Source organism: Granulicella sp. L60 (assembly GCF_009765825.1).
GTDB lineage: Bacteria > Acidobacteriota > Terriglobia > Terriglobales > Acidobacteriaceae > Edaphobacter.
In genome coordinates this window covers 1,077,046-1,134,716 of record NZ_LMUR01000018.1, presented here as the reverse complement: position 1 = coordinate 1,134,716, position 57,671 = coordinate 1,077,046, and the positions used below count along the sequence as shown (strand labels likewise).

The window sequence follows — 57,671 nt, the reverse complement described above, 5'->3', positions numbered from 1 at the left end:
TGCGGGACCGGTTTGAGAAGCAGGAGTTTCTGGCCATCATGATTCCGGCGATGATGCCGCCGCCGTTTCCGGTGAAGATCTTTGAGCTTGCGGCGGGCGTGTTTGAGATGAAGCCGCTGTGGTTTTTTTCGGCGCTGCTGCTGGGCAAGTTCGTCCGGTTTGTGATCGTGGCGCTGATCATCATGGTGTACGGACCGACGATCTTCCACACGATGATGAATACGCTGCACCATCATCGGGAGGTGATGCTGGCGGGGGTCGGTATCTTCGTTTTGCTTCTGGCGGTGTATGTGATGCGGAAGGTGTTCGACCGAAGGCGGGGGACTTCGCTTCCGGTGGAGGAGTAAAAGACGCTGTCCTGCCGGACGGGCCGCCTGCTCGGCGGGAGGTCACTTCGTGACTTTTGTACCTTGTCTCGGCAGGGTGGTGTGCGATGGGCCTCGCGTTGCTCGGGGTTAGTGTTGGGTGCGGCCGTCGAAGTCCATGTGGAGGATGCGGCGGTCGGGGTTGAGTACGACGGCTCCTGAGAGTGGGGCGCTCTTTTGTTTGGGGAGTAGAGGCATATTCGATAAGAAGCGCAGGTCGCGGAAGGTGACGGTGGTGAGGCCGTCGGCGTCGGCGCCTATGTCTGTGACCACGGGCCATTGCGACCAGTCGAGGTAGACCTCGCCTAGCCAACTGCGTTTGGCGACGAGGGTGCCAAGGGTGGTGGGTGGTTTGTAGACGATGTCCGACTGAGGGTTGGTTGCGACGGCGTTGTCGCGCGTGTTGGTGGTGGAGAGCTGGAAGAACTGCGGCGTCTCGGCGATGGTGTACCAGCGGAAGGGATTGATGGGTGCGGGGCTGGCGAAGACGCGGGAGACGGGAGCTCCGCCATAGTCGGCGGCCTGTGCGAGGGTGAGGGCTTTGTCGTGCTCGATGTAGCGCAGGGACCAGAGGGCGAGGGTGGCAAGGAGGCCGAAGATGGCCCAGTTCTGTCCGCGGAAGGCGGGTTTGTTTGCGCCGACCTCGGCGTTGATGAGTCCGAAGAGGGATGGGGCTACGAGGGCGGTGAGGAGGATGAGGAAGAGGACGGGTTCGAAGATGAAGACGAAGGAGCCGGCGTACCAGTGGGGGTTGAAGGGGAAGAAGGGACGGATGCCGTAGTTGTTGGTCCAGTCGAGGAGGATGTGACTGAGGAAGGCGATGAGGGCGAAGAGGTAGAGGAGGGGCCAGCTGATGGGGGCGCGGGGTGGTTTGGCGGGGCTGTTGGAACGGGTTCGCCAGCGGTGATATAGGTAGAAGGCTCCGACGAGGATGGCGGCTTCGAAGGGGATGCCGATGAGGGTGTGGGTCCAGCCGCGGTGGTGCTGGAATGAGGCGATAGGACCGTCGATGGACCAGAGGGTGTCGAGGTCGGGGGCCTCGGCGGCGATGGTCATGACGGCGGTAGCGTAGGCGGCTTTGCGGTTGAAGCCGGAGCGGGCGAGGCAGGCTCCGGTCATGAGGTGGGTGATGGGTTCCATGTGGGTTTAGATTAGCTGCAAATGCAAAGGCAGATGCCTATGGATGACAAACAAAGGGACGGGCAACGGCAAGTACAACGGCAACCGCAGATCCCTACGGGATGACAAACAAAAGGACAAGCAAAAGGACGGGCAAGATTGGCGAATTCCACGTCTCTCTGCCTGTCCTTCGAGCAGGAATAGCTTCTCATTCGATAAGCAGTGAAATTCGCGGGATTGGAGGTTAGTGGAAGTGCTCTGGTTCGCGGCGGTAGATGACGAGCTGGCTGCCGGCGATGCGGTGGAGTCTGAGGGATCGGCTGAGCTCGGTGAGGTAGTTACTGACGCCGTCGATGAACCAGGTGTAGTCGTCCCAGACGATGACACCGTTGGGCGAGAGGATCCTGAGGGCGGTCTCGGTGTCGGCTTTGATGCACTCGTAGGAGTGGCCGCCGTCGATGAAGCAGAGGTCGACGTTGCGGAGCTCGGGTGGCGGGGTGAAGGTGAGGGAGTTGCCGCGGAGCTGGTGGATGCGGACGGAGGCGGGGTGGGACTGGAAGGCGAAACCGGTGGAGGTGCGGGAGAGGCGGACCCACTCTTTGTCGCCCTTGCTGAGGGTTTCGATCTCGGTGCTGGTGTACTGCTCGGGCAGGTCGAGGGTGTAGATCTCGGCTTGTGGGGCGTTGATGGCCATGGTGAGGGCGCCGACGCCGCGGAAGGTTCCGATCTCGAAGATCTTTTTTGGCTTGAGGGCGCTGGCGATGGTGGCGAGCAGGGTGTAGGGGATGACGAAGCCGAGACCGGAGAGGCTGATGGTGTCGACGGAGGGGAGGACGATGTCGCCGAGTTCGTCGCAGCCGAGGAAGGCGGGGAGGGAGGGATGGTCGATGACGGGGAGGGTGTCGCGTGCGTCGAAGGCGTGCTGGCGGATGCTGCGGCCGAGCTGGACGACATGACTGCGGGTGGACTTGTCGGCGATGCGGACGGTGACGAGTTCGACGAGGTCGCCGACCATGGGCATGAAGTGGCGGGAGTCGACTTTGTAGGTTCGAGTTTTTGGCGGAGGCAGGGTTTTCATAGTGTCGTGCATCCCTAAATCGGATGAGCGGATTCTCTCATACGAATTGCACCTTTCGGGCCATAAATTGGGGTGCCAGAGTTAGACGCTTGTTAGAATCGGAGGTACGCATGCCTACGTTGACAGAGATTACGCCAGAGGTTTTAGCCAAGTACCAGCCTGTGATCGGGCTGGAGGTTCACGTTCAGCTTTTGACGGAGACAAAGGCGTTCTGCGGATGTATCAACAGATACGGCGGAGAGCCGAATACGCATTGCTGCCCGACTTGCCTTGGACTGCCGGGTGCGTTGCCGGTGCTGAATCGCAGGGCGGTGGAGTTTGCGGTGCTGGCGGCGAGGGCTATTAACTGTGAGATACGCGAGAAAAGTATTTTTTCGCGGAAGAACTATTTTTACCCGGATTCGCCGAAGGGGTACCAGATCTCGCAGTTCGATAAGCCGATTGCGGAGGGTGGATGGATTGAGGTTCCGGCGTTCGATGCGAGCGGCGCGGTGGTGACGAAACGGATTGGGGTGACGCGTCTGCACATGGAAGAGGACGCGGGCAAGAGTGTGCATGACGGGTTTGCGGACTCAGTGTCGAAGACATATATCGACCTGAACCGCTGCGGGACGCCGCTGGTGGAGATTGTGAGCGAGCCGGATCTGCGGACGGCGGATGAGGTGTTTGAGTACCTGACGAAGCTGAAGGAGATTCTGCTTTATACGGGCGTGAGCGACTGCAATATGGAAGAGGGTTCGCTGCGGTGTGACGCGAATGTGAGCGTGATGCTGAAGAAGGATGCTGCGGAGTTTGGGGCTAAAGCTTACGGCACTAAGGCCGAGGTGAAGAATGTTAATAGCTTTCGGTATATTCGCGCGGCGGTGGAGTACGAGATTGAGCGGCAGATTGGCGTGATCGAAGATGGCGGACGGGTGGTGCAAGAGTCGCGGCTGTGGAACTCTGCGGAGGGCCGGACGTACTCGATGCGGAGCAAGGAACAGGCGCATGACTACCGGTATTTTCCGGAGCCGGATCTGCCGCCGCTGGTGGTGGGGGCGGAGTGGCAGTCGGAGATATTGAAGATGCTGCCGGAGCTGCCGGAGGCTCGGCGGGCGCGGATGATTGCGGAGTATGAGATTTCTGCGCAGGATGCGGCTACGCTGACGGCGACAAGGGAGTTTGCAGACAGGTTTGAAGAGGCGGCGAAGAAGGCGAAGAGTCCGAAGCGGGTGGCGTCGTTATTGACGAGCGAGTTGACGATGCGGCTGCGGGCGGCGGGGCTGGAGCCGGAGCAGTCACCGGTGAGCATGGCGGGTGTGGTGATGGCGGCGGATCTGGCGGAGTCGGGTGAGCTATCGAGCAAGATGCTGAAGCAGCTGCTGGATGCTTCGTTTGCCGAGGGGAAGGACTTTGCGGAGATCTATGAGCGGGATAAGCCGACGCAGATCTCGGATACGGGCGCGATTGAGGCGATGATCGATGAGGTGATCGCGGGGAATGCGAAGCAGGTGGAGCAGTACAAGGGTGGGAAGAAGACGGTGGCGGCGTTCTTTGTGGGGCAGGTGATGCGGCTGTCGAAGGGACAGGCTAATCCTGCGCTGCTGAATGAGCTGGTGGTGAAGAAGCTGGATGCTTTGTAGAGGCTAAAGACTCTGTCCTGCCGGATGCAGCATCCTCACTGCAATCTCTTCCACGCGCTGCATCGTAATTCCCTCGCTCTGCTCCACTGCAAGCGAATGTTCGCAATCGACAACGGTGAAGCGTGGACGCTGTCCCACTGGCTGCGTTTGCACACCGACCTCAAGATTGATCGTGTTCCCAAACAGAGGGAGTTCTGAGTTCAACCAGCCTTGAAATGGTGGCTCGTCCTCGCGTCCTTCGACTGTCCAGAGCTCATTCGTCCGCACGAAGTTCTTAGGGCCGACCTCCGCCCATACGCCCCATACGAACGGCTCTTCCAGTCCGATCACGGGCACCAGAATCCGTCCACGTAGGTAGAAGTCTCTGCCATCGATCACGCACTGATCCGGTGTAATCACCAGGCGCTCATCTAACTCGTTCGCTGGAATCATGGTTGCCGCCAGCGGTACCTTCACGCTGTAGCTCAACGGCAGAACATGACGCTCGCCACATACCTGACAACTGAATCCACTCTCTAATGCATCGCCCATTACTTTATCTTTCCACACTGGCGCCCGGTGCTGCACAGCGGCGTGAGATGACCGCGACTACTCCTCGCCGATATCTTCGTTCCAGACATCTGGGTGCTCCGCGATAAACCCCGTTAATAGATCCGAGCACTCCTGCGAGTCCAGGTCGATCACCTTCACTCCAAGCGAACGCAGCCACTCGACGCCGCCGGAAAAGTTTCTGCTCTCCCCGACTACGAGTGTGCGAATGCCGAACTGGCGGATGAGGCCGCTGCAGTACCAGCATGGAGCGAGCGTCGTGACCATCACCTTGTCGCGGTATGTTTTCTGTCGTCCTGCGCGCCGAAATGCATCTGTCTCTCCGTGCACCGAGGGATCGTCATGCTGGACACGACGGTTTCGTCCCGATGCCAGCAGTTTGCCTTCGCTATCGAACATCGCCGCGCCGATCGGAACGCCACCCTCGCTCCGACCGGTTCGCGCCTCTGCAATCGCGACTTCCAGCATTGTGCGATACCGTTCTACTTCAGCTTCGGTCTCGGTCATCTCAACCTTTCTTCAACTCTTCTTTGGCGCGGGTGGAACCTTCTTGCCAGACTTGCGCGCTTCAGACAAACCTATCGCAATCGCCTGCTTCCTGCTGGTTACCTTCTTGCCGCTGCGCCCGCTCTTCAGCGTGCCCTTCTTCATCTCGTGCATCTCGGTCTCAACATTCTTGCTGGCCGCGGGGCTGTACTTGCGTGTGGAACTCTTTTTGGTCACCGTCTTTTTACTTGCTGTCTTCTTGCTTGCTGTCTTCTTGCTTGCTGTCTTCTTGCTTGGGGCCTTTTTGCTTGCCGTTTTTTTGCTCGCTGCTTTTTTGGTGCTGGATTTCTTCGTTGCCTTCTTTGCCGTTGACTTCTTTGTTGCCTTTTTCGTGGTCATGGTTTTGCCTCCTCCAACTAAGAGGCATCGATACGCTCGCACGTTGCATCCATGCGGCGCGGCGCACCATAAACGCTACCGGCCGCCCCGCCTGCGCCTCCACACTACGATTGCAGCGAGCATTCCCAGCGCAGTGACACCCACGGCTCGTATCGTCATCTTTCGTATCCACGACGGTGTCCGCTCCAGCTCGCCCTCCTGCCATGCTGCATGCACGAGTTCGAGATCTGCGGTTAGGCCGGGCATCGTAATCGCTTGTAGATCTACGGTCGGCAGCGAACCGAAGATTCTCTCGGGCTGCGGCGGCGCTCCGTTTCTGTCCTTCGGTATGGCCTCAATCAGCGCGTTGATCTCTGCGTCGCGCGGGTCGTCAAACAGTGTGGCATCAGCTGTATTCGGAAACAGCGTTGCCTTCCCTGTCATCTTCTTTTCGATCGCCGCGACTCCGTCCTGGCACACGCCGAGTGGATAGTAGCCGCCGAATGGAAGATCCGGGCGCGCCAGATGTTGATGCGCGTACGCTACGGCCATCTTGCCGACTAGACGCGTCACCTCGACCGCATCTGCGTCGCGATACTCGTGCGCATGGCGGCCCAGCACCCATGCCTGGTCCAGCGTATCCATCACACGAAACTCGGCCTTGCCATCGACGCCGAAGTACCAGCTCACGCCAGCATTCAGCTTGGGCCCGCGCACCTGCCACTCATACTCGGCGTGGCTTACCGGGACCAGAAGCGACCGACTCTTCCCGAAGAGTCCGCGCCCTGTTGTCGGAATCGCAATCTGCGAGTCCACCCAGAATGGCATCATTACATCCTGGCCCTTGTAATGAAAGTGGCCGAAGTTCGCGAAGTATCGTGCGTCCGCTACCACTACTGTATGACCTGACTCCATCAACGCCTGGACTAATTCCTGCGGGGTCGTTGCGCGTTTCCCCAAGAATGTAACCGTCATCGAAGCAGATCCGTCTACGGCGTTCATGCTGAGTCGATTCAACACATCTGCCAGACGCTGGCTCTCCGCGTGCATCGGCGCGATCTTTTCGTTTGCACCATCTCCACGCACTACGCCTGCGCCGAGCTCGCTCACGAGGCCATCTGTCGTGAATCCCGGCAGCTTTGACGGCTCATCGAGATCCACCGTCTCTGGGTTCTCCAGTGAGTATCCGCCGAGGTCGATGTAGGCTTTTAGCTCGTCTGTTGTCACTGCGCTCGGCCGACCTGCACCATTTGCGCTAGTGCCGACAGGAGCTCCGGGATGTCGGGCTGCAAGGCTGGTTACGGCATCGTCCTTGGCGACTACTCTTCCCACTACGCGCACTGTTGGGTTGATCTCACGCATCGTCCAACCTGGGAATCGGTCCAGTCCCTGCCAGTCCTTGCCGAGGATCATCTCGCGTAGCCGCTTCAACAGCGCGGGTGTTAGTAGTGCGGGGCCTTTCTTGCCGCCCTTGTCCAGTTCAGCGAGCATCGCGTCGGTAAAGCCTGGAGTGGCCGATAGCTCGCGCATCATCTGCGACAGCAGTATTGTGTTGGCCGGCATCGGTTCTTCCGGCACCATGTACTCCGTGTCCGCCATCCTGCACCCCATCACAGCTATCAGCACGATCCCACCTGCAGCAGAGATCCAAGAGGCAATTCGCATCCGCTCATTAAACCCTAAAAGACTTTGTCCTGCCGGACGGGCCGCCTGCTCGGCGCGAGGTCACTTCGTGACTTTTGTACCCCTTCGGGTGGACCTCCGGTTGGTCGGCAATGAAGATTATGCCGACCAGCGGGAGGACCTTTGTCGCGTGCGCGGGCTTGGCAAGGTATACGCGTCACTAAGTGACCTCACGCTGAGTAAGCGGCCTGTCCGGCAGGACAGAGTCTTTAGGCGTGTCTACGCGTGCTGAATATAAACCAGGTACTGCCGCAGAGGATGTAGGCGAGATAGACGTAGGGGAGCCAGTTGTAGGGACGCTCGGGGACTGGATAGAGCGTGCCTGCGAGAGCAAGGATCATCGCGAGGGCTCCTGCTATCGAGAGAGACAGGCCGCCGGTGGTGAGGTGATGGTTGCGCTTGAGATAGACAGGCAGTGCGATGGCGGCGAGACCGTAGGTGGTGATGAAGCCGTAGACGGCGAGGGAGCCCATCCATCCGTAGATGTCTGCACCGGCGACGCCGCGCAGGGCAAGGATGGTGACGGGCAGCGCGGTGAAAAGGCCGGTGGCAAGGACAGCGGAGGCTGGCGTGGCGTTCTTGTGGTGGGCGTTGGCGAAGGTGGTGTGGACGAGGCCGTTGTGGCCCATGCGCATGAGGACTCGGGCGGCGGCGGTGATGCAGGCTAGGGTGCAGGCGAACATGCTAACGAGGGCGCCGAGGTCAATGAACGGGCCGAGAATGCCGACGCCGGCGAGTGATGCGAGGACTCGCATGGGTGCGGTGGATTGGCCGAGATCCTGATGGGCGGTGTGCATGCCCAGGGTTTCGAGGTAGGCGCAAAGGATGAAGAAGAGGCCGGTGCAGATGGCGGACTGGATGACGGCGCGGGGGATGGTGCGGAGGGGGTTGGCGGCTTCGACGCCGAGGGTGGTGGCGCTCTCGAAGCCGACGAAGCTGAAGAGGGCGAGGACGACGCCGAGGCGAACTCCCGAGGGTGTGACGTTGCGGAGGCTGATCTGGGCGGGGTCGAGGTGGAGGCCGTTGTGCCAGAGCAGAAGCGCGAGGACGATGGCGATGAGGGCGACGGAGATGGCTTCGATCCAGAGCATGAGGCGAATGGAGATCTGGACGTCGCGATAGGCGATGAAGGTGGAGGCTCCGACGCAGAGGAGAGCGAGGATGGCGGTGGGTGCGGGTCTGCCGAGGATGGAGATGAGGAAGACATTGGCGTAGTTGATGAAGCCGCCGGAGACGGACGCTCCGGTGGCGATGTAGGCGAGGAGGAGAGCCCAGCCGGCGATGCCGCTGACGGCAGGTGGAAGCGACGAGGTGGCATAGGTGTAGAGCGAGCCGGAGCAGGAGGTGTATCGGGCGAAGCGACTGATGCAGAGGGCCATGAGCAGGATGGCGGCGGTGGCGAGGAGGTAGGCGAGCCAGGTGCCGTTGCCGGCGAGGACGAAGACCAGGGGGATGGTCATGGTGGGGGTGGTGGTGGGGGCGATGGTGGAGATGGATTGGGCGAGGGTCTCCATGGGGGAGAGGATGTCGGGGCGCAGGCCGGTGCGGGTGGTGGTTTCGGCGAGCGGGGCGATGGCCTGGTCCATGGGCGAATCTCCTCTGGTGCTGCGGCGGTGCGGCGGATGCACGAGTGCGAGTGCGGCTGGCCGGTGGTCGGACAGAGAGGGTGCAGGTAACTTAGGAGTTAGTCAGAGGATAGCTGAAGAGAGGCGTGTGGCGGAGAGGAAGATAAGGAGTAATGAAGCCGCTGTGGGAGCGGCTTCTTGTTTTGCTATTTCTTTTCGGAGGAGGAGGTTGCTGCGGCGGGAGCGGCTGCAGGTGCTGAGGCGGCGGGGGTTGCGGAGGGTGTGGAGGCGGAGTCGGTGCTTGGTTTGGAGTCGCTGGTGGGAGAGGTGCTGCTGCTGTCGCTGGACTTGTCGCCGGAGGACTTTGGTTTGGCGTTGCCGTAGCCGTCGGCGTACCAGCCGCCGCCTTTGAAAGAGATGGCGGGAGCGGAGATGACGCGCTCAAGCTTGCCGCCGCAGTGGGGACAGACGGTGATCTCGGGGTCGGAGAACTTCTGGATTTTTTCGGTGTGACGATGGCAGGCGGTGCATTCGTATTCGTAAAGAGGCATGGTTTCGTTTGTACCCTTGGTGTCTCTATCTTACCGAAGATGAGCGGATACAGGGTTTCGGAGTGCTTGAGGCGGGGTTGGCGCTGGTTCGGGATTTTCAGATTTGACGCAACTTATAGAGACGAAAAGCATCTTTATGGCGGAATTGTGCTTCCAATTCACTGGGAGATCCCATTTTATGGCGCGTCCTTATTGGTCTGGTCAGATACAGATTTCATTGGTTTCATTCGGAGTGAAGCTGTTTCCGGCAACAGAGGCGAAGAGCGAGATTCGGTTTCATCAACTGAGCCGGAAGACGGGTGAGCGGGTGAAACACCAGAAGGTCTCGGGCGATGAGGGGCCGGTCGAGAAGACGGACATCGTGAAGGGGTACGAGTACAGGAAGGGCGAGTACATCCAGATTGAGCCGGAGGAGATCGAGCAGTTGCGGATTCCTTCGCGGCATACGCTGGAGGTGACGCAGTTCGTCGATCAGGGAGAGTTGGATCCGGAGTTCTTCGAGAAGCCATACTTTGTGGTGCCGGAGAACGATGTGCAGGCGGAGGCGTTTGCGGTGGTGCGGAGGGCGCTGCAGGAGACGAAGAAGATGGCGCTGGGGAAGATTGCGTTTGGCGGGCGGGAGCATCTGGTGGGGGTGGCTGCGCCGGAGGACGACACGCAGGCGGGGATGATGGCGTATGTCATGCGATATGCGGAGGAGCTGCGGGATCCGGCGGAGTACTTCAAGGAGATCAAGAAGGTGACGGTGGATGAGGATCAGTTATCGCTGGCCAAGGAGCTGATCAAACGGAAGGCGGCTAAGTTTGCGCCGGAGAAGTTCAAGGACGAGTATGAGGCTGCGCTGCGCGAGATGGTGGAGGCGAAGGTGGAGCATGCTCCGATTGCGAAGGACGAGCCTGCGGCGAAGTCTGCGAAGGTGATCAACCTGATGGATGCGCTGCGGAAGAGCGTGCAGGAAGATGGAGCGCCAGCGGTGAAGAAGAAGGGACCGGCAAGGGCGGCGGTGGCCGAGAAGGGTATTGTGCTGGTGAAGCCATCGTCGGCGAAGGGGCATCGATCGCGTAAGTCGGCATAGAGGGCTATGGCTACGAAGAAGAGCGCCAGATCGAAGTCGCCGGCTGCTGCTGCAGATGCTGTCGATGAGCAGTTGGGGCTCTATCGCTCTATGCGGGACTTTCAGATTACGGGTGAGCCGAGCGGATCGGTAAAAGCGAAGTTCTTCAATAAGCAGCCTCTTCCTTTTGTGATTCAGAAGCATGCGGCGTCGCATCTGCATTATGACTTCCGGCTGGGATGGAACGGCGTGCTGAAGAGTTGGGCGGTGGCGAAGGGGCCGAGCTACTTCACTGGCGATAAGCGGCTGGCTGTGCAGGTGGAAGATCATCCGATCGAGTATGGGGGGTTCGAGGGGATCATTCCGCAGGGGCAGTATGGCGGTGGGACCGTGATGGTGTGGGATCAGGGGACGTGGGAGCCGCAGGAGGGACACACCGATGTGGATGCGGGGCTGCGTGCGGGCTCGCTGAAGTTTGTGATGCATGGCACGAAGATGAAGGGCAAGTGGGCGCTGATTCGCATGGGTGGGAAGGCGGCGAATGAGAGGAAGCCTAACTGGCTGCTGATCAAAGAGCATGATGACTTCGAGCGGACGGATAAAGATAAGGCAATTACGGAAGAGGCTTCGAACAGCGTGGTGACGGGGCGCAGTCTGGAAGAGATTGCGAAGCAGGAAGATCATGTGTGGAACTCGAAGGATACGGCGAAGGGGAAGGCCTGGTATCGCAAGGAGAATTCGAAGGCTGGTGGGGAGAAGGCGCCGGCAGACAAGAGGGCGAGAGCGGTGCGTGGCGTGGATGCGTTTGCATCGAGGCTGAAGGGAGCGCCGAAGGAGAAGCTGCCGGAGTTTATTGCGCCTGAGCTTGCGATGCAGGAGACGAAGCCTCCGAGTGGTGCGGGATGGCTGCATGAGTTGAAGCTGGATGGATATCGAATGGAGGCGCGTAAGGATGGTGGGCGGGTTCAGCTGTTGACGCGGACGGGGCTGGACTGGACGCATCGGATGAAGACGATTGCTACACAATTGGAGTCGCTGCCGGTGGAGAGCGCGATTCTGGACGGTGAAGTGGTGGTGCTGGCGGAGAGTGGGACGACGAGCTTTGCGGATCTGCAGGCGGCGTTTCAGGAGGGTGAGAAGAAGCCTCTGACTTACTTCGTCTTCGATCTGCTCCATCTGAATGGACATAATCTGCGCGGGTTGCCGTTGATCGAGCGTAAGGAGATTCTGGAGACGCTGCTGCAAGGTGCGAGGGAGTATGTGCGCTTCAGCGAGCACCTGGAGACGAGTGGCGAGACGATATTTCATAAGGCGTGTGAGCTGCACGCGGAGGGCATCGTCTCGAAGAGATCGACTAGCAAGTATGTGAGCGGGCGAGGTGGGGATTGGCTGAAGCTGAAGTGCATTCATGAACAGGAGTTTGTGATCGGCGGATTTACGCTGCCTTCGAACGGAAGTCATGGAGTTGGAGCGCTTCTGCTTGGGTACTACGAGGGCAAGAGGCTGGTGTATGCGGGGCGCACGGGGACGGGGTTTACGCAGAAGACGCATCGTGTGTTGCGGGACCAGTTGGAGGCGTTGCGGCAGGAGACAAGCCCATTCGATAAGGCTCCGGCAGAGGCGAGGCGTGGAGCGAACTGGGTGAAGCCGCAGCTAGTGGCGCAGGTGAACTTCGCTACGTGGACGGCGGATAATCTTGTGCGGCAGGCTTCGTTCAAGGGGCTGCGTGAGGATAAGCCGGCGAGTGAGGTGAAGCGGGAGGATGCGGGGCCGACGCCTCGTGGTACGCAGCGGGCTTCACATGCGGTTGGGGGGGAGATTGCGGCGAAGACGGCTCCAACTGGGACTGTTGCAAAGCCTGCAGCGGCGAAGGTTCCGTTGGAGAAGGCTCCGGTGCGGTTGACGCATGCGGACAAGATTCTGGATGCGGAGACGCAGCTGACGAAGCAGCAGTTGGCGGACTACTACTGGGCGATCGCGGAGCACATGCTTCCGCATATCGAGGGACGCCCGTTGTCGCTGGTGCGTTGTCCGGAGGGGAGCGGACATCCGTGCTTCTATCAGAAGCATGTGAACCATATGCTGCCACCGGGAATCGGCGGAGTGGAAGTGCCGGACAAGAAGACGGGGGAGGCGGAGGAGTACATCACGCTTTCGACGGCGGAGGCACTGGCGGGACTGGCGCAGATGGGCGTGCTGGAGGTGCATCCGTGGGGTTCGCGGAACGACGATCTGGAGTATCCGGACCGCATCATCATCGACCTCGATCCGGATGCGGCGATTGCGTGGCCGAAGCTGGCGGAGAGCGCCGGAGACGTTCGCAAGGGATTGAAGAAGCTGGGGCTGGAGAGCTTCCTGAAGAGTACGGGAGGCAAGGGGCTGCATGTCGTGGTGCCGTTCGAGCCGGAGTTTGACTGGGCGGTGATCAAGCAGTTTGCGCATGAGTTTGTGCTGCGTATGGAGAAGGCTGAGCCGGGACAGTATCTGACGAAGATGAGTAAGGCTGCGCGGAAGGACAAGATCTTTCTGGACTATCTGCGGAACGAACGCGGGGCTACAGCGGTGGCGGCGTTCTCTCCGAGGGCGCGTCCAGGTGCTCCGGTGTCGCTGCCGCTGCAGTGGGGCGAGTTGAAGCTGCCGGAGCGTACGGTGGTGCAAGTCGCCGACTTTGCAGCGTGGAAGGGAAGGCTGGCGCGCGATCCGTGGAAGGAGATGTTGAAGATGAAGCAGCGGATTACGAAGGAGATGCTGGCGCAGGTGGGGATTTCGGTGGCGAAGTAGTTCTGGCGGATGTGTGGGGAGTTTGTCTTCCTGTTTTTGGTCTTCTGCTTTTGTCTTCCGTTTTTAACATGGGAAGAGAAACTGTCTGTTCAATTGCATCGTTTGCCGTGCAGAATAGCTGGAGACCCAAACGAGGTGAACGATGGCTTGTAATCCTGCGGACCTAATCCAGGTCCCACTCTTTGCGCTGCTTGACCATGAGGAGGCGGCCGTTCTGGCGGCCCAGGTGGAGATTAAAACATTTGCTGCGCGGCAGCGGATCTACAAGATCGGTGATCCGGGGCGGCATGCGTACGTGATGATGTCGGGCAAGGTGCAGGTGACCACGGTAGACCAGGACCAGCAGGAGGTGCTGGTGGATGAGCCGACGCATGGGGAGCTGTTCGGCTTTGCATCGATGCTGGAGGCGACGCCGCACCAGACGAACGCGATTGCGCTGGAGGACACGGTTTGCATTGAGGTGAGCCGGGAGGACATCGCCGTGCTGCTGGAGCGGAAGCCGATGGCGGGGATGGATATGCTGACGGTACTGGGACGGCAGTTTCATGCATCGCAGGACCTGGTGCGTCTGCGGGCGAACCGAAACTCGAACGATGTGATTGAAGAGGAGATGAGCTTCGGGGACCACATCGCTGATGTCGTGGCGCGGTTCGGTGGTTCGTGGACGTTCATTATTCTGTTTGGCGTGGTGCTGGTGGTCTACACGATGGTGAATATCGTGTTGAAGGGGCGGGCGTGGGACCCCTATCCGTTTATTCTGCTGAATCTATTTCTGTCGATGCTGGCTGCGATTCAGGCTCCGGTGATCATGATGAGCCAGAACCGGCAGGATACGAAGGACAGGGTTCGCGGTGAGCTGGACTACGAGGTAAACGTTCGCGCGGAGTCGGAGATTCAGGCGCTTTCGAGTAAGCTGCATCTGATTACGGATAAGCTTTGCGACATGGATGATCTGCTGAGGACACGGTTGAAGGTCGCGGAGGGTGCGGACCGCGGGTAGATTTCGGCTCGTGTGGAGACGTGGCCTGCCGGCCTGGCCCACTGCACGTGGTGTGGTCACTTCGTGACTTGTATAACCCTTCGGTTGGTCCTCCCGTTGGTCGGAATCAGCCCTCCACTTTGCGTGGGCTACCCCCTCCCCCCTCTATATGGGTTTTGTAAAATATTCCATCGTATGGGCTTAAGTTGTCTATACATCGCTAAATATTTCCAATGAAAAGGGTTATAGGTAAATATCTCCAAATAAAGGAGTTATTTCGATCGGGAAAACCTCCCTCTGGGGGGAGCCTGACTTTATTTCTTCTATTTCTATTGTAGGGTTTTGGGGGAAACTACTACGCAGCCGGTATCTCTATTGGTTTGTGGGGGTTAGGAGCTTCTGGGGGTTGACAGGGTTTTGCCCAGAGGATGAGACACAACCGTGTTGGGCTCTCGACCGAGAGCCCAACATGGAAACGATCAGAAGGTGAAACGACCACCGATGACTGGAGCAAAGTTGCTGTTGTGGAGATAGGGGACACCAGGGCCATGAGGAATGGCGATGGCCATGCCGCCATACACGAAGGAGTACGCAAGTCCTGTAAAACCCTCGAAACGCTTGGTGAAGTGATGATTGGCGTAGAGGGAACCCTCGTTGAGGGCACCCGCGCAGGAAGCACGATAACCCGCTGCCGCCGAGCAGGTCTGCGGAGTACGGAAGTTGTTCTGCAGCTGCCCGTACCAGGCGAAGGTGATGTCGGTCTTGCTGTCGTAGGCGTACTTCACGCCCGTCCACCAGACCCGCAGGATCTTTTCGGTATCGAGGTTGTTGTCTTCGACGCCGCTCAATATGTAGCCGCCCTGGTCCGATGCGCCAACGCCTAACGGGTCGTGCGGGTTGTTCTGCCAGATGTACTCGAAGCCGCCAAAGATCTTGAACTGGTCCCAGGTGTACTTCACCGTTCCCAGGATGGCGTTGTTATCGGTCACGATGCCGTATAAGGTCTCGTCGGTTGAGATCAGATTGGCCCCGTTGATGGGGTTTGTATTGATGCTGTTGGTGGTGGACTGATAGGACTGCGTCACGCTCTGAGGCCCCAGCAGGGGGTTCAATACGCTGATGGCCTGGTTGTAGTGTTGATAGACGATGTCTGCGGATAACTTCTTGTGGCTTGCGCCGACGTCGCCAGCGTAGGCGTTGTTGTGCGCCGTCTCCGGCGTACAGGTGGCGGCAGTCCAGGTGGCGGAGGCTGAGAAGCAGCCGCCATTTCCGTCGGCGAATTTATACATCGCGGCGAGATGGGCCGGGCCATAGGTGATGCGATACTTTACGGCGCTGTCCCAACGGCTGTCCTCGGTGTCGCCGCCGCCGGCCATCGTGCCGTTATAGCCGATGTAGGAGAAGGCATAGCTGCCACCGGCCGGATCGTAGAGGAGCATTACATCAGTGCCGAGAGAGCGCTGACGGCCGAAGGTCAGGGTTCCGAACTTCTCTGAAGAGACGCCGCCGTAGTATTCGTCGTTGAACGGCTGGCCTGCGCGCGCGCCGTCGATGGCGTAGGAGTAGCTACTCCGGGGCAGGCCGTTGTTGACGATGTCGGTCTTTGACGCGTTGGCGAGCAGGCCAGACTGCGGATTGATGCCGGTGGAAGCGTTGAACACAACCGACCAGCCGGGCGCAAACTGTTCCTTGCCCCGGATGCCAAAGCCCGTCTGCTGCAAATTGTTCGGTGCAACAAGGAATCGATGTTCGTAACCGTTTCGGTTCACCAGAGAGGCGCCTTCGTAGTTGTAACCGTTTTCGGGCAGGCCGTGGCTGACCCAGCCGAGGCCGATGTCATACGCACCGTAGATCGTGATGCCGCGCCAGGTGAGCGAGTCGGAGGCCGGTTTAGCTGCATCCGATTCGCTGGCCTGAGAATGAGCTTGAGGCTGGTTGAGGTCGGCGGTCCCGGTGAGGCCTGGGGTGCCACCCACGAGGTCGGCGGAGTTGGAGCCAGCCACAATCAACTTCACGGGATAGTCGACGGGAGCAAGCAGCGAGAGCTTGTACACGCCGTCCGCGCTGGCCTTTGTTGCACCTTTGTCGACGTTCCTGGCTGTCACCGGGACATCGGGAAAGGCTGCGCTTTGGTCATTCCCCGCGCCGGAAGAGCTTGCTGCTGTTTGGGCCCATATGGGGAACGCCCCCATCCCAATCCCGAGAAGAAACAACTTTGTCTTTTTCACACTGCCTCCCAAAAAGTTTGCTGCTTAAGTATCTTGAAATTATTAGTCGATTCTAGTTGATTAATATCGATCATTAGAGTGTTGCGACACGATTCGGTTACATGCGTCGGCGTTCCTGATAGACACGTTTGCGTTGACTGAATTTAGGGTTGGGTCTGGATGGTCGGAGAGCGAGAGGGTATTACCAGGTGCGGGCTTTGGTGTCTTGCTGGAGCAGGCGGACGGTGATGAAGAGAGCAGGAAGAAGGAAGACGAGAGAGCCGAAGATCCACATGATGACGGCGCCGGTGACCTGGTCGGCGAGGGGTGCGATGTGGAATGGGTTGGGCTCGCGCAGGTAGTAGCCGTAGACGGGGCGGTCGCAGAAGGCGAGGAAGGCGGAGAGCGCGGTGTTGACGATGTCGGCGAAGACGAGATAGAGGATGAGGTGCCAGCCGGGGTAGTGGCGACTCGCGGGCCAGGGGCGGATGAGGGGGAACCAGAAGAGAAGAGAGGCGCCGAGGAAGCAGGCGTGTTCGAACTCGTGCCAGTGTTCGTGGTCGAGAGCGAAGTCGTATGCGGTGGGGATGTGCCAGCCGAGGAAGATGAGGTTCATGATGAGCCAGGCAACGAGCGGCGTGGTGAGGAAGTGGCCGAGGCGACGGAGAGCGGAGATGCGGATGAGTGGGCCGAGGATGTGGATGGTGATGGTGCGGGGAAGGCCTCGGAGGAGCGGGACGACGGGGTAGCCGAGGAGGAGGAGCGGTGGGACGAAGGACATGAGGAGGAGGTGCTCGATCATGTGGGCGCTGAGGAGGGCGTCGGCGAAGCCATCGAGCGGGGAGGCGATGGCGAGCCAGATGGTGGCGAGGCCGAGGAGGAAGGCGGCGAGACGCCAGGTGGGGAACTGCGCGGGGCGGGTCTTGCGGATGGCGAACCAGCCGCGGGTGTAGAGGATGGCGGTGAGGAGAAGTGCGGTGGTGACGAAGAGGGGCGGCGACCAGTCGGTGAAGATGGCCTGGTACTCAGGAGGCATGAAGTTAGATTAGTCGAAGGCTGTGCGGTATCGGCCTATAGCACGATGCGGAACTGTTTGGATGTGGTGCGAGATAGGGAGAAATTACTGGCACGTTGAGGGCATTGCAGGTCCTTCGACTGCGCCTCTCGCGATGAGACTGCGAGAGGCTCCGCTCAGGATGACACTTTCTCTGTCAATTCATCACTTCCGCTCAATCCATCACTCCGCTCAGGCTGGGTGTCGAGACTGCCTAGTGGCCGGTGGTGGTGGCTGGTTGGGGAGAGGAGAGGGGTGACGAGGTGGAGTCGCTGGACTGGACCATGCGGCGCGAGGCGTCGATGGCGGGGCTCAGGTCGCCGTGGAGGGTGGAGAGGAAGCGGACGAGAGCGGTGGTCTCGGATGGGTTGAGGGCGTTGCCGTAGGCGGGCATGTTGCCTCCGCCTTGAAGGACCTGGCGGAAGATCTGGTCTTCGGTCATGTGGCCGGCGACGGCGTCGAGCGCGGGTCCGCGGAGGCCGCCTTCGCCGCCGATGGAGTGGCAGTTGCGGCACTGCTTGTTCTGGAGGACGAGTGCGCCGCTGCGTTCGAGCGGGGTGCGGTTGTGCAGGTAGGCGGGCGGGATGGCGTCGCTGGTCCAGGCGTTCATGATGGGGCTCCACGGCGTGTAGGTGCCGAGGCGGGTGAAGACGCCGAGCGCGACGGCGATGACGGTGATCATAAGGACAGCGACGGGGCGGCGGGACCAGTGCTTTTCGCCTTCGCCGGCGAAGATCGGGAGCAGAAGCATGGCTCCGATGCCGAGGACCGGGGCGATGAAGAGGACGGGGGTTTCGAGGTTGGGCGGAAGGTAAGCGAGGACGGCGTAGAGCCAGAGGAAGAAGAAGTCGGGCTTGGGCGCGGTCTGGATGATGGTGGGGTCGGGCTGGCCGGTGGGGCCGAAGGGTCCGAAGTAAAGGGCGCAGGCGATGACGGCGAGGATCATGGCCGCGGCGAAGATGGCGTCCTTCCATGCGGCGTCGGGAACGAAGGGGATGCCGGTCTCTTCGGTGAGCGCGTGGTAGTTGCGGACGTAGGTTTTCTTGTCGACGATGCGGCCGGGCATGGGCCACTCGTTGATGCCGAGGCGGAGGACCATCCAGACGTGGAGGCCGACCATGGCGAGGAGGATGCCGGGGATGACGAAGACGTGGAGCGCGAAGAAGCGGGAGAGCGTGGGGCCGGCGATGATGGGTCCGCCGAGCATGATGTCGACGAGCTGGCCGCCGATGATGGGGACGCGGCTGAGGATGGAGGCGCCGATGCCGAGACCCCAGTAGGCGTCCTGGTCGAAGCGGAGGACCTGGCCGGTGAAGGCCATGCCGAGGGTGAGGAGGAGGAGGAAGACGCCGATGATCCAGGTGAGTTCGCGGGGGAACTTGTAGGCGCCGAAGGTGAAGACCTGGACCAGGTGGATGAGGACGATGGCGACCATGAAGTCGGAGCCCCATCCGTGGATGGCGCGGATGAACCAGCCGAGGCGGATGCTGTGGTCGAGGAACTCGAGGCTGCTCCAGGCGTTGCCCGCGGAGGGAGCGTAGACGAGGGCGAGCAGGATGCCGGTGACGATCTGGAGAATGAGGATGACGGTGGCGCCGCTGCCGAAGACGTACCACCAGCTGGAGGTGCTGGAGGGGACTTCGTGCTCGGCGGCTGCGATGACGGGCGCGCCGAGGCCGAGACGCTGCTCGAACCAGTTGTAGACTTCGATGCCGGTTTGTTTTAGGTCTGGCATGAGCTGCACCTCGGTTCAGTTTTGTCGACGGAGGCGAGACGTGCGGTGGAGTCGGCTCCGAGGATCTGGGTGAGAGGCTGCTCGACCCGGGCCTGATTGGCGAGGGTGGGCATCTTGCCGGCGAAGATCATGAGGTTGTTGTTGGCGATGCGGTGATCGTACTCGAAGAGACCGCGCTCGGGTGGCCCGGAGGCGCGGGAGCCGTCCTGATAGTAGGCTCCGCCGTGGCAGGGACACATGAAGAGTTTGGACTGGGCGAACCAGCGGACGGGGCAGCCGAGGTGGGCGCAGTTGATGGCGAAGACCTGGAAGGTGGTTCCGGAGACGCGGCGGACCCAGCAGGGGATGTCGCCGGTCTGGCCGTCCCATGAGGTGGTGACGGGGTTGCGATAGTTGACGAGGCGGGTCTCGCCTTCGGGGAAGTCGGAGAGTGGGCCGAGGGTGACCCAGGAGTTGCTGCTGCCCTTCTTGTTCAGCGCAGGGCCGAGGAGATAGCCGACGATGGGCACGGCGAGGATGGCGCCTACGGCTCCGTTGAGGAGAAGCGAGAGCTTGAAGAGGAAGACGCGGCGGCTGTGCCCTGCGCTCTTGTCGGGCGCATGGTGCGGCTCGGTGAGGGGTTCCTGGATAGGAGGGGTCGGGTCACTCAATGCCATTGGCGTTCACTCCTGTTCCGCTCCTGTGAGCTTTTTCCGCTGATTTTGCTGATTCCACTGGGACGATGTGCATTCGGTCTGCTCTTCTCTTGCTGTTCTGCTTTACGGGTGTGACGAGTATGGCTGGCCGGGGTTTGCGGTGCGCTGTGAGGCCAGCCAGCTGACGATGTCGGTGACCTGCTGGTCGGTGAGAGGTTGCGTGCTGTCGGTGCGCCAGTCGGGCATTCCCTCGTCGGGACGGCCGGCGACGATGATGCTGCGCAGGTACTGATCGGTCATGAGCGAAAGATAGGCCGGTTGGACGATGGAGCCCAGCTTGCCCATAGTGGCGTCGCCGGGGCCTCCGGTGCCGGTGGCTCCGTGGCAGCGGGCGCAGAAGGTGGTGAAGGCCTGCTGGCCGTGGGTGGGGTCGCCTTTGAGCGTGGTGCTGTAGGGAGGGGGCGTCTGTCCGTTGAGGACGCTGGGATTGCCCCAGGTCTTCACGATGCCATGTGCAAGGATGGTGATCTGCTGGTCGGTCAGCATACCGCCGGAGCTTTGGGCGAAGGGAGGCATGAGGCCACCGGATACGCCAGCGCCAATGTTTCCGCCGATGTTGTCTTCTCCTGCGAAGGCGACGTAGACGGGGTTGCCGAGGGGGATGGATGCGCCTCCGCGGCCGTTCGCGCCGTGGCAGGCGGTGCAGTTCTCTTTATAGAGCGTGGAGAAGTCGAGGAGTTGATCGGGGCGCGCGACTTCCGGACCGGGGCCGGGACGTCCGGGAATGCGGTTACAGCCGCTCGACAGGATGCAAGCCGCAGCGAGAAGCAGGGCGCAGAGCGGTTTGAAGCTGGGCGGGACTGGTCTCATACGTAGTCGTCTTTCTTGTCGACCGGCTTGGTCTTCTCAGCTTCTTCGATCTGTTCAATCTGTTCGATATTGTCGCTGTGGATACCGGCGCGCACGGCGAAGGGCAGAGCACGGAACTGTGGGGTGCGTACGCGGACTTGCAGGTTGACGACGAAGCCGCAGACTAGACCGAAGGCGATCTGCGAGAGGATGAACCAGCGCCAGCTGATCCGGTCGTTCAGGATGGGACTGATGATGCCGATGGCGGAGTAGAGAATGCCGGTCCAGAGCAGAGGCGCGACGAAGCCCGCGGTGAGGATGGGTTTGCGCGGAAACATGGGAAGCATCGCGCCGTAGAGCAGACCGATGAGCACCGAGGTGAGCGCGTGAATGCCGGTCGCGGCGAGCAGGCCCTCCAGGTGGAACTGCGCGAGGAAGGCGTTGCTCTCGCCCGCCCATCTGACAAAGCCACCGGCAGCGAGCAGGTTCACCGCGTACCAGACGCTGTGGTAGCGGGCGAGGCCGAAGACGGCGGCGGGAATGATCATCGCGATGCCGCCGGCGATGCCGCCCTTGATGCCGGAGGTGATGCTGAAGGTCTCGACGGGCAGCAGCTTGCGATGGTCTGCGGAGACGGGAAGCTGGTCGCGCGTAGTGCGCGTGGTGGTGATGGCGAGGATACCCGCTTCGACGGGAACGTCGATGTGCTTCTCGTGGGGGAAGACGTCGAAGAACCATCCGACGATGGCGCGGAGGGTGAAGATAAGGCCTAGCAGGCTGATGACCCAGTGGGTGACCATGCCGGTGATCAGGAGCGAGATGCCGAGCGCGAGCACCATGGGCATGGCGGTGGGCTCGGGCAGATGAACGGTGTCGGCCTGGTGAGCGTGTCCGTGTTGTGCCTGCTGTTGGATCCGGGTTACTTCGTCCATCTGTGCTCCTCCTTTCCTGATTTATCTGCCGATGACGTAGACGACTAGAAAGACGACGACCCAGACGGCGTCGACGAAGTGCCAGTAGAGGGAGAGGACTTCGAGCTTCTCCGAATGAGCTTCGTGGACGTTGCCGCGCAGGGCGAGACCGAAGGCGAGGGTGAGCATGATGAGACCGACGACGACGTGCGTGGCGTGCAAACCGACGAGCGAGTAGTACGTGGTGCCGAAGAGGTTAGTGGTGATGGTGAGACCGTGGTCGTGGATGAGGTGGTACCACTCCTGCGCGGTGGTGGCGAGGAAGATGGCGCCGAGGAGAACTGTGGAACCGAGGCCGAGGATGCAGCCGCGAAGATTATCTTTGCGGAGCGCGCTGACGGCGTAGTGAACAGTGAAGCTGCTGGAGAGCAGGCAAATGGTGCCGAAGATGGGAAGCTCGAGCACCTGCTGCGGGGTTGGGCCGCTGAGGCTCTTGCCCATGTAGAAGATGTAGGCGACGACGAAGATGATGAAGATCGCTGCCTCGGCGATGATGAGGCAGGCCATGCCGACGACGCCGCGGCTGGGCAGCTCCCAGACTGGCTCTCCGGACGCGGTGATCGGAATCGTGCTGGTGGTCTGGCTCATTCGTAATCCGAGTCCGGATCTTCCGGATGTTTGAGGTCCCAGAGGGGACGGCGGCTGTTGACGGTCGGTTCGACCGCGAAGTTGTACGAGGGCGGCGGAGAGGGAACGGCCCACTCGAGCGTCCACGCATCCCAGGGGTCGTGGCCGGCGATGTCGCCCTGGGTGCGAGAGCGGATGAGATTGTAGACAAAGATGAGGATGCCGATGGCCTGGACGAAGCCGCCGATACTCACGATGAGGTTCAGGTTGTCCCAGCCACGGCCGGCCTCGTAGGTGTAGATGCGGCGGGGCATGCCGAGCAGGCCGGGGATGTGCATGAAGTCGAAGGTGAGATGGAAGCCGATGATGAAGAGCCAGAAGTGCCACTTGCCCAGGGTCTCGTTCATCATGCGGCCGGTAACCTTGGGATACCAGTAGTAGAAGGCTCCGAAGAGTGCGGTGAGGATGGCGCCTACGAGGACGTAGTGGAAGTGCGCGATGACAAAGTAAGAGGCGCTGAGCTGCCAGTCGAATGGGGCCGCGGAGAGCATGATGCCGGTGAGTCCAGCGATGAGGAACTGGAAGAGGAAGGCGACGCAGAACATCATCGGAACAGCGAAGATGATCTTGCCGCCCCAGATGGTCGCGAGCCAGTTGAAGATCTTGATGCCGGTGGGCACCGAGATGACCATGGTAGCGAAGACGAAGAAGGTATTGCCCGCTGCGCCGAGGCCGACGGTGAACATGTGGTGGGCCCAGACGCTGAGACTGATGAAGCCGATGCCGACCGAGGCCGCGACCATGGCGGGATATCCGAAGATGGCCTTGCGGGAGAAGACGGGAACGATCTCGTTGACGAAGGCGAAGGCCGGGAGCACAAGGACGTAGACCTCGGGGTGGCCGAAGATCCAGAAGAAGTGCATCCAGAGCACGGCTGAGCCGCCTGCCTGAGTGTCAAAGAAGTGAGACCCGAGGTAGCGGTCCAGGAGAAGCATGATCTGCGCTGCTGTGAGCGGACCGACTGCAACAAAGACCAGGCCACCCTGGACGAGATAGAGCCAGACGAGGAGTGGCATGCGCGAGAGCTTCATACCCTTGCAGCGCAGGCAGAGTGTGGTGGTGACGATGTTGAGCGCGGTGCCGACGGAGCCGATGCCGCTGAGGAAGACGGCGAGGGTCCAGTAGTCGGTGCTGTGGCCCGGCGAGAAGACCTTGGCCGTAAGAGGAGCGTAGGCGAACCAGCCGATGTCCGGGGCAGAGCCGGCGCCGTACAGGCCGCTTCCGCCGATGTAGCTGAAGTAGAGAAGAATGCCACCGAAGGCGGATATCCAGAAGCTGAAGGCGTTCAAGCGCGGAAACGCCATGTCGCGCGCGCCGATCATCAGCGGGACGAGGTAGTTGCCGAAGCCGAAGAGGATGGGCATGCCGACAAAGAACACCATGGTGGTGCCGTGCATGGTGAAGAGCCGGTTGAAGACCTGGGGCGAGACGAAGTGGTTATTCGGAACCGCGAGCTGAATGCGGATCAGCATGGCCTCTATGCCCGCGATGACGAGGAAGATGAGGGCGTAGGCGATGTACATCAGACCGATCTTCTTGTGATCGACCGTGGTGACCCAGTCGTGCACCACCTCGAGAACCAAGCGTCGTGGCCGGGTCGTCGGGGTCTCGTCGATTGCTTCCCATACGGGATTTGCGTTCGCCATGCGGCACTGCCTTCGGGTAGAGGATTACTGAAGCGTTGTGAGGTATGCGGTGATGACGTCCAGGTCGTGCTGATTGAGGTGCATGGACGGCATGAGCGCGCCGGGTTTCATGATGTTGGGATCGTCGATCCAGCTGCGGAGGTTCTCTGGCGTGTTTTTGATCGGTCCTGCGCCGATGGTATCGCGGCTGGCAAGATGGGTAAGGTCGGGGCCGAAGCGGCCGTTGGCGATGGTTCCGGCGACGGTGTGGCAGTTGATGCAGGCGCTGTGGAGGAAGACCTCTCGGCCCTCTGCTGCTACGGGGTTGGTGAGGTTCTGCTGGGCCGACTGCTTCTGTTGGGCGGCCCATGCGGCAAACTGTTCGGGAGTGTCGGCGTAGACGCGCAGGAGCATCTTGGCGTGCTGGGTTCCGCAGTACTGGGCGCACTGGCCGAGGTAGAGGCCGGGCTGCGGTGGATCGACCCACATGGTGTTGAGGCGGTTTGGAATGACGTCCATCTTGCCCGCGAGCCGTGGAACCCAGAAGCTGTGCGCTACATCGGCGGAGGACATCTCGAGGTAGGTGGGGGTCGGCTTGGAGGGATCGCTGATGGGGATGTGAAGCTCATTCGCGGTGACGATACCAAGCTTCGGGTAGCGATACTCCCACCAGAACTGATGGCCGATTACCGTTACGTCGAGTGCGCTGGCAGGCTTCGGAATGGCCTCGGTGCCGAGGATGATGCGCGTGGTCGAGAGAAAGAGCATGACCACGATGAGGATGGGAATGACCGTCCAGGATAGCTCGATCTGATTGCTGCCGTAGATCTGGGCAGGCTCGCGCGTGGAGTCTTCCGGACGATGCCGGTAGCGGATAAGCGCATAGAGCAGAAGGCCACCGACTACAAGGAAGATGCCCAGCGTGACGGAGAGTACGAGCGTCGAGAGGCCAACGATGGAATGGGCCGGGGTTGCGGCAGCATCGAACATGTTGGTCGGCGACAGGGCCGGCGACTTGGCAAACGCGGTTCCGACAAAGAGGGACATGCCGCAAAACAAGGCTCGGGCGGGGGTGGCGAATCTGGACCGGCGCTGTAGGAGAGCAGGTGTCATGGCAGGTTGTGAGGAAAAAGACAAGGCAGTCTAACCTCGAATCCGCTTGCGATGGATTGCATGATGCAAAAAATGTGCCTAAACAGATGCTACCGCAGGATGGCACTTCCGTATGAAAAGATTGCGCAAATCTTTCCTGCAAAGATCTCTCATAGCGTGACTTGCGGACCAAAGGCAAAGGTAAGTGTGCATCATTTTCGTATAAAGAGTTTTGTCTGCCTCTTTGACTCCGAGGATGACAAAGCCGTTGCATGTTTTTTGCAGGATGTTTTTAGGGCTGGCAGAGACCGCAGTCTTACAGAGTCTGAAGCATTCGTGGATTGCAATTAGGAACGCTGGGATGAGTCTGAGCGTGTGTCTAGGATAAGTCGATCTTGTTGCGTATGCTTTAGCGAGTTTCCGTTCCAGTCTCTCAAGGGGTGAGGATGTCCAACGATGAGCCGTCTGCAGGCCGCGAGGCCAGTGTGACCCAGAAGAAGGGATTGATCAGCGATCACGCGGCGGCGGTGACGGCAGGTTTTTCCGGTTGGCTGCTGGACGCGTTCGACTTCTTTCTGGTGACCTTCTGCCTGACCGCCATGGCGAGGGAGTTCCACAAGTCAGACGCGGAGATCGCGCTGGTCATCACGATGACGCTGGTCTTTCGCCCTGTTGGAGGCTTCGTCTTCGGCCTGATGGCAGATCGCTACGGGCGACGGCTTCCGCTGATGATCAACATCGGTTTCTTCGCCGTCGCGGAGATTCTTACCGGCCTCGCACACAGCTATACCGCGCTGATTATCGTGCGTGCTCTGTTCGGCGTGGTGATGGGCGGCAACTGGGGAGTTGGAACCTCGCTGGCGATGGAGGGTGCGCCGGTGGGCAAGCGCGGTATGCTCTCGGGCCTGTTGCAGGAGGGCTACGCCGCTGGGAATGTGCTGGCCGCAGTCTCGTATTTCTTTCTCTACGGCCGTGTCGGTTGGCGTCCGCTGTTCTTTCTCGGCAGTGTGCCGGCAATTCTGCTTGTGCTCTTCATTCGGTTTCGCGTGAAGGAGTCGACCGTTTGGCAGAAGGCGCGCACGAGGAACTGGGGAGAGCAGGGACGTGAGATCTTCTCGCATTGGAAGCTCTTTCTGTATCTGCTAGCGTTCATGACGATGATGCTCTTTGCCTCGCATGGGACGCAGGATATGTATCCGACCTTTCTGCAGCGCGAGTGGCACTTCAGTCCGTCGCGCCGAGCCGCCATCACGGCCATCTCCGGCGTGGGAGCGATCCTCGGCGGCATCTTCTTCGGCCACTTCTCCGATAGGCTGGGCCGCCGTCGCACGATCATCATCGCGTTCGTTCTCGGGATACTGCTGATTCCGCTGTGGGCCTATGCTCCGACGCAGGCGCTGCTGGTGACGGGCGCGTTCCTGATGCAGTTCATGGTGCAGGGTGCGTGGGGCGTCATCCCGGCTCATCTGGCCGAGCTCTCTCCCGACTCGGTCCGAGGCCTGCTGCCCGGCTTTGCTTACCAGAGTGCCGGAGTGATTGCCAGCACCGTGGTCTATATCGAAGCGGCTTACGCGGCGAAGACCAGTTACGCAACCGCGATGGCCCTGACGGCGGCCAGCGTATTTATTCTGGCATGCATCATGGCCGCTGTTGGACGGGAACGACGCGGGCAAACCTTTGGAGCAGAACGAACTCACTCGTAGGAGCTAACCCTGCACTCTCGCATAAAAGCAGCACTGATCTCTCTCGTGATTCTTGCCTCCGGCCACACTCTCCTTGCGTCGGAGGCGGCGGTGAAGCCTGTGGTCCTCGCCTATGTGTTCCCACAGAACGAGGTCATTCCGCCCGGCTCGATCGACGCGAGCAGGCTCACGCGCATCAACTACGCGTTCGCGAATCTTCAGGCGGGGCGCATCGTCAACGGCTTCTCTTCGGACGAGCAGAACTTCGCTGCGCTGCTTGCGCTGAAGCGGCAGAACCCGGCGCTGACTGTCCTTGTCTCGGTCGGCGGCTGGGCGTGGTCAGGGAACTTCTCCGATATGGTGGTGAGCGCAGAGAGCCGCGGCATCTTTGTGCAGAGCGTCGTTGAGTATCTGACGCGAAATCATCTAGACGGTCTCGATATCGACTGGGAGTACCCCGGCATGCTTGGGAACGGCAACCGGTTTCGGCCTGAAGACGGCCAGAACTTTGTCCTGCTGCTGAAGGAGCTACGCCAGAGCTTCGACCGTGAGAGTGGGCGGACGCACCGGCCTCTGCTGCTGACTATCGCCTCGGGGGCTTCTGCTGAGTATCTTGCGCACACCGATATGCGCGAGGTGCAAAAGTATGTCGATAACGTCAATCTGATGGCCTACGACTACTACGAGCCCACCGATGACAAGGTCGCGGGCCATCATGCGCCGCTCTACACCAACCCGGACGACCCGAAGAAGATCTCTGCCGACCGCTCCGTGCGCGAGTTTCTACAGGCCGGTGTGCCCGCTTCGAAGCTGGTCCTCGGAGTTCCTTTCTATGGCCATGTGTGGGGTGAGGTGGCGGATACGAACCACGGTCTCTTTCAATCCGGCGGACCCGTCCCGCATGCTTTTGCGCGATATGGCAATATCTCCAGCAGCATGTTGGGCAATGGCTACGACCGATACTGGGACCCGGTAGCCTCCGTGCCCTGGCTCTACAACCCAACCACGCATGTCTTTGTATCCTACGAGGATCCGGAGTCGCTGGCCCTGAAGTGCCGCTACATCCTCGATCACAAGCTGGCAGGCGTCATGTTCTGGGATTATGCTGCCGACCCTACCGCAACCCTGCTCGGCGTCATCGATACTTCGCTTCGTCACGGGTCCAAAGTCGTGCGGACAACGAGCGCTTCGCAGTAAATTTTAATAAACCGATTGATGTCGCCCGAGTGTTTGCTTACTTAGCCTCGCTGATGATTCGCGTAAGTGCGCTCTGAGGATCGCCACAGGGCAGGCTTGTAAGATGCGGAAATGAAAGCAATTTGTTACTGATCTGTTTTTAGTGTGGTTCACAAAACGAACGGACTGTTTTTACTTTTTGCGCTTCTCTAAGTCTCGTCCTAGCTCGAAGTTGCATCGATACGGCTATTATTCTCATCAGAGCGTCAAAGATGGTGTAGGAAGTAGTTTCTAACGCTTCCTCTCTCTGGAGTCATGTCTACATGTGGATAGTGAAGCTGGCGCTCCGGCGTCCATACACATTTGTCGTCCTTTCGCTTCTTATCTTTATCCTTGGGATTGGCTCTGCGATTGAAACGCCGAAGGACATCTTCCCGTATATCAATATTCCGGTTGTGACGATCGTCTGGACCTACACCGGTCTGCCGCCGAACGAGATGGAAGGCCGCGTCGTGACGGTCTGCGAGCGCGCTCTTACCACGACCGTCAACGACATTGAACATACGGAGTCGGAGTCGTACCAGGGCGTATCTGTTATCAAGGTCTTCTTTCAGCCGTCGGTCAAGGTAGAGCTTGCCATCTCCCAGGTGACCTCTATCGTGCAGACGGTTCTGCGTGTTCTGCCTCCCGGCACCTTTCCTCCGGCTATCGTGAAGTACGACGCCTCCAGCGTTCCCATCCTGCAGCTCGGACTCTCCGGCGAAGGACTGAGCGAAGAAGACCTCTATGACCTCGGGATCAGCTTTATTCGTCCGCGTCTGGCTACGGTCAAGGGGGCCTCTGTACCGCTGCCCTACGGCGGAAAGGTTCGCCAGATCATGGTCGACACTGATCCGAATGCAATGTATGCACGGCATCTCTCCGCGTCGGACATCTCGGTCGCGCTCAATCAACAGAACCTGATCATCCCCGCTGGGACGGCACGCATTGGGGATCGTGAGTTTGTGGTCAAGACCAACAGCAGCCCACTGGAGGTCTCCGCGCTGAACGACCTGCCCATCCGGGCTGCTAATGGCTCCATCGTCTTTATGAAGGACGTGGCGCAGGTTCGTAACGGCTACGCCGAGCAGACGAACATTGTCCGCCAGGACGGCAGACGTTCCGCGCTTCTCACCATTCTGAAAAATGGCGAGACTTCTACCCTGGACATCGTCAAGGGCGTCAAAAACGCTCTTCCCCTTGTGAAAGCCGGCCTGCCCACATCGCTGAAGATCGTTCCGCTGTTCGATCAGTCGATCTTCGTTCGCGAATCCATCTCCGAGGTGACACGCGAAGCTGCCATCGCTGCCGCGCTTACCGGGTTGATGATTCTGCTGTTCCTCGGAAGCTGGCGCTCGACGCTCATTGTCTGCGCTTCGATTCCACTTTCGATTGCGACGTCACTGGTTATCCTGACTGCACTCGGCGAGACCATTAACGTGATGACGCTTGGCGGTCTTGCGCTCGCCGTCGGCATTCTTGTCGATGACGCGACGGTGGAGATCGAAAACACGCATCGGAACATGCATGAAAAGAAGTCGCTCGTTCACGCGATCCTGGACAGCGCCCAACAGGTGGCCGCACCTGCCTTCGTCTCTACCCTCTCCATCTGCATCGTCTTCATTCCGGTGGTGCTGCTCACTGGCGCCGCCAAGTTTCTCTTCACTCCGCTGGCCATGGCAGTAGCGTTCGCCATGCTGGCGTCGTATTTTCTCTCGCGCACCCTGGTTCCGACCATGATGCACTTTCTTCTTCCGGCAGAGCTCAAGCTCTACCAGGACCCTGAGTACGCACGCGCCGAGGAGAAGCGTAACTTCATCTGGCGAATTCACTCCAAGTTTGATCGCCAGTTCGAAAAGATGCGGGAACACTACAAGCACATCCTGGAGTGGTGCCTGTTTCATCGCGGAATTACGCTGGCAATCTTTGGCCTCTTTGTCATCTGCTCCCTGCCGCTTCTGTTCTTCATCGGGCGCGACTTTTTTCCGTACGTCGACTCGGGCCAGATGCGCCTGCACGTGAACCCGCCGGAGGGTATGCGTGCCGAGGATTCGGAGCAGTACTTCGCAGCCGTAGAAGCGGAGATCCGCAAACAGATTCCTGCTAACCGTATCAACACGATCATCGACAACATCGGCCTTCCTGCCGGAGGGATCAATCTTGCCTTCGGCAACAACGCCACCATCTCCAACACCGATGGCGAGATCCTGATCGCACTCAATCCCGGTCCGCGGGATACGCAGGAGTACATGCGCACGCTGCGTTCCGTTCTTCAAAGTAAGTTTCCCGATGGCTCGTTCTTCTTTACGCCCGCCAACATCACGAACCAGATTCTAGACTTTGGACTGCCCGCTCCCATCGACCTGCAGGTCACAGGACGAGCCACGACGAACTACCAGCTCGCGATCGATCTGGAGAAGAAGATTGCGGCCATTCCGGGCGCGGTCGACGTTCACATTCACCAGCAGGTTAGTTATCCGACGATGCAGGTGAATGTTGATCGCAATAAGGCGAGGCAGATCGGACTTACCCAACAGGACGTTGCGCAGAGCATGCTCATCTCTCTCAGCGGAACGGCTCAGACCGCGCCCAATGAGTGGTTGAATGTCATGAATGGCGTCAACTATCAGGTCGTCGTGCAGACGCCAATCTATCGCGTTGACACGCTGCCCGCGCTCGCTCGCACGCCGATCACAACGCCTAACGGGAACGCCTCGCAGCTTCTGGGAAATCTCGCCACGTTCAAACGCGATGCAACCCCCATCGTGATCGATCACTACAACATTCAGCCTGTCTACGATGTCTATGCGGACGTCGATCGGCGGGATCTGGGTGGTGTGGCGAGCGAGATACAAAAGATCATGGACGCCGCAAAGAAAAACCTTCCCACTGGCACAACGCTTGCGCTGCGTGGTGAGGTGACCACCATGCAGGAGTCGTTCCTGCGGCTCGGCCTCGGCATTATCTTTGCGCTCGGACTCGTCTATCTTCTGATGGCTGTCAACTTTCAATCGTGGCTCGATCCACTCATCATCCTCTTTGCCATTCCGGGCGCTTTCTGCGGAATTCTTTGGATGCTCTTTGCGACGCAGACCACGTTCTCCGTGCCGTCTCTGATGGGAACGATCATGACCATCGGCGTCGCCACGGCGAACTCCATCCTGATGGTTGTCTTTGCAAACGATGAACGCATTCTCGGAAAGAATCAGCACGACGCCGCTCTGAATGCCGGTTACACGCGTCTGCGTCCCGTGATTATGACGGCACTTGCCATGATCATCGGAATGCTTCCCATGGCGCTTGCGATCGGCGAAGGAGGCGAACAGAATGCACCTCTGGGCCGCGCAGTGATCGGTGGCCTTTTGCTCGCGACCTTTGGCACTTTATTTATCGTGCCCGTCATGTACTCCCTGCTGCGCACGAAGCCACCTGTGGACTACGACAAGGAGATCGATATGGAGTACGAGGGAAAGACCGTCGATGAGTCATAACGAAATGGCATGGTAAAAGGCAGTCCAACCCATTGCTCGGATACACAAATAGATTAAATTCGGAACGATCGAAAGTGATGAGTGATTGCAACTATGAGTGATCCCAAAGACCAGCAAGGCGAACACAGTAAGGAACAGGAGCCCGTCACTCTGAGCCAGTGGCATGGCGATGCTCTCGACAGCACGGCAAAGCTTCCATTGCACAAAGAGACGCGGAGTGACGAGCAGAAGCACGAAGAAGAGGAAGCCCATAAACGCAAGATGCACAGAATCGTCATCTGGACAGTGATCGGAGCGGTGATCCTGTTTCTTCTTGTCTTCCTGCTCGGCTATCTGCCTCGGCGTCATCGCGACAAACAGACAGAGGCGCAGGCCGAGTCGCAAAAGAACGCAGTGCCTGCGGTTCAAGTCATCACGCTCAAGAACGCTCCTCCCGCAAACGACCTGACCGTGCCCGGAACCACGACGCCTCTTACTCAGGCCAACGTCTATGGACGCGCGAACGGATATCTGAAGAGGCGCTACGTCGATATTGGAGACCGCGTTCATCAAGGCCAGTTGCTTGCAATCATCGATGCGCCCGACCTCGATCAGCAGGTCGATCAGGCGCGTGCGTCGCTCCGCCAGGCACAGTCGCAGCTGGCGCAACAGCAGTCTCAACTCGATCTTGCACGCGTGACCTGGGAGCGATGGAAGGTTCTCGTTGCCAAGGGTGTTTTCTCCCGGCAGGATGGCGACCAGCGCGAGACCGACTTCAACGCGCAGCTCTCCAACGTGGCTGCGGCACAGCGCAATGTGCAATCGTTTGAGGCGAATCTGGGGCACGTCGTCGCACTCCAGCAGTTCGAGCGCGTAGTCGCTCCCTTTGATGGAATCATTACGGCGCGCAATGTGGATGTGGGCGCGCTTATCTCCGCACAGGGCTCGGGCGGCGGCGATACCTCCAGCTCTCCTGCCAGCAGCGGCAGCCCGACTCAGTCGGGTTCCACCAACACGAGTGGAACGACGGGCAATGTGAATAGTGCTGCTACTCCGTCCACAGGTGGAGCACAGGGAGGATCACTCTTCAGCATCGCGCAGATCAACAAGCTTCGTATTCTTGTAAGCGTTCCGGAGGGCTACTCAGCTGCGATCCATCCGGGTATGCGTGCGTCCCTCCACTTCCAGTCGTTTCCAAAAGAGAGTTTCTACGGACTGATCACACGCACCGCTGGTTCGATCGATCTGAACAGCCGAACGTTGCTGACCGAAGTGCAGGTCGATAACAAGGACGGGCGGCTGCTCTCTGGAATGTATGTCGTCGTCAACTTCATGGACCTCCATGGAGATCCCGGAATCACCATTCCCGGCGATGCAGTCGTCGTTCGCAACGACAAGAATCAGGTTGCCCTGGTAAGGAACGACATCGTTCACCTGCAACCGATCGATATAGGCCGCGACTTCGGTCCCTCGGTTGAAGTACTCAACGGACTCAAGCCCGGCGACATGCTTATCACCACCGTGACGGATGACGTCAGAGAGGGTGTCAAGGTTCAGCCACGCGAGGTCCAGACCGCTGGATCAAACACAAACTCCCACAGCGGGCAGCAGCGTGGACAGCAGCCCGGCGGTCCGGCGCAGTATGGAGATCAGAAACAGGCAGACGCGCAGAAGAGTTCAGCTCAACAGCAGAAAGGTGGGGGCGATCAGAAGAATGGTGGCAAGCAATGACGACCCGCAGACTCTTCAATCGAAGCGATGGGAGGCCTGACAGCATTAGGCGCCCCTTTGGCGTGCGACTCATGGCAGTTACAAATAGCGGAGCGCTTGCACTCCTTCTAAGCACAACCTCCGTCTGCGCGATTGCCCAACAGCTGGCCTCACCTGCACTGAACACCCCGCAGCCTGGCACACAGCAGACACAACCGGCGCCGCTGCCGCCACCTACGCCGCAGGAACAAAAAGAACAGCAGAACCTTCCGGCGGTAGGTCCGCTCTCCGCCGCGCAAGCCAGAGCTGCTGCGGAAAAGGTGGATACCGTGCTGCCGGATATGCCCGTTCCACCTGCGATCAATGCGCAACAAGATCCTGCTCCCACAGTCGATTCAACAGAGATTCAAAGCACGGCGAGAAGCAAATCGGAGCCAGCGCGCGATCAGGTCACTGGCATGCGACCGAACTTCCTGGGCTTTCTCGGGCCCTACCGACGGCCTCATGTACCGGAGCTCTTTCCAGGCAGCGGTGAGCGGTTACAGCCTCTGGTGCGCGACGGTAAGCTCTATCTCTCACTTCATGATGCGCTTGCGCTGGTGATCGAAAATAATCTGGAGGTTGAGGTAGAGCGGTACAACCTGCAACTCGCAGAGACTGACATCGTCCGCGCCTCTGGTGGCGGCAGCACGCGCGGCATCGACTACAACATTACGGAGTCCCCGCAAGGTATCGGCGGCCCCGGCAGTCCGCTGCTGAATAGCTCGCAGACCAGCACGAATCCTATCGCGCCGACTATCGACGACCTGACCTCGCTGAACTCCACGACGGTGACGCAGAACAATCTCTCCCAGACCGGGACGCAGACATACTCCGCCGGCGCTAACATTCCCTACTTCGACCCAACGCTCATCGCCGAGGCAGGATACTTTCGGCGCTCCGACATCGTCACCATCGGCGATACCACCGGTACCGGACTTTCCTCTACAGGCGGCGACGGATCGACTAGCGCAGGCAGTACTCCGGACAGCCTGCACTACATCACCGCGAATATCGCCTACATCGAGGGCTTTTCGACGGGCACGCAGATTGAAGGAACGGTAAACAACGATTCGCAGGTGATCTACTCTTCGAACTCACAGAATAATCCTTTCAGTTCGCCCAGCACTTCGGTCACGATCACCCAGCCTCTGCTGCGAGGTTTTGGACGCGGCGTGAATCTTCGCTATCTCCGCATCGCAAATCTGAATCGTCAGGTCTCTCATCTTCTCTTCCGCCAGCAACTGATCGACACTATCTACGGCACCTCCCGCCTCTACTACGACCTGGTGTCGCTCGGCGAGAACATCGCGGTTAAGCAGGAAGCACTCCGCGCCGCACGCAAGCTCTACGACGATGACAACGATCAGGTGAAGCAAGGCACGCTCGCTCCCATCGAACTCACACGCGCACAAGCTCTGCTCACCAGCTCGGAGTTCGATCTCGTGCAGGCGCAGGGACTCTATCGTCAGCAGGAGGTCATCCTGCGCAACGAGATTATTCGTCCGGGCGCGCCTGCATTTCATATCGCTTTTAGCGGGATCATTCCCACGGATCGCATCACCGTTCCAGAAAATCCCGAGGAGCTGAATGTAGAGCAGCTCGAAGCTGCCGGTCTGGCCAATCGGCCCGATCTCGCTCAGGCACATCTGCAGGTGAAGTCCGGCGAGATCAGCGTGCAGGGCTCGCGAAACAACGCGCTGACGCAGTTGAATGTCTATGCAAATGTTCAGACACGCGGAAGCTCGGAGCAGAACTACGAGCCGCTTGGTTCACCCGCTGCGGCCGGTACCGGCGCGGTCACCATTCCACAAAATCTGGCGCTTGGTGGGCTTCGAACCGCGACGATCTATCAGGCAGGCGTGCAGGTGACCCTTCCGCTGCGCAACCGAATCGCCCAGGCGGACGCTGCCCGCGATACGATTCAACTTCGTCAGAGCGCCGCACGCACGGAGCGTCTTGAGGACCAGATTCGCGAGGAGATAGAAAACGCTGTGATTGCTTTGCAGACCGCGCAGGCGGCCTATAACGCCGCTGTCGCCAGCCGCGGCTATCAACAGCAGTTGCTGGATGCCGAGCGGGACAAGCTGGCATTCGGGCAGTCGACGAATTTGCTGGTCGTGCAAAATGAAGCCTACCTGGCGCAGGCGCGCTCTACCGAGATTGCCGCCCGCAGTAACTGGATGAAGGCTCGTATCGCACTCGATCGCGCCCTTGGCAATCTGCTTGAGAAGAACAATATTTCGCTTGATGACGCTATCAATGGACGCGCGGATTAAGAAGATATGTCCTGCCGGACGGGCCCACTGCTCGTGAGGAGGTCACTTCGTGACTTATGTACCCCTTCGGGTGGGCCTTCCGTTGGTCGGCAATAAAGATTGTGCCGACCAACGGGAGGACCTTTATCTTCTGCACGGGCGTGACAGGTATACACGTCACGAAGTGACCTCCCGCTGAGTAAGCGGCCCGTCCGGCAGGACATCATCTTTAATGATGCGAGAGATGAAGAATAGGTAGCAGGCTGGAGTAGTCATCGGTCCACTCCTTCAGATGTTGGATATTGGGAATGGCCGCTGCTGCTGAAACGATCTCGGGCCGTTCGAAGAAAGTCGAACTGTTGCTGAGAAGCACCCACGTCGAGCGGTAGGCTCCGGTTGAGTCATCGCCCGCGCTCTCGACCAGACGAGACTGCATCTTCGCAGCAATGGCAAGCTGAGCGATCTCAGGCGCGAGATCGAGATACTGGTTGGAGACGTGGAAGGCGAGGATGCCGCCAGGAGCAAGGTGCCTCTGGTAGAGAGCTATGGCCTCGGTGGTGAGCAGATGCAGCGGGATGGCGTCGCCCGAGAAGGCATCGACAGCAAGGACATCGAAGTGCTGCGGAGTCTCGCGAGAGAGCGAGGCGCGGGCGTCGCCATCGGCAAAGGTGAGGGCAGCGGGCGAGTCACGCAGATAGGTGAAGAGATTCTGCGCAATAGGATGGACGAGCGGATTGATCTCGTAGAAGCGGATACGGTCGCCCGCGTTCCCGTAAGTGGCGAGCGTGCCTGTTCCCAATCCTATGACGCCGATGCTGCGCGGATGCACGGGCTCGTTGGCGGAGGTGGTGCAACAGAAGCGCAGCGCCAGGCCAATGCCGGAGTCGTCAGCATAGTAGGTAGTGGGAGTCCGCGTGAGGCCCGGCGCAAACAGCTGAGTGCCGTGCTGGATGGTGCCATTGAGCAACATGCGTTCGGTAGCGCCCTGCGTGGTTGCAAGCTGCTTCACACGTAGCGTGCCATAGAAGTTGCGAACCTGCAAGATAGCCTGACGGCTGTATGCGGTATGCAGCATGATCGCAAAGAAAAGGAGCAGCACAGCAGCAGTGGACCAGAGCAGGCGCTGGGGCCAGCCATCGCTCCATGTAACCGCGATGGCAAGCGCGGCAGTGACGAAGAACGAGATGGCGAGGTCATAGTTGGCAGAGAACAGCAGCGGACTGGCGATGCCGATGAAGAAGGTTCCGGCCGCGCCACCGGCTGCGATCAATAGATAGAAAAGCGTTGTTTCGGAGGCGCGCTGAGGGCGGAGCGCATAGGCTTCTGCGTGACAGAACAGGCAGGCAAGAAACGCTTCGACAAGAAAGAACAGGATGGCGATACCAATGGGAATGCTGACGTCGGTCTTCGAGATCGCGTAGCCTAGAGCGGCCAGCATAACGACGAGCAGACGGACGACGATGCCGCGGCGATAGAGTCCCGGAAGCTCAAACGCCAGGATGAAGGTGAGAAGATACACGGCAAGTGGAAGCATCCAGAGCAGCGGAATCGCGGCAATGTTGACGGTGAGGTGCGCGGTGACGGCGCTAAGCTGCATCGCCGCGGCCATGGGTAGAAGAAACCACAGACTCTTCGTGAAGGCCGGGGTGCGCGGCGCATCACGTTCATATTGTGTTGCAGCAGCGGGCTCTATGGTCTGCGGTCTTCGCGCAAGCACTGTGCAGAGAATCACGTAGACGAGAAAACCGAGCGACCACAAAGTTTGTTGCAACCTGAGCGTCAGGTTCGGCTCGACCAGCGTGGGGTACGCCAGCAATGCGAGGAGTGAGCCTGTATTCGACAACGCGAAGAGGCGATACGGAATGCCGCCGCTTTCAGTGCGCAGAAACCATACCTGAAGCAACGGACTGGTAGAGCCAAGCAGAAGAAAGGGCAGGCCAATCGTTGCGCTAAGCGTCAGGAAGATGGTCGCGACAGGATGCTCCGACCCTCGACTGAGAGTCGCGGGAAGAAGCCTTTGCGCTGCGAGCAGAAGAACCGCTGCAAAGAGAGAGACGAGGTAGAGAGGCCTCTGCCAGCGTGCTGTGTGGCTTCGCGTGAGCCAGTGCGCATAAAGGTAGCCCAGCAAAAGCACCACCTGAAAGAAGACCAGGCAGGTTAGCCAGACCGCCGACGAGCCCCCAAGGATTGGGAGAAGTTGCTTGGCCGCCATCGGCTCCACGAGGAAGAGCAGGAATGCGCCGAGGAAGACCGTGGTGCCATAGAGAAGCCGTGATGCGGACATAAGGACCCAAAACGAAGAGTATGAAAGCGAGGCGTCTGCCGATCGCGCGTCATGGTGCGGCAGCGCGCGTGGTTCAAGCTGCAAGGAGGAGAATAGCGGTAGACCACGGCTTGCGCCATCAAAAACGAGAACAGCCGACAAGCAGACACCGGGTTCTGAGGATGCAAATGTATAGCCGGTGAAACTGCCGGGGCTGCTGCTCCGTCTGTAGTACAGCGGATGGCGCTCGCGCGCAATTTTGTCTCCGCCTTCGTATCTCCAACCACCACAACGCGAGTAAAGTGGATGTGCGTCGTTGAGGTGCATTGTATGAACAGGTTCTATCGGGCCGGTCTTTCTCTTTTCTGTCTTTTGGGTGTCTCTCTTTCAACCAGTTCGGCAAGATCGCAGCAGCCTCTAGGTCCGCCCCCTGCGTCGGAGCAGATGCAGCAGCCTGCCACTCCGCTCGAAGCCAGGGATCGCCTGGTGCTGGACGTCGTGGTCACCGACCGGTCCGGCAAGGCCATATCCGGACTTCAGCAGAAGGACTTCGTCGTCCTCGATAACAAGCAGCCGCAGCAGATTCTTTCGTTCCACGCGTCCATGGAAACCGCCGCTCAGCCGGAGCCTCCAGTCAAGGTCATCATCGTGGTGGACGAGGTCAATACGACGATCAACCGGGTCGCGTACGAGCGAAACGAGATCAAGAAAGTCCTCCAGCAGAACGGCGGAAAGCTGCCTTTCCCAACCTCCATCGCCTTTTTTACCGACACCAAAACACAGATCCTGAGCGACACCACGCAGGACGGCAACTCGCTTCTGGAGTCATTCGACAAGCAGGAGTCGACCTTACGCGAGCTCCGCCGCAGCACCGGGTTCTACGGCGCCGTCGATCGCTTTCAACTCTCCCTTGGCACCCTGAACCAGCTTGCGGCTGCGGAGGCACGAGAGCCGGGTAGAAAGATCATCGTCTGGATCAGTCCGGGCTGGCCGATCCTCTCAGGGCCACAGATCAATCTCACCTCCAAAGAGGAGCAGGGCCTCTACAACTCCATCGTCTCGGTCACGAACTCCCTGCGCCAGTCGCGAATTACGCTCTACAGCGTCGATCCCCTCGGAATCGCCGATGCGGGCGGCCTTCGGGTCAACTACTATCAGGAGTTCCTGAAGCCGATTACCGCGGCAAAGAACTCTCAAGTCGGCAATCTGGCTCTGCAGGTGATCGCTGTCCATAGCGGCGGCCTCGCATTGAACTCGAGCAACGACATCACGGCCCAGATCACCCGCTGCGTCGCGGATGCAAACGCGTTCTACACTCTGACCCTCGAAGCTGCACCGGGCGAACCCACGAACAACTATCACGCAATCGACGTAAAGGTTGAGAATCCAGGGCTTACGGCCAGGACGCGCACCGGCTACTATGCCATCCCCTAAGCAGTAGGACCCTGCTGCTCCCTCTGGCTGGCCTCCCACCGGAAGCCCAGCCAGAGGACCGCCTGGCCGCGCCATTGATTGCACCCCGTCGGAACGCTATATGATGGAGGAGGGCATGCCTCTGTCACGGCAGCGCCTGTCTGCCGTCCAACATCGATCCTTTGGAGAACACACTCGTCGTGAATCAACGCAAATCAGCGGTAATTTTGGGTGCCCAGTGGGGCGATGAAGGCAAGGGCAAGATCGTCGACGTGCTCTCGGAGAAGTTCTCCGTAGTGGCGCGGTACGCGGGCGGCCACAACGCCGGACATACCGTCATCATCAAGGGCAAGAAGTTCGTCCTGCAGCTGATTCCCTGCGGTGTGCTGCGTCCGGAGTGCAAGGGCGTCATCGGCAACGGCGTCGTGCTCGATCCGATGGCCTTCCTGAGCGAGGTCAAGAAGCTGAAGGATGCCGGGCTAACCGTAGACGGACAGCTCTTCATCTCCAACCGCGCGCAGGTCATCCTTCCCTACCACCGGATGATCGAGCTGGCCGCCGAAAACGCTCCCGGCCGCACGAAGATCGGAACCACCAGCCGCGGTATCGGGCCTGCCTACGAGGACAAGATGCACCGCAGCGGCCTCCGCGTCGTCGATCTGCTCAACTCCGCGCTGCTCCGCACCCACATCGAGAACGCCTGCCACGAGAAGAACACCATCGCCCACGCGCTCTTCGGCACCGAACCGCTGGACCCCAAGACCATGTACGAGGAGTACTCCCGCGCCGCCGAGCAGATCGCTCCCTTCGTAACCGACACGGCGGTCATGCTGAACCACGCCATCGACAACGGCGAAAAGGTGATGTTCGAAGGCGCTCAGGGCGCTCTGCTGGACATCGACCACGGAACCTATCCCTTCGTCACCTCGTCCTCCTCGACCGCAGGCGGAGCAGTCACCGGAACCGGCGTAGGCCCCACCCGGATCGGCACGGTCATCGGCGTCACCAAGGCGTACGTCACCCGCGTAGGCGAAGGCCCCTTTCCCACCGAGATCCACGACTCCACCAGCGACCTGCTGCGTGCGCGCGGGCAGGAGTACGGCGCCGTCACAGGCCGTCCACGCCGCTGCGGCTGGCTCGACCTACCCCTGCTGCGCTACAGCAACATGATCAACGGCACCGAGTGGCTGGTCGTCACCAAGATGGACGTGATGGACGAGTGCGCGGAGATCCCCGTCTGCACCGGCTACAAGATCAACGGCAAGGTCACCGACGTCATCCCCGCGGATATGCCGGGATATAACGCGATCGAGCCCATCTACACTAAGCTGAAGGGCTGGAACAGCTCCACCGAAGGCATCACCGAGTTCGATAAACTTCCACAGCTTGCACAGGATTATCTGAAATTTATTGAGCAGGAGTCGGGCGCGAAGATTGGAATGGTCTCAACCGGTCCTGACCGCGATCAGACCATGACCCTGCCGGCGTTTGAAGAAGCGCTGCAGGCATAAGAAAAAAGGGCCCACATGTTAAGTTTCACCGTACGAATGACCTTTGAACAGTCCGACCGCGAATATATCGCCGAGATCCTCTGCCCGCTCACGGAGGCTTCCCGAAAGGAGCCGGGGTGCGTGAGCTACATCCCCCACTTCGTCGAAGGCGAGGCCTGCACAGTGGTGATCTACGAACAGTACACCGACGAAGCAGCACTGGATCATCACCGCGCAACACCGCACTTTCATCAATATGTCATCGGCGGTCTCAACCAGAAGATGCGGGACCGCCAGGTAGAAAATCTGACCGCAATCTGTTGAACTGGACTTTTTAGGCTGTCGGCACGTCTTATCTGTTGAAAGGCGCGTACGACTAAAGTTTTTTGACTCTACGCGATAAATCGGTCTACCATCCGGTACGCCTATGCGGTTTCTAGCTTGTCGAACTCGTAGCTCGGCCTTTGTGACCGCCGTCGTGTTGACGGCCGTCGTCGCTGGGCTCTGTGCGCCACCGGCAGAGGCCGGACGCAGCCTCCCGCTACACGAGAAGAAGCACGACGCCAAACGCCAGGTAGAGGCGCTTGAAGAGCAGTGGCGCGTGGCGCAGCTCGCAGGCGATATCCCTGCCATGGACAAGCTCCTCTCGGACGACTACATCGGCATCTCCATGACCGGACAGGTCCACACCAAGGCCCAGCAGCTCGAACGCATGCGGAGCCGCGCCTTTGTCCTCAACAAGATCGACCTCGGCGAGATTCAGGTGAAGTTAGTGGGTGCGATTGCGATCGTCACCTCGCGCGCCGACGTCGAGGGCGTCAGCGACGGAATCCCGGTGAAGGGAACCTATCGCTACACGCGGGTCTATCAACGCCTGCCTTCTGGCGACTGGAGAATCACAAGCTTCGAGGCCACGCGGGTGCCGACGCCGAGAGGCCCGAAGACCGAGAGCCACGAAACAGAGCCCAGCTCCGCCAGCACCACTCCCCAGAGCGGCCCTTTCTGATCCTGCGGTAGCGCATGAGCCACTTCAATAGAAATAAAAACGCCCTGTTCTCAGAACAGGGCGTTTCAGGTTTAAGTTTTTGAGCCGCTTCGAATATCTATCCTAAGCGATCTTAGGACCCGCGAACGAAACTGATGCTGTTCTGGACTCGTGCACGAAGCTGCTTTCGACCTCAATACGAGTGTCGATTCGAGCGTCACGTGCATCCGACCCAGGCAAATTCAGAGCAAGCAACCGGCGATAGAGCGACCGTGTCGTGCCTGTGATGCGTGCATCTTCGGACTCATGGGGAAACAATGCCATATATTGCTGTGTCGTTGAAACTGACTTTCGTGTTACCAGGTAAGGACGCCGATCCGGCGAGGCCTGGCCGCGATTTTCGTGCATGAAGGAGGAGCCGGATCTGAGGGATGCGGGTAGGGTCTGCTTGAAAATTGCCATAATGCCCTCGATAGATAAAACTCTGTTTATCGTCTATGGTTCTTCGATGGCCGGAAATGCATGTAGGTTGTATTAATTTGCGAGGTGGGAACGCAGTTTCGCCCATGTTACATCGAGAGGTTCAGGAAGTACACGTGTTTCCGCAGTCGCGGTCATAAAGTTCGTATCGCCGATCCAGCGCGGCAGAACATGCATATGAATATGCTCGGCGATCCCGGCGCCGGCAGCCTCTCCAAGGTTGAGTCCCATGTTCAGCCCACCCGGTTTGTACGTCTCCCGAAGCGCACTCTCGGATCGCTGAGCCAGATGCATCAGCTCCTGTGCAGCCTCCGTCGGCAGGCCCGCCAGCGTGTCGATGTGCTGATACGGCACCAGCAGAAGATGGCCGGTGGAATAAGGATAGGCATTCAGGCAGATGAAGCAGTACCGTCCGCGATGGATGATGTGAGCCGCCTGCTCGGCCTCCTGCCGTGCCATGCCGTGCGCGATGGCGTAGTCGACCGCAGCGATCATATTGCAGAAGACGCAGTGCTTATCCTCAGCCTCGCTGGGCGGCCAGGCGCTGAGAGCCACAGGAACCCCGCTCCGGGCCTGCGGATCGGCACGAGTGATGTAGCTGTAGCGCCAGGGTGTCCAAAGGCGGTCCATGGGCCGAGTATAGCGTGGAGGCGGCCTATGAAAATCTAGGCGCGACAGCAGCTGACCTCAGCCGAGTCTGGCTTGCCTGCAAATACGGCATGGAGGTCGGCTCTCTGCATCACGAAATTTTTCACCCCCAATGGGTCCAAAGTGCCGCGATTCGCATCTAATTCTCGGGACCCCAAGAAGAAAAGGCTGCCTGCATGAAGCAGCGATGAAAATACAGTACGCTGGACCGGCTTTGTTGACGGACTCTATGCAACGTTCTATGCTTTATTAGTGAGCTATTGCGTGTGGGACCCAAGTGCAGTAGCTCCTCTGCAAGGCCTGATTCTTTCCATCCTGCCGAAGACGTAGCGAGGATAGAGAAGACAACAGCTTCCTTTACCGGGCTGCTGGTTGTTTCCGCTTCGACGACGCCTGACACGGAATGAATTCTTGGATCCCGGAGTCCGCATTCACCATGGTAGAAAACCATAATCCTGACCACAACGAGAGCAAACCCCTGACCACCGAAACGGAAGTCCTAGCGCCCGAAGCGACAGCGGCTCACACAGACCTGTCTTCTGAATCCACCTCAACCCAACAGCATGAGACCGCCCACGAAGCGTCAAGTGATGCAGCAGCGCAGGTTACCGCGTCGCATGCACATGAAGCTGCAGACCATGGCCACGTTGCAACTGTGACCGCCGCAGCAGACGAATCCGACGATGATTTGAACTACGACGCAGCTGACTTTGCCGCCGCCCTCGCGAACTTTGATCGCGAACAGGCAGCCGAGTCCGCCGCAGCCCAGAACCTGACCACAGAAGAGGTCATCGTTACCGGCACCGTCGTCAAAGTCACCGACAAGCATGTTGTTGTCGACATCGGGCTCAAGTCGGAAGGTCTCATTCCCCTGGAACAGGTTCTTGACATCAATGGTGTCTCGAAGTTCCAGACGGGTGACACTGTTGAAGTTGTCGTTGAGCGCGAAGAGGCCGAAGGCGGTTACCTGGTCAGCTATGACAAGGCTCTCCGTCACAAGGTCTGGGACAAGCTGGAGCAGGCGGCGAACGACAAGACTCCCGTCAAGGGTATGGTTCTCAGCCGTGTCAAGGGTGGTTTGACTGTCGATATCGGCATCAAAGCCTTCCTGCCTGGCTCGCAGGTCGAAGTCCGTCCCGTCCGCAATCTCGACGGCTACATCGGCACTGAGATCGAAGTCCGCGTCATTAAGCTCAACAAGAAGCGCGGCAACGTCGTCATCTCCCGCAAGGAGCTCCTCGAGGAAGACCAGAACGCCAAGAAGTCGGTCACCCTGGCTACCCTCGAAGAAGGCAGCGTCCTCACCGGTACCGTGAAGAACCTCACCGACTACGGCGCATTCGTCGATCTGGGCGGCCTCGATGGCCTGCTCCACATCACCGACATGAGCTGGGGTCGTCTCACCCATCCCCGCGACCTCGTTAATGTAGGCGACGAGATCCAAGTCATGGTGCTGAAGTTCGACAAGGATAAGCAGCGCGTCTCGCTCGGCTTCAAGCAGCTCACACCTGACCCATGGCTCGATGCCACGGAGCGTTACCCCATCGGCGCACAGGTTCGCGGCCGCGTTCTGTCGGTCACCGACTATGGCGCGTTCGTCGAACTCGAGCAGGGCATCGAAGGTCTCGTCCACGTCTCTGAGATGACCTGGTCCAAGCGGATGAAGCATCCGTCGAAGATGGTCAAGCCCGGCGACGAGGTCGACACCATCATCCTCAGCGTCAACCCGAACGACCGCCGCATCTCGCTTGGCATGAAGCAGCTCCAGGAAAACCCCTGGGAGCAGCTCGAAGACAAGTATCCGATCGGCGCCATCATCGAGGGTCGCGTACGCAACCTCACTGACTTCGGCGCCTTCATCGAGATCGAAGACGGCATCGATGGCCTGGTACACGTCTCGAACCTGAGCTGGACCAAGCGCATCAAGCACCCGTCCGAGGTCCTGAAGAAGGGCGAGAAGGTTCGCGCCATCGTTCTCGGCGTCGAGCCAGAAAACCGTCGTCTGTCGCTTGGCGTCAAGCAGCTGCAACCGGATGTTTGGGACACCTTCTTCGCACAACACCGTGTCGGCGACGTCATCAAGGGCAAGATCCTGCGCACCGCGCAGTTTGGAGCCTTCGTTGAGATCGCGGAAGGAGTCGAGGGCCTCTGCCACGTCTCCGAGGCGATCGATGCCAACGGCCAGCCTGTTGCGATGGATGTGGACTCCGAGCACGAGTTCAAGATCGTCAAGATGAACCAGGAAGAGAAAAAGGTCGGTCTCAGCATCCGCGCTGTCGGCGAAGAAGCCAGCCGCGCAGAGGTCGAGAGCTACAAGGAACGCGAGCGGTCGCCCAAGGGCAACAACAACTCCGGCTCCTCTTCCTCCTCCTCCTCGTCATCTTCCAGCAGCAGCACCACACTGGGCGATCTCATCAACTGGAAGCGCTCTGAGTCAGAAAAAGACTAAGCAGCAACTCAACCAACAAGAAGAAGGCCGTCCCCAAGCGGGACGGCCTTCTTCTTGTCTGCGTATAAAGTCTGAATCAATCTACCGCGGTTCCATCCATGCGAACTCAGCTACCTTCGCTTCATTACCGCGCCCAGTGACCGTCACCGCTCCGATGACGGCCCAACATTAGGCAGATAACGAATGCAGTGCAGACTGGCTCTCGAGGTTCGAAGGCATCTTCGCAGAGGCCCGACGCATAACCTCAAGCTCCGCAGGCGCAAACAGCTCCGGCGGAATCCCACCTACTGCCACAAAACCAGGATCGTCGCCCAGAGCCATCGAGATCTGGTTCCAGCGAAGGAACGGCGACGTCGTTGGCAGGACAATGATCCGGCGCTTGGGCTCGGGGAAGGCAAAGTAAGCCGACCAGATCAGCAGCGTAGAGCCCACAGCGACACCATTTACTACGCTCAGCGAAGAGTACATGCTGGAGTAGTGAGCGATCCATGCCGAGTTCAGTAGATTAATGACTGCCAGAAATCCCATGCCGATGCTAACGCCGAAGATGCGGCTGCGGTACGAAAGCCCCATCGGACGAATCGCGAAGCAGACAAACAGCAGCAGGCAAAGCGTCAAGATGCTTGAGGTCTGCTGCAATTGCGTAATCATCGCAACCATGAAGTTGGTGCCGGACAGATGTGGCGTCACCGCAACACCGATCGCGACCGCTGCAGAGATAGCCGCCACCCAGCGGAAGACCAGCATCCCCAAAGTCTGCAACCCCTTGAGCGGAGCCATCGCCAGCTTGAAGATACTGTAGATCACAGCCAGGGACAGGATGGCCTCAAGCGCATAGCCCGCCCAGTAGATGTAGAAATAAATCTGGTAGGCCAGATGCCGTTCGATTCCCAGGGAATGCCGGCTGGAGATCAAAGCCATGCAGGTTGCGGAACAGATGAGCTTGACGCTCATCAGCGCAACGAGAAAGGCGAATTGGCGTATAGCTTTATTGCGTACGACAAACCAGATAACCATGCCACAGAGAACTGGCTCGAAGAATCCAAGGAAAGTAAGCAGGCTTGACGAGGAGATGTTCATAGATCGGTCCCTCTAACTAACACAGCGTAGCTTATCCCGGGGACCGATACAAGAAATTATTACGGACTATGCAATTTTTTGCGGAGTTCGGTTCTACCGCATTCCACAGGCGTTGGGATCATTTGGCGCACACACTGGAACCGGGACCATGCTGGCGTGGGAGACAGTCACCTTGTTCTTGGTAGAGGCAGCGGAAGTTTGGCTGGTGGCAGCAGCACCGGTGAGAACGAGAACAGCGACGAAGACGTGGGCGAAGTGTTTCATGGTGTAACTCCCTGTAATTGCTCTGGTTAGGTAGGATCTCGAACTTGGCTGATATCAGGACAGAAGTATGCGTTTAGCGCATTCCACAAGCGTTGGGGTCATTTGGCGCGCACACTGGAACCGGAACCATGCTGGTGCGGGAGACAGTCACCTTGTTCTTGGTGGAGGCGGCGGAGGTCTGGCTGGTGGCAGCAACACCGGTGAGAACGAGGACAACAACGAAGGCCTGGACGATGTGTTTCATAGTGGAACTCCTTGGATTGCGCTGGTTAGGTAGGATCTTGAACATGGCTGATATCAGGACAGAAGTATGCGTTTAGCGCATTCCGCAGGCGTTGGGGTCATTTGGCGCACACACTGGAACCGGAACCATGCTGGTGCGGGAGACGGTCACATTGTTCTTGGTGGAAGCAGAGGTCTGGGTGGTAGCGGCAACACCGGTAAGGACCAGGACGACGACGAAAGCGCGGACGATGTGTTTCATAGTGAGATAACCCCCGAAAGTTGTATTGCTGTCTAAAAGATTTCTGTAGACAGACTCGATGAAGTAACCATAGAATGTATGAGACTATAAGTCTAATGTAATCAGTAATATACGAAGATATTATATAGATTTGGTTACTAAGGTAATAACGTAGACACGCATAATAAACACGCAGGCTGGAAACGCCCTCACACAAAGAGACATCTAAGGGGACTTCCAGAGCTGGCTTCTATTCGCCTAAGTACGTCTCATCGGTATCTCCGGCCATCGAGGATCAGCAGATCTTCGCTTTTGCGGCGGAAGATGCGTTCTCATTCGAAGAAATCGGATGAAAGAGGTGGGCTCGGCAACGTGCCGAAGCGCAGGATTAAACACATACAGGACGACCTTGAGACATCTGGTCGTCCTGTATGGATGCAACTAATAATGAGAATGTGAAAAGTTCTGCACATCAAACCGGCCCAAACGGACCGAGTTCGAGTGAATTCAACCCCGGAAGTTCATCTCAGGAATCTGGCCGGGAGATGCCTTGAATTACGCTTGGACGGTTGAAGCTTCTGGATCTGCAGGCTTTGCCTCAGCAGCCACCGGAGCAGGAGCCTTCTTCACCGCGGGTTGCTGCTGTTGCTGCTGCTCAGCCTTCTTGGACGGAGCCAGAATGGCGTGTAGCGTGGTCCCTTCCATGCGCGGCATGAATTCGACCAGCCCGGCATCTCCGATATCGAGAATAAGGCGGTTGATGATCTTGTAACCCAGGTCGCGGTGAGCCATCTGCCGGCCCTTGAACCGAAGCGACGCCTTGACCTTGTCGCCCTCGCCGAGAAACCGGACCGCCTGGTTCTTCTTGGTCTGGTAGTCGTGCTCATCTACGGTCACCGAGAACTTGACCTCTTTGATGACGATGACCTTCTGCTTCTTGCGCGCTGCCCGGTCGCTCTTGTCCTTTTCATAAAGGAACTTGCCGTAGTCCTGGATCTTACACACAGGCGGCACGGCGTTCGGGGAGATCTCGACGAGGTCGAGGGAGCGCTCACGCGCCATCTTCAGAGCGTCAAACGGGGGCATGACGCCTAGTTGTTCGCCATTTTCGTCGATGACGCGGATCTCGCGCGCGCGGATACGTTCGTTGGTGCGGATAAAAGACTTGGCGGAACGTTTATCAATCGGTGGAATAAGTCGCCTCCACAACGGGCTTTCCAGCTCGCTATGCGTATGTTCAGGGTTTAGTCGCGTCTGCGTGCAGTCCGCGCAATGAGGTTGCTTCGCAAACTAAAGTATAGCATTTTCGATGAGATGCGCTGTTAAAGAACAGGTTGGATGCACGCCGCAGAAAAACCTCCACGTCGCTTCGTCCCAGACTTTGGAATCACCTGCCGTATCATGTATGTTGGCTCGGAAGCACTCGAAAGGAACCACATGAAACGACGCATTCTACTGGTCGATGACGAAGTCGCCGTCCTGCTCACCCTCAAGGCCGTGCTCGAGATCAGCGGCTTCGACGTCGATACGGCCGCATCCGCCCGCGAAGGCGTCTCCAAGCTGCACACCCGCGAGTACCACATGCTGATCACCGACATGCGCATGGAGCACGACGTCGCCGGCATCGAGGTCATCAAGGCAGCGCGCGCCGCCGCATACCATCCAGCCGTAGCCCTCCTCACCGCCTTTCCCGTAGCCGAAGAAGACTGGCAGGAGATGGGCGCCGATCAGCTTCTGGTCAAGCCGATGCACACCCGCATCCTGCTCCAGCAGATCGAAGACCTCATCGCCTCTCACGAAAGAAAACTCGCAAGCATGCCGAAGCCACCGGCCGCGCCCAAGCCACCGAAATCGGCTGCAGTGAAGCCAGCCGCGAAGAAGACCGCAAAGAAAATCGCCGCAAAGAAGGCAGCCACGAAACCTGCCGCGAAGAAGACCGTCGCCAAGAAAGCTGCCACCAACAAGCCCACTCTCAAGCAGACGAAGACCGCCATCACGAAGAAAGCCCCAGCGAAGAAGTCAGTCGTAGCGAAGAAGTCCGCCGCAGTAAAGAAGACAGCCGCAAAGAAAGCCGTCAAATCCACCAAAACGAAGCCGGCAAGCAGGCCATCCAAATCACGCGCGAGATCCTAAGCCTGCCGAAACAACGGCAGCTTAGTTCTCCGTATGTTCCTTGATGTAATTGCGCAGCACCAGGTTCAGGTTCAGTGCCTTCTGCACGCCGCCATCGAGCATCCGCAGCCAGTCCGACGCAGGCTCCTTCAGCTCCGCCAGGCTCAGCAGGTAGCTGGTCTGCACAATAATCTCCAGCGCATTGCTCAGGTCGTGCGCGATCTTGCGCATCTCAACCGATAGATCTTCCGGAATGATTTCCACAATGGAGCGGTCTTCAGAGCTATTCTTCGGGTCGGCCATGGATGAGACGCAATCTTCCTTATCCCTACTAGACGCGGATATAGGAGAGAAGACTCACCCGCTGCACAATTGGTTGCCCACTTCCGTCCGATTGACATCGGCCAGCCTGTTTGTAACACTGATAACTCGCGGTTAGCGTGCTCCGGCCCACAATGCGGAGCGAACAACACCGTGCCGTAGTGGCGGAATTGGCAGACGCGCATGGTTCAGGTCCATGTACTCGCAAGGGTGTGGGGGTTCGAGTCCCCCCTTCGGCACCAAAAGATCTTCAGCCCGGCTCACCCCCGGTTGAATCCAGGCTGAATGCAAAAAATGAACCACCGGCAGACCATCGCTGGTAAAAATAGAGAGCCTGGGTCGCCATAGGCCCAGGCTCTCTTTGATGATGGCCCAGTCGCGATCACGGCCCGATTCGACGACGGCCCGCCCACATCGGCGCCAATCACTGAATACAGGGAACCATGTCTACAAAGCTCGACCAGATTCTCGCCCACACCCTCCTTGAAGTGACCGCCCGCAAAGCCGCCGCAGACTACGGCCTCCTCGAACGCAAAGCCTCCGCCCACACCCCCCGCGGCTTCACCCAGGGCCTCCGCACCGCATCCTCCACCGGCCCGGCCATCATCGCCGAGATCAAAAAAGCCTCGCCCTCCAAGGGCCTCATCCGCGCCGACTTCCACCCCGCCACCCTCGCCCGCACCTTCCAGGCCGCCGGAGCCGCCGCTCTCTCCGTCCTCACCGACGAGGAGTTCTTCCAGGGCTCCCTCGCCTACCTCGAGCAGGCCTCCCAGGTCGTCACCATCCCCTGCCTCCGCAAGGACTTCATCCTCGATCCCTTCCAGATCCTCGAAGCCCGCGCCCACGGCGCCGACGCCATCCTCCTCATCGTCGCCTCCCACACCGACCAGTCCCTCAGCGATCTCCGCGACGAAGCCCGGACCCTCGGCCTCGACGTCCTCTGCGAGACCCACAGCGCCGACGAGCTCAAGCGCGCCATCGACCTCGGCTTCGACCTCATCGGCGTCAACAGCCGCGACCTCCGCACCTTCAACGTCCGCACCGAGATCTTCCACGAACTCGCCAGCCTCATGCCCAAAGACGCTGTCATGGTCGCCGAGAGCGGCATCCGCAACGCGGAGGACATCGCCAGCTTCCGCCAGTCCGGCTACGGAGCCTTCCTCATCGGCGAGAGCCTCATGCGCCAACCCGACCCCGCCGCGGCACTCGCCACCTTATTGGATCGCGAGTACTCGCTCGACATCTAACCACCACAAACCTTAAACATTCCTTCGATGCGGTGCTCATCGATTCGACAGGCACCCGTCGGCAACGCGTAAATCATCAAGCTCCACGAGGCCCTCCCCACATGTGGATCAAAATCTGCGCCAACACCACCCTTGAAGACGCCAAGCTCGCCGCCGAACTCGGTGCCGACGCCGTAGGCTTCGTCTTCGCGCCCAGCACCCGCCGCGTCACACCGGACACAGTCGCCGCCATCACCCCGCACCTACCCGCGAACGTCGAACGCATCGGCGTCTTCACGCAGATCAACGCGGAAGAGATCGTGCAGGTCGCGCAGTACTGCGGCCTCACCGCCGTCCAGCTGCATCGCAACGTCGCTCTGCCCGTCCTTCAACGGCTGCAGGTGCTGCTCGACGGACGCATCGGCATCATCCAGACCGTTCACTGGTCCCTCGAACCAGGCGACCGTCCCACCTCGACCGTCATCAAGCGGCTCCGGAACATCGCCACGCAAAATGTAACCGACAGAGTTCTAATTGACTCCAAGGTTGGCGCAGCCGCCGGCGGCTCCGGTGTACCCTTCAACTGGAATGCCGCCCGCACCGCGCTCCAGACCGAGCTTCAGGGCCACGGCGCACGCCTCAAGCTCATCGTAGCCGGCGGCCTCGACTCCGAAAACGTAGACAAGGCCATCCAGAGGCTCGCGCCCTGGGGAGTCGATGTAGCAAGTGGTGTCGAATCGGAGCCGGGACGAAAGAGTCCCGAAAGATTAGCTGCCTTCATCCAGAAGGCGCGGGGAGTAAACACCCCCGCCAGCTGAAACTACAGAAAAGAAACTACAGAAAACCCACAGAAGACTACGACGAGTGACGCCCATTCGAGTCGCGAACCCGCGCATGTGGCGAGTGGTCGTGATACAGCTGCGGACGCATATGCGCCGTCGGCTCCTTCGGTCGCGCAAACGCCGCTGTGGGCTCTAACGCGGGAGCCAGAGCAATCAACAACGCGAGTGAAATTTTGATCTTCATAAAGACAACCTTTCCACTTCCTGCTGCATAAATAGGACGCGCGGCACAAAGCATCGGATTCAAATTTCCGCCGACCTGAAACAGATAAGCAGCCCCATTCGGGGGTCTGCGAATATACACCAAAGCGGAATAACCTTTAGTATCTTCGCGAAATCGCCTCAACTCGCAACCACGCACCACCGCGCATTCGAAGAGGTATTGCACAGAGAAGTACCCGGAGCATCTTCGCTATCATTAGAAAACTGTCGTCATTCTGAGCGAAGCGAAGAACCCTGTATTTTGCTGAAGCGCCACCCCACTCAGGAAGACGCTCCAGCAATCCAGCTACACCCCTAAAGCACTCGCCATAAACGCATACTGATCAACCGTCGCCTCAATCCGTTTACTCAGCGGCATCCCCGCACCATGTCCCGCGCGCGTCTCCACCCGAATCAGCACAGGACTCCCGCCCTGCACCTGTGCCGCCTGCAACGCAGCCGTGTACTTGAAGCTGTGCGCCGGATACACCCGGTCGTCATGGTCGCCCGTCGTAATCAGCGTCGCCGGATACGCCACGCCCGCACGAATATTATGCAGCGGCGAGTACTTGTAGATCGCCGCAAACTCTTCCGCACTCTCCGACGGCGAACCATACTCCGCCTTCCACGCCCAGCCGATCGTGAACTGATCGAACCGCAGCATATCCATCACACCCACCGCCGCCACCACCGCGCCAAACAACTCCGGACGCTGTAGCTCGCAAGCCGCCACCAGCAGCCCGCCGTTGCTCCCACCGGAGATCGCAAGCCTCCCCGGCGACGTGTACTTATGCGCAATCAGCCACTCCGCCCCGGCGATGAAATCGTCAAAGACATTCTGCTTCTTCACGCCCACTCCAGCCTCGTGCCACGCCTCGCCATACTCGCCGCCGCCGCGCAATCCCGGCTGCGCATACACGCCGCCCCTCTCCATCCACATCACATGCGAAGGCGAAAACTCCGGCATCAGCGGAATGTTGAATCCGCCATACGCATACAGCAGCGTCGGCGCCGTACCATCCAGCGTCAGCCCCTTCTTGTGGCTCACAAACATCGGCACCCGCGTGCCATCCTTGCTCGTATAAAACACCTGCGTCGTCTCATACAGCTTCGGGTCGAACAACAGCTTCGGCTGCCGATACACCGCAGACGTAAGCGTCTTCATGTCCAGCCGATACACCGTGCTCGGCATCGTAAAGTTGCTGAACTGATAAAACGTCTCCGTATCCGTGCGAAGCCCGCCGAATCCGCCCGCCGTTCCAATCGCAGGCAGCACCAGCTCCTCCATCGGCCTGCCATCCCGCGCATACAACACCACGCGGCTCTGCGCATCCGCAAGATAGTCCGCGATAAACGTGTCGTTGATCATCGACACATCGTCCAGGTTGTTCTCACTCTCCGGAATCACCGTCGTCCAGTGCTCCCGCGCAGGCTTGCCCAGGTTCACCGCGATCACCTTGCCGTTCGGCGCGTCCAGCGTCGTCCGCAGCCAGAACGTCGTCTCATCGTTCGCAATCGGCGCATACACCGCATCCGGACTACCGATCAGCTCCATCCACGCCCCGGCAGCGTCGCGCAGGTCCCGCACCGCCAGCGTATTGTTCGGACTCGTTCCCTTGCTCTGGTACATCAGCACGTAGCGCCCATCGTCGGTCACCATCGCGCCCAGATTGATCTCGCCATCGTCCGGCCGCTCGAATACCAGCTCATCCGCACTCTGCGCCGTTCCCAGCCGATGCAGATAAACCTTATGAAAACGGTTCGCCGTTTTCAGCGCCTCAGCCTCCGCATCCGCCGCAGGCTGGTCGTAGCGCGAGTAGAAGAATCCACTCCCATCTTTCAGCCACGCCGCCCCGCTGAACTTCGACCACTCCACCAGATCTTGCAGATCCTCACCCGTCGTCACATTCCGCACCCGCCACTTCACCCAGTCGCTGCCCGCATCCGCAATCGAGTAAGCCGCCAGCGCCCCATCGTCCGTAATGCTGAGCCCGCTGATCGCCACCGTCCCATCTTCCGAGAAAGTATTCGGGTCCAGCAACACCTTCGGCTCACCATCCAGCCCCTCGTGCCAGTACAGAACGTTCTGGTTCTGCAGCCCGCTGTTATGCGAGTAGAAGTACCGCGAACCCCTCCGCGCCGGCGCCGTGTAGCGCTCGAAGTTGATCAGCTCCATCAGCCTCTTCTGCATCGTCTCCCGCACCGGCACACGCGCCAGATAGCTCTGCGTCAACTCGTTCTCCGCATCCACCCACGTCTTCAACTCAGCCGAGTCCACATCCTCCATCCAGCGATACGGATCGCTCACCTTCGTGCCAAAGTAGTCGTCCACCTGCTCAACCTCTCGGGCAACCGGGTAGACAGGCTTGAACGTCGTTTCAGCGGAAGAACTCACAGCGGAAAATACAGAGGTCATAACAATTCTTTCCAAAAAAATCGGCAGTCTCTCTGCCGTCTTTCGGACTATACCCCAGAACGATGTCCACCTCGTTGCCGCCTGTTGACCTCCTCAAAGCCACCAACTCACCCCCTCAGCCAGCATCCAGCTAGGATTCCGGCTCCGGCCCAGATACTATCTGGATATCGTCGGCGATATCATCCCCGATATCAACGCCCCCTCTGAAAATAAACTTGAAAAACCTGTCGTACATTTCACCCCCGGAAAAGTGACTGCTTCGCCACCACGTTCACCACACAATCCACCACAACTCACCAGCAACGCACCACGAAAAAACACCGCTTTTCCCAAAAAACCCTTGAAAAGCGCCGCTTCCACCAGGACCGACTTTTTTCATACAAATTCGAAAAGACCCTCCGGTTAGACTGGAGCCATGCGGCCCTGTCTCCATGCCATCCTCCTCTGCCTCTGCACCCTGACCGCGATGGCCCAGGACACACCCGCACCCGCAGCGCCCGCAGCCGCACCCGGCGACCAGGACTTCACCCTCAGGACCCAATCCAACATCGTCCTCGTCCCCACCACCGTCCAGACCAAGCACGGCGACGTCATCTACACCCTGAAACCCGAGCAGTTCGTCGTTGAAGACAATGGAGTTCCCCAACAGATCCACCTCGACGAAGACACCGACTCCCTCGGCCTCTCGCTCGTCGTCGTCGTCCAGTGCAGCCGCTCCGCAGGCTGGGAATTCCCCAAGCTCAGCGGCCTCGCCTCCATGATCGACGGCATCGCCGGAGACGCCCCCCGCGAGGTCGCCGTCGTCGAATACGGCTCCGCCCCGCTCCTGCTCGGCAAGTTCTCCACCAGCATGGAGAAGACCGGCAGCGCTCTCTCCCAGCTCGAGCCCTGCGACGACCCCGACGCCTCCACCCTCGACGCCGTAGACTACGCCGCCAGGCTCCTCGAAGCCCGCCAGAATCACTACCGCCACGCCATCCTGCTCATCAGCGAGACTCGCGACCACGGCAGCCAAATCAAAGCAGCCCAGGTAGTTGCAACGCTCGGACGAACCAACACCGTCGTCGACTCCGTAGCCTTCGGACCCGGTAAGACCGAGGTCATGAGCGACCTGAAGTACGGTGGCGGCAGCGGCCCGCTCGGCCTCCTCGTCATGGCCGTCAACGCCCTGAAAAAGAATGCCTCCCACGAACTAGCCGCCCTCTCCGGAGGCGAATACATCAACTTCACCACGCAAAAAGGCTTCGACGAAGGCCTGCACCAACTCTCCAATCACGTCCACAACTACTACCTTCTCAGCTTCCAGCCCCACACCGAAGCCAACGGCAGTCCAACTCCCGGCATGCACAGAATCCGTGTAAAGATCCCCGATTATCCCGACGCACGCATCCGTTTTCGAGAGAGCTACTTCGCCGGCGAGCTGGACGCAGCAGCGGCACCCGACTGAGAAGCATAGAGAGAATCGCCGCATAAGAGACAAAAATTGCCGCATCGGGTTCGTGTTCCAACATTGTCTTTCTGCATCGCTTTCATAGGCCTAATCTGCCGAAAGAGAACATACTGAAAGCCTGACCACGTCGGCATCAACGCTCGCCGCCGTAAAAAGATCGATAGCAGTGACTGAATGATGACGACTTATCTCGATCCTGAAACCGCGGAGTATCGCTCACTACCTTATCTGCCGCCTCTTCGACGACTAGCATGGGTAGCGCTGGCGCTGTTCTGCTTTTCGACAGCGGGAACGCTGCTGAACTTGCGAAGCTGGAGATTGGATGGCGTCACGATCCTGTGGCCCTCGAACGGTCTCCTGCTTGGTATGCTCCTGACCACCCCGCGGAGGCAGTGGCCTGCCTATCTGGCCGTGGGCTTCGGCATCGACCTGGGCATCAATATGGCCCTGACGTTCGCCCTCCCGTCATCGTCGTACCTCGCCTTCTGCAACATGCTGGAGGCAGGACTCGCGGCACAGCTCATGTACCGCACCATCTCCCCAAACCCCGACCTGACGCAGCGCAAGCAGTTTTTGTCCCTCTTGTCGTACGGCGTGGTCCTTGCACCTGCCGTAGCTTCACTGCTGGCCCAGCTCAACCGCTCGGGCGCACAGGCCATGCCGATGATCAACGCCTTCCGGCACTGGTTCGCCGCCGATGCACTGGGCATAGCCGTCATCACTCCGCTCTATCTCTCCTACACCGCGCGCGACCGGTTTCCCGGACGATCACGGCTGGAGATCGCAGGCCTTCTGGCCCTTCTGAGCGCCGTCGCGGTCGCCGTATTCTGGCAGACGCGGGTTCCTGTCCTGTTCCTCGTACTTCCTGTGCTTCTCGCCCTCGGCGTGCGTCTACGGCTGGTCGGCTCCGCGCTGGGGCTCTTGATCGTGTCGATCATCGGAGGATTTTTTACGATCGCCGGATACGGTCCAATTGCGCTCATGCGCACCAATTCGATAACAACCCGGACCGTCATGCTGCAGTTCTTCGTGGCAACCTCGATGCTCGTTCTATACGTCGTCGAAGTCGTCACCGCTGAGCGGGAACGTCTACAGAGCAACTTGGTCGACAGCGAGACACGCTTTCGTCTCCTGGCCGAGGCTTCGAATGACATCATCGTCCTCTCCGACCTCGCCGGTACCCGGCACTACGTATCGCCCGCAGTACGATCGATGCTCGGCTGGGAGCCGGAGGAGCTGCTGGGGCATAACTACCATCAGATCGTCCATCCGGATGATCTTGACGCCATGCGTTCTCTCATTACGTCCTGCAGGTCTGGAAATCCGGCCGGAACCCTGATCTACCGCTGCTTCAAGAAAGACGGTGGTTTTCTGTGGCTGGAGGCCAACATCCGCCTGTATCGAGACTCCGTCACAGGCGCGCCCAGCGGCTTCGTCAATGTTGTAAGAGACGTCTCCAAGCGGAAGGCCACCGAGGACGAACTGAACCTGCAGGTCCGCCAGGCCCAGGATCTCGCCATGGTGGATGGTCTCACTGGGATCGCCAACCGCCGCCACTTCGACGAGACCATCGACCGCGAGTGGAAGCGGACGATGCGGGACGGAGGCGAGCTCTCGCTCCTGATGATCGATGTCGATCACTTCAAGCCGTACAACGACCTCTACGGCCACATCATGGGGGATGAATGCCTGCGCGCTATCGCAGAGACCACGCAGAGTGTCATTCATCGCGCCACCGACCTCTTCGCGCGCTACGGCGGAGAGGAGTTCGCGGTCGTTCTCCCAAGTACCGACGTCTACGGAGCCCACATGGTCGCCGAGCAGATCCGAGCTGCCGTGGAGCGCCGCGGACTGTCTCACCCGGCAAATCCGCACGGCGTAGTCACAGTCAGCGTCGGATGCGCCACTCAGGGCCTAAGTTTCGACTCCACGCCCATCTCCCTGCTGAAAGCCGCCGACGACGCTCTCTATCGTGCGAAGTCGTACGGGCGCAACCGGGTGGAGATCGCAGAACCGATGCGGATTGAAGTTTAGGTTCATTCCACACCAGCTGCGCCCAGAGACTGCCGCAGACTAGGTGAGCACAGGCAGCTGCAGCGTGGTGCCGATAGGAACCTTATTAGGATCGGCGATGTTGTTCGCCTGCGCGATCTGCGGGTACTTATTCGCATTGCCATAGAAGAGCAGAC

General features: G+C 59.4%; 48 protein-coding genes, 1 tRNA gene and 1 pseudogene (2 of these 50 only partly in view). 21 read left to right on the top strand and 29 right to left on the bottom strand.

Features of this window, described 5'->3' with window-relative positions:
• On the top strand, positions 1 to 347 hold the 3' portion of the coding sequence (locus GSQ82_RS15000) for a YqaA family protein (protein ID WP_254061665.1). The gene continues 328 nt to the left of window position 1, outside the view; only the last 347 of its 675 coding nucleotides appear in the window; the start codon falls outside the window, past its left edge; it ends in the stop codon at positions 345 to 347.
• 108 nt (positions 348 to 455) lie between these two features.
• Here the strand turns inward: GSQ82_RS15000 and GSQ82_RS14995 are convergent, their stop codons facing one another.
• Positions 456 to 1,505: a metal-dependent hydrolase gene (locus GSQ82_RS14995; RefSeq protein WP_158793030.1), complete on the bottom strand. Its 1,050-nt coding sequence runs from the start codon at positions 1,503 to 1,505 to the stop codon at positions 456 to 458.
• A gap of 223 nt (positions 1,506 to 1,728) precedes the next feature.
• The gene (locus GSQ82_RS14990) at positions 1,729 to 2,562 is read right to left on the bottom strand and encodes an O-methyltransferase (protein ID WP_158793029.1); all 834 of its coding nucleotides are present in this window, start codon (positions 2,560 to 2,562) and stop codon (positions 1,729 to 1,731) included.
• Between the two features lie 110 nt (positions 2,563 to 2,672).
• On the opposite strand from GSQ82_RS14990, the gene gatB reads away from it, so the two are divergent.
• Positions 2,673 to 4,184 (top strand): Asp-tRNA(Asn)/Glu-tRNA(Gln) amidotransferase subunit GatB, encoded by a 1,512-nt coding sequence (gene gatB, locus GSQ82_RS14985; protein ID WP_158793028.1) that lies wholly within the window; start codon positions 2,673 to 2,675, stop codon positions 4,182 to 4,184.
• A 3-nt stretch (positions 4,185 to 4,187) separates the two neighbouring features.
• Here gatB and GSQ82_RS14980 read toward each other — a convergent pair whose 3' ends face one another.
• From GSQ82_RS14980 to GSQ82_RS14950, 7 genes are all read right to left on the bottom strand, one after another.
• Positions 4,188 to 4,715 (bottom strand): DUF2199 domain-containing protein, encoded by a 528-nt coding sequence (locus GSQ82_RS14980; protein WP_158793027.1) that lies wholly within the window; start codon positions 4,713 to 4,715, stop codon positions 4,188 to 4,190.
• A gap of 57 nt (positions 4,716 to 4,772) precedes the next feature.
• Positions 4,773 to 5,240: a nucleoside deaminase gene (locus GSQ82_RS14975; protein ID WP_158793026.1), complete on the bottom strand. Its 468-nt coding sequence runs from the start codon at positions 5,238 to 5,240 to the stop codon at positions 4,773 to 4,775.
• Between the two features lie 12 nt (positions 5,241 to 5,252).
• Positions 5,253 to 5,456, bottom strand: coding sequence for a DUF6496 domain-containing protein (locus tag GSQ82_RS25150; RefSeq protein WP_158793025.1), 204 nt, complete (start codon positions 5,454 to 5,456; stop codon positions 5,253 to 5,255).
• Between the two features lie 7 nt (positions 5,457 to 5,463).
• Positions 5,464 to 5,688, bottom strand: a complete 225-nt coding sequence (locus tag GSQ82_RS25145; RefSeq protein ID WP_158793024.1) for a hypothetical protein — start codon at positions 5,686 to 5,688, stop codon at positions 5,464 to 5,466.
• Between the two features lie 5 nt (positions 5,689 to 5,693).
• A complete protein-coding gene (locus GSQ82_RS14960; protein ID WP_254061664.1) occupies positions 5,694 to 7,262 on the bottom strand; it encodes a hypothetical protein in 1,569 nt (522 codons plus the stop codon).
• Between the two features lie 227 nt (positions 7,263 to 7,489).
• Entirely contained in the window at positions 7,490 to 8,866 is a 1,377-nt protein-coding gene (locus tag GSQ82_RS14955) for an APC family permease (protein ID WP_158793023.1), read from the bottom strand.
• A 185-nt stretch (positions 8,867 to 9,051) separates the two neighbouring features.
• Entirely contained in the window at positions 9,052 to 9,396 is a 345-nt protein-coding gene (locus GSQ82_RS14950; protein WP_158793022.1) for an FmdB family zinc ribbon protein, read from the bottom strand.
• A 178-nt stretch (positions 9,397 to 9,574) separates the two neighbouring features.
• On the opposite strand from GSQ82_RS14950, the gene GSQ82_RS14945 reads away from it, so the two are divergent.
• From GSQ82_RS14945 to GSQ82_RS14935, 3 genes are all read left to right on the top strand, one after another.
• Positions 9,575 to 10,471, top strand: coding sequence for a Ku protein (locus GSQ82_RS14945; RefSeq protein WP_158793021.1), 897 nt, complete (start codon positions 9,575 to 9,577; stop codon positions 10,469 to 10,471).
• A gap of 6 nt (positions 10,472 to 10,477) precedes the next feature.
• On the top strand, positions 10,478 to 13,231 hold the full coding sequence (ligD, locus tag GSQ82_RS14940) for a DNA ligase D (RefSeq protein ID WP_158793020.1): 2,754 nt from the start codon (positions 10,478 to 10,480) through the stop codon (positions 13,229 to 13,231).
• Between the two features lie 142 nt (positions 13,232 to 13,373).
• Positions 13,374 to 14,231 (top strand): DUF1003 domain-containing protein, encoded by an 858-nt coding sequence (locus tag GSQ82_RS14935; RefSeq protein ID WP_158793019.1) that lies wholly within the window; start codon positions 13,374 to 13,376, stop codon positions 14,229 to 14,231.
• A 458-nt stretch (positions 14,232 to 14,689) separates the two neighbouring features.
• On the opposite strand, the gene GSQ82_RS14930 is transcribed toward GSQ82_RS14935, so the two are convergent.
• From GSQ82_RS14930 to coxB, 9 genes are all read right to left on the bottom strand, one after another.
• Positions 14,690 to 16,438: a hypothetical protein gene (locus GSQ82_RS14930; protein ID WP_158793018.1), complete on the bottom strand. Its 1,749-nt coding sequence runs from the start codon at positions 16,436 to 16,438 to the stop codon at positions 14,690 to 14,692.
• Between the two features lie 181 nt (positions 16,439 to 16,619).
• Positions 16,620 to 17,453, bottom strand: coding sequence for a cytochrome c oxidase assembly protein (locus GSQ82_RS14925; RefSeq protein WP_158793017.1), 834 nt, complete (start codon positions 17,451 to 17,453; stop codon positions 16,620 to 16,622).
• 232 nt (positions 17,454 to 17,685) lie between these two features.
• Entirely contained in the window at positions 17,686 to 19,206 is a 1,521-nt protein-coding gene (locus tag GSQ82_RS14920) for a cytochrome b N-terminal domain-containing protein (protein ID WP_158793016.1), read from the bottom strand.
• Positions 19,194 to 19,862 carry a ubiquinol-cytochrome c reductase iron-sulfur subunit gene (locus GSQ82_RS14915; protein WP_158793015.1) on the bottom strand — a complete coding sequence of 223 codons (669 nt, stop codon included), beginning with the start codon at positions 19,860 to 19,862 and terminating at the stop codon, positions 19,194 to 19,196. The genes GSQ82_RS14920 and GSQ82_RS14915 overlap by 13 nt, the downstream gene beginning before the upstream one ends.
• A gap of 102 nt (positions 19,863 to 19,964) precedes the next feature.
• Positions 19,965 to 20,711, bottom strand: coding sequence for a c-type cytochrome (locus GSQ82_RS14910; protein WP_158793014.1), 747 nt, complete (start codon positions 20,709 to 20,711; stop codon positions 19,965 to 19,967).
• Positions 20,708 to 21,622, bottom strand: coding sequence for a hypothetical protein (locus GSQ82_RS14905; RefSeq protein ID WP_254061663.1), 915 nt, complete (start codon positions 21,620 to 21,622; stop codon positions 20,708 to 20,710). The genes GSQ82_RS14910 and GSQ82_RS14905 overlap by 4 nt, the downstream gene beginning before the upstream one ends.
• A 21-nt stretch (positions 21,623 to 21,643) precedes the next feature.
• Complete coding sequence (locus GSQ82_RS14900; protein WP_158793013.1) at positions 21,644 to 22,249, bottom strand: heme-copper oxidase subunit III; 606 nt, start codon at positions 22,247 to 22,249, stop codon at positions 21,644 to 21,646.
• Positions 22,246 to 23,934 carry a cytochrome c oxidase subunit I gene (gene ctaD, locus GSQ82_RS14895; protein WP_158793012.1) on the bottom strand — a complete coding sequence of 563 codons (1,689 nt, stop codon included), beginning with the start codon at positions 23,932 to 23,934 and terminating at the stop codon, positions 22,246 to 22,248. The genes GSQ82_RS14900 and ctaD overlap by 4 nt, the downstream gene beginning before the upstream one ends.
• 24 nt (positions 23,935 to 23,958) lie before the next feature.
• A complete protein-coding gene (coxB, locus tag GSQ82_RS14890) occupies positions 23,959 to 24,960 on the bottom strand; it encodes a cytochrome c oxidase subunit II (RefSeq protein ID WP_158793011.1) in 1,002 nt (333 codons plus the stop codon).
• 491 nt (positions 24,961 to 25,451) lie between these two features.
• On the opposite strand from coxB, the gene GSQ82_RS14885 reads away from it, so the two are divergent.
• The 5 genes from GSQ82_RS14885 (at position 25,452) to GSQ82_RS14865 (ending at position 35,400) form a co-directional block, all read left to right on the top strand.
• Entirely contained in the window at positions 25,452 to 26,708 is a 1,257-nt protein-coding gene (locus GSQ82_RS14885; protein WP_158793010.1) for an MFS transporter, read from the top strand.
• 45 nt (positions 26,709 to 26,753) lie between these two features.
• Entirely contained in the window at positions 26,754 to 27,884 is a 1,131-nt protein-coding gene (locus GSQ82_RS14880; RefSeq protein ID WP_254061662.1) for a glycoside hydrolase family 18 protein, read from the top strand.
• Positions 27,885 to 28,186: 302 nt separating this feature from the next.
• Complete coding sequence (locus tag GSQ82_RS14875; RefSeq protein ID WP_158793009.1) at positions 28,187 to 31,393, top strand: efflux RND transporter permease subunit; 3,207 nt, start codon at positions 28,187 to 28,189, stop codon at positions 31,391 to 31,393.
• Positions 31,394 to 31,486: 93 nt separating this feature from the next.
• Entirely contained in the window at positions 31,487 to 33,103 is a 1,617-nt protein-coding gene (locus GSQ82_RS14870; RefSeq protein WP_158793008.1) for an efflux RND transporter periplasmic adaptor subunit, read from the top strand.
• Between the two features lie 71 nt (positions 33,104 to 33,174).
• The gene (locus GSQ82_RS14865) at positions 33,175 to 35,400 is read left to right on the top strand and encodes a TolC family protein (RefSeq protein ID WP_158793007.1); all 2,226 of its coding nucleotides are present in this window, start codon (positions 33,175 to 33,177) and stop codon (positions 35,398 to 35,400) included.
• 208 nt (positions 35,401 to 35,608) lie between these two features.
• On the opposite strand, the gene GSQ82_RS14860 is transcribed toward GSQ82_RS14865, so the two are convergent.
• On the bottom strand, positions 35,609 to 37,663 hold the full coding sequence (locus GSQ82_RS14860; RefSeq protein ID WP_158793006.1) for a fused MFS/spermidine synthase: 2,055 nt from the start codon (positions 37,661 to 37,663) through the stop codon (positions 35,609 to 35,611).
• Between the two features lie 423 nt (positions 37,664 to 38,086).
• Here GSQ82_RS14860 and GSQ82_RS14855 point away from each other — a divergent pair, with 423 nt between their 5' ends.
• The 4 genes from GSQ82_RS14855 to GSQ82_RS14840 all read left to right on the top strand — a co-directional run bounded on the left by GSQ82_RS14855 (position 38,087) and on the right by GSQ82_RS14840 (position 41,551).
• The gene (locus GSQ82_RS14855) at positions 38,087 to 39,076 is read left to right on the top strand and encodes a VWA domain-containing protein (protein WP_254061661.1); all 990 of its coding nucleotides are present in this window, start codon (positions 38,087 to 38,089) and stop codon (positions 39,074 to 39,076) included.
• A gap of 179 nt (positions 39,077 to 39,255) precedes the next feature.
• A complete protein-coding gene (locus GSQ82_RS14850; RefSeq protein ID WP_158793004.1) occupies positions 39,256 to 40,566 on the top strand; it encodes an adenylosuccinate synthase in 1,311 nt (436 codons plus the stop codon).
• 15 nt (positions 40,567 to 40,581) lie between these two features.
• Positions 40,582 to 40,869 (top strand): putative quinol monooxygenase, encoded by a 288-nt coding sequence (locus tag GSQ82_RS14845; RefSeq protein ID WP_158793003.1) that lies wholly within the window; start codon positions 40,582 to 40,584, stop codon positions 40,867 to 40,869.
• A gap of 142 nt (positions 40,870 to 41,011) precedes the next feature.
• Positions 41,012 to 41,551, top strand: a complete 540-nt coding sequence (locus GSQ82_RS14840) for a nuclear transport factor 2 family protein (protein WP_254061660.1) — start codon at positions 41,012 to 41,014, stop codon at positions 41,549 to 41,551.
• 513 nt (positions 41,552 to 42,064) lie between these two features.
• On the opposite strand, the gene GSQ82_RS14835 is transcribed toward GSQ82_RS14840, so the two are convergent.
• On the bottom strand, positions 42,065 to 42,640 hold the full coding sequence (locus GSQ82_RS14835; protein WP_158793001.1) for an HIT domain-containing protein: 576 nt from the start codon (positions 42,638 to 42,640) through the stop codon (positions 42,065 to 42,067).
• Positions 42,641 to 43,061: 421 nt separating this feature from the next.
• On the opposite strand from GSQ82_RS14835, the gene GSQ82_RS14830 reads away from it, so the two are divergent.
• Complete coding sequence (locus GSQ82_RS14830; protein WP_371417210.1) at positions 43,062 to 45,107, top strand: 30S ribosomal protein S1; 2,046 nt, start codon at positions 43,062 to 43,064, stop codon at positions 45,105 to 45,107.
• A 168-nt stretch (positions 45,108 to 45,275) separates the two neighbouring features.
• Here GSQ82_RS14830 and GSQ82_RS14825 read toward each other — a convergent pair whose 3' ends face one another.
• The 5 genes and pseudogenes from GSQ82_RS14825 to infC all read right to left on the bottom strand — a co-directional run.
• The gene (locus GSQ82_RS14825; RefSeq protein ID WP_158793000.1) at positions 45,276 to 46,187 is read right to left on the bottom strand and encodes a hypothetical protein; all 912 of its coding nucleotides are present in this window, start codon (positions 46,185 to 46,187) and stop codon (positions 45,276 to 45,278) included.
• Between the two features lie 93 nt (positions 46,188 to 46,280).
• Positions 46,281 to 46,451, bottom strand: a complete 171-nt coding sequence (locus tag GSQ82_RS24570; protein ID WP_174243083.1) for a hypothetical protein — start codon at positions 46,449 to 46,451, stop codon at positions 46,281 to 46,283.
• 73 nt (positions 46,452 to 46,524) lie between these two features.
• Positions 46,525 to 46,695 carry a hypothetical protein gene (locus GSQ82_RS24565; protein ID WP_174243082.1) on the bottom strand — a complete coding sequence of 57 codons (171 nt, stop codon included), beginning with the start codon at positions 46,693 to 46,695 and terminating at the stop codon, positions 46,525 to 46,527.
• A 72-nt stretch (positions 46,696 to 46,767) separates the two neighbouring features.
• Positions 46,768 to 46,935, bottom strand: coding sequence for a hypothetical protein (locus tag GSQ82_RS24560; protein ID WP_174243081.1), 168 nt, complete (start codon positions 46,933 to 46,935; stop codon positions 46,768 to 46,770).
• Positions 46,936 to 47,574: 639 nt separating this feature from the next.
• A pseudogene (gene infC / locus GSQ82_RS14820) lies at positions 47,575 to 48,099 on the bottom strand (translation initiation factor IF-3); the annotation flags it as partial.
• A gap of 252 nt (positions 48,100 to 48,351) precedes the next feature.
• Between infC and GSQ82_RS14815 the strand changes: the two are divergent.
• A complete protein-coding gene (locus GSQ82_RS14815; RefSeq protein WP_158792999.1) occupies positions 48,352 to 49,047 on the top strand; it encodes a response regulator in 696 nt (231 codons plus the stop codon).
• A 21-nt stretch (positions 49,048 to 49,068) separates the two neighbouring features.
• Here the strand turns inward: GSQ82_RS14815 and GSQ82_RS14810 are convergent, their stop codons facing one another.
• Positions 49,069 to 49,329: a hypothetical protein gene (locus tag GSQ82_RS14810; RefSeq protein ID WP_158792998.1), complete on the bottom strand. Its 261-nt coding sequence runs from the start codon at positions 49,327 to 49,329 to the stop codon at positions 49,069 to 49,071.
• A gap of 173 nt (positions 49,330 to 49,502) precedes the next feature.
• On the opposite strand from GSQ82_RS14810, the gene GSQ82_RS14805 reads away from it, so the two are divergent.
• The 3 genes from GSQ82_RS14805 (at position 49,503) to GSQ82_RS14795 (ending at position 51,391) form a co-directional block, all read left to right on the top strand.
• A tRNA-Leu gene (locus GSQ82_RS14805) sits at positions 49,503 to 49,589 on the top strand.
• A 201-nt stretch (positions 49,590 to 49,790) separates the two neighbouring features.
• The gene (gene trpC / locus GSQ82_RS14800; protein WP_158792997.1) at positions 49,791 to 50,594 is read left to right on the top strand and encodes an indole-3-glycerol phosphate synthase TrpC; all 804 of its coding nucleotides are present in this window, start codon (positions 49,791 to 49,793) and stop codon (positions 50,592 to 50,594) included.
• Positions 50,595 to 50,695: 101 nt separating this feature from the next.
• The gene (locus GSQ82_RS14795) at positions 50,696 to 51,391 is read left to right on the top strand and encodes a phosphoribosylanthranilate isomerase (RefSeq protein WP_158792996.1); all 696 of its coding nucleotides are present in this window, start codon (positions 50,696 to 50,698) and stop codon (positions 51,389 to 51,391) included.
• A 37-nt stretch (positions 51,392 to 51,428) separates the two neighbouring features.
• Here GSQ82_RS14795 and GSQ82_RS14790 read toward each other — a convergent pair whose 3' ends face one another.
• Both GSQ82_RS14790 and GSQ82_RS14785 read right to left on the bottom strand, forming a co-directional pair.
• Entirely contained in the window at positions 51,429 to 51,599 is a 171-nt protein-coding gene (locus GSQ82_RS14790) for a hypothetical protein (RefSeq protein WP_158792995.1), read from the bottom strand.
• A 324-nt stretch (positions 51,600 to 51,923) separates the two neighbouring features.
• Positions 51,924 to 54,032 carry a prolyl oligopeptidase family protein gene (locus GSQ82_RS14785; RefSeq protein ID WP_158792994.1) on the bottom strand — a complete coding sequence of 703 codons (2,109 nt, stop codon included), beginning with the start codon at positions 54,030 to 54,032 and terminating at the stop codon, positions 51,924 to 51,926.
• Positions 54,033 to 54,447: 415 nt separating this feature from the next.
• Here GSQ82_RS14785 and GSQ82_RS14780 point away from each other — a divergent pair, with 415 nt between their 5' ends.
• The gene (locus GSQ82_RS14780; RefSeq protein ID WP_158792993.1) at positions 54,448 to 55,479 is read left to right on the top strand and encodes a VWA domain-containing protein; all 1,032 of its coding nucleotides are present in this window, start codon (positions 54,448 to 54,450) and stop codon (positions 55,477 to 55,479) included.
• 177 nt (positions 55,480 to 55,656) lie between these two features.
• Positions 55,657 to 57,516 (top strand): diguanylate cyclase, encoded by a 1,860-nt coding sequence (locus GSQ82_RS14775; protein WP_158792992.1) that lies wholly within the window; start codon positions 55,657 to 55,659, stop codon positions 57,514 to 57,516.
• A 39-nt stretch (positions 57,517 to 57,555) separates the two neighbouring features.
• Here the strand turns inward: GSQ82_RS14775 and GSQ82_RS14770 are convergent, their stop codons facing one another.
• Positions 57,556 to 57,671, bottom strand: partial view of a LysM peptidoglycan-binding domain-containing protein gene (locus GSQ82_RS14770; protein ID WP_158792991.1) — the end only. The gene runs 277 nt beyond the window's last position; the window shows 116 of its 393 coding nt (coding positions 278-393); its start codon lies off the right edge, out of view; its stop codon occupies positions 57,556 to 57,558.

Excerpts from the sequence above, each read along its gene's own strand:
- GSQ82_RS14995 (WP_158793030.1), bottom strand. The coding sequence starts at position 1,505 with ATGGAACCCATCACCCACCTCATGACCGGAGCCTGCCTCGCCCGCTCC.
- GSQ82_RS14990 (WP_158793029.1), bottom strand. The coding sequence starts at position 2,562 with ATGAAAACCCTGCCTCCGCCAAAAACTCGAACCTACAAAGTCGACTCC.
- gatB (WP_158793028.1), top strand. The coding sequence starts at position 2,673 with ATGCCTACGTTGACAGAGATTACGCCAGAGGTTTTAGCCAAGTACCAG.
- GSQ82_RS14980 (WP_158793027.1), bottom strand. The coding sequence starts at position 4,715 with ATGGGCGATGCATTAGAGAGTGGATTCAGTTGTCAGGTATGTGGCGAG.
- GSQ82_RS14975 (WP_158793026.1), bottom strand. The coding sequence starts at position 5,240 with ATGACCGAGACCGAAGCTGAAGTAGAACGGTATCGCACAATGCTGGAA.
- GSQ82_RS25145 (WP_158793024.1), bottom strand. The coding sequence starts at position 5,688 with ATGGTGCGCCGCGCCGCATGGATGCAACGTGCGAGCGTATCGATGCCT.
- GSQ82_RS14960 (WP_254061664.1), bottom strand. The coding sequence starts at position 7,262 with ATGCGAATTGCCTCTTGGATCTCTGCTGCAGGTGGGATCGTGCTGATA.
- GSQ82_RS14955 (WP_158793023.1), bottom strand. The coding sequence starts at position 8,866 with ATGGACCAGGCCATCGCCCCGCTCGCCGAAACCACCACCCGCACCGGC.
- GSQ82_RS14950 (WP_158793022.1), bottom strand. The coding sequence starts at position 9,396 with ATGCCTCTTTACGAATACGAATGCACCGCCTGCCATCGTCACACCGAA.
- GSQ82_RS14945 (WP_158793021.1), top strand. The coding sequence starts at position 9,575 with ATGGCGCGTCCTTATTGGTCTGGTCAGATACAGATTTCATTGGTTTCA.
- ligD (WP_158793020.1), top strand. The coding sequence starts at position 10,478 with ATGGCTACGAAGAAGAGCGCCAGATCGAAGTCGCCGGCTGCTGCTGCA.
- GSQ82_RS14935 (WP_158793019.1), top strand. The coding sequence starts at position 13,374 with ATGGCTTGTAATCCTGCGGACCTAATCCAGGTCCCACTCTTTGCGCTG.
- GSQ82_RS14925 (WP_158793017.1), bottom strand. The coding sequence starts at position 17,453 with ATGCCTCCTGAGTACCAGGCCATCTTCACCGACTGGTCGCCGCCCCTC.
- GSQ82_RS14920 (WP_158793016.1), bottom strand. The coding sequence starts at position 19,206 with ATGCCAGACCTAAAACAAACCGGCATCGAAGTCTACAACTGGTTCGAG.
- GSQ82_RS14915 (WP_158793015.1), bottom strand. The coding sequence starts at position 19,862 with ATGGCATTGAGTGACCCGACCCCTCCTATCCAGGAACCCCTCACCGAG.
- GSQ82_RS14910 (WP_158793014.1), bottom strand. The coding sequence starts at position 20,711 with ATGAGACCAGTCCCGCCCAGCTTCAAACCGCTCTGCGCCCTGCTTCTC.
- GSQ82_RS14905 (WP_254061663.1), bottom strand. The coding sequence starts at position 21,622 with ATGGACGAAGTAACCCGGATCCAACAGCAGGCACAACACGGACACGCT.
- GSQ82_RS14900 (WP_158793013.1), bottom strand. The coding sequence starts at position 22,249 with ATGAGCCAGACCACCAGCACGATTCCGATCACCGCGTCCGGAGAGCCA.
- ctaD (WP_158793012.1), bottom strand. The coding sequence starts at position 23,934 with ATGGCGAACGCAAATCCCGTATGGGAAGCAATCGACGAGACCCCGACG.
- coxB (WP_158793011.1), bottom strand. The coding sequence starts at position 24,960 with ATGTCCCTCTTTGTCGGAACCGCGTTTGCCAAGTCGCCGGCCCTGTCG.
- GSQ82_RS14885 (WP_158793010.1), top strand. The coding sequence starts at position 25,452 with ATGTCCAACGATGAGCCGTCTGCAGGCCGCGAGGCCAGTGTGACCCAG.
- GSQ82_RS14875 (WP_158793009.1), top strand. The coding sequence starts at position 28,187 with ATGTGGATAGTGAAGCTGGCGCTCCGGCGTCCATACACATTTGTCGTC.
- GSQ82_RS14870 (WP_158793008.1), top strand. The coding sequence starts at position 31,487 with ATGAGTGATCCCAAAGACCAGCAAGGCGAACACAGTAAGGAACAGGAG.
- GSQ82_RS14865 (WP_158793007.1), top strand. The coding sequence starts at position 33,175 with ATGGCAGTTACAAATAGCGGAGCGCTTGCACTCCTTCTAAGCACAACC.
- GSQ82_RS14860 (WP_158793006.1), bottom strand. The coding sequence starts at position 37,663 with ATGTCCGCATCACGGCTTCTCTATGGCACCACGGTCTTCCTCGGCGCA.
- GSQ82_RS14855 (WP_254061661.1), top strand. The coding sequence starts at position 38,087 with ATGCAGCAGCCTGCCACTCCGCTCGAAGCCAGGGATCGCCTGGTGCTG.
- GSQ82_RS14845 (WP_158793003.1), top strand. The coding sequence starts at position 40,582 with ATGTTAAGTTTCACCGTACGAATGACCTTTGAACAGTCCGACCGCGAA.
- GSQ82_RS14835 (WP_158793001.1), bottom strand. The coding sequence starts at position 42,640 with ATGGACCGCCTTTGGACACCCTGGCGCTACAGCTACATCACTCGTGCC.
- GSQ82_RS14830 (WP_371417210.1), top strand. The coding sequence starts at position 43,062 with ATGAATTCTTGGATCCCGGAGTCCGCATTCACCATGGTAGAAAACCAT.
- GSQ82_RS14825 (WP_158793000.1), bottom strand. The coding sequence starts at position 46,187 with ATGAACATCTCCTCGTCAAGCCTGCTTACTTTCCTTGGATTCTTCGAG.
- GSQ82_RS24570 (WP_174243083.1), bottom strand. The coding sequence starts at position 46,451 with ATGAAACACTTCGCCCACGTCTTCGTCGCTGTTCTCGTTCTCACCGGT.
- GSQ82_RS24565 (WP_174243082.1), bottom strand. The coding sequence starts at position 46,695 with ATGAAACACATCGTCCAGGCCTTCGTTGTTGTCCTCGTTCTCACCGGT.
- GSQ82_RS24560 (WP_174243081.1), bottom strand. The coding sequence starts at position 46,935 with ATGAAACACATCGTCCGCGCTTTCGTCGTCGTCCTGGTCCTTACCGGT.
- GSQ82_RS14815 (WP_158792999.1), top strand. The coding sequence starts at position 48,352 with ATGAAACGACGCATTCTACTGGTCGATGACGAAGTCGCCGTCCTGCTC.
- GSQ82_RS14810 (WP_158792998.1), bottom strand. The coding sequence starts at position 49,329 with ATGGCCGACCCGAAGAATAGCTCTGAAGACCGCTCCATTGTGGAAATC.
- trpC (WP_158792997.1), top strand. The coding sequence starts at position 49,791 with ATGTCTACAAAGCTCGACCAGATTCTCGCCCACACCCTCCTTGAAGTG.
- GSQ82_RS14795 (WP_158792996.1), top strand. The coding sequence starts at position 50,696 with ATGTGGATCAAAATCTGCGCCAACACCACCCTTGAAGACGCCAAGCTC.
- GSQ82_RS14790 (WP_158792995.1), bottom strand. The coding sequence starts at position 51,599 with ATGAAGATCAAAATTTCACTCGCGTTGTTGATTGCTCTGGCTCCCGCG.
- GSQ82_RS14785 (WP_158792994.1), bottom strand. The coding sequence starts at position 54,032 with ATGACCTCTGTATTTTCCGCTGTGAGTTCTTCCGCTGAAACGACGTTC.
- GSQ82_RS14780 (WP_158792993.1), top strand. The coding sequence starts at position 54,448 with ATGCGGCCCTGTCTCCATGCCATCCTCCTCTGCCTCTGCACCCTGACC.
- GSQ82_RS14775 (WP_158792992.1), top strand. The coding sequence starts at position 55,657 with ATGATGACGACTTATCTCGATCCTGAAACCGCGGAGTATCGCTCACTA.